The sequence below is a fragment of the Allobosea sp. LjRoot9 genome (assembly GCF_964252745.1).
In the GTDB taxonomy this organism is placed as follows: Bacteria; Pseudomonadota; Alphaproteobacteria; order Rhizobiales; family Beijerinckiaceae; genus Allobosea.
On the sequence record NZ_CAXUPC020000006.1, the window covers coordinates 1 to 57,671 of the forward strand.

The following is a 57,671-nucleotide window of genomic DNA, read 5'->3' on the forward strand; positions in this document are numbered from 1 at the left end:
CGACGAGGGCAATCTCGTCTCCGACACCGATGCCGCGACCGTGACGGGATACAACGTCGCGCCGGCGATCCATGTCGACAAGACTGTTTCTCCGGCTTTGATCCAGGCCGGATCAGCGTCGGTGGTCTATTCCTATGCCGTGACCAATACGAGCCCGGCCGGCGCCTATGATCCGCTGTCGAACATTGTCCTGAAAGACGACAATGGAACCGCGGCGAATCTGGCTGACGACTTCAATCCGACCTATGTGGGCGGCGACGCCGACGGCGACGGATTGCTGGAAGTCGGCGAGACCTGGCTCTATACGGCGACCAAGTCCGTATCTCTCGCGCCTGGCGCTTCGCTGACCAACATCGTGACGGCCAGCGGCGTGGATGACGAAGGAAATAAAGCTTCGGACACGGACGATGCGACAGTGACCGCATTTGCCGGACCAGGCGTCCGTACGCCAGGGTTCTGGAGCAACCTCGGTCAACAGTTCTGGGATGGGGTATCGAACAACCAGACCAAGGTCGGCAACAGCTTTGCCTCCGGCGAGCTCACTTATGTCGTCGATACCAACAAAAGCGGCGCCATAACCGCCAGTGATGTCCGTGCCCTGATGCTCGGCGACACGAATAAGAACGGCATAGCCGACTCCGGAGAGAACACCCTTCTGATATCGCTGAACGACGCGAAGTCGCTGATAAACGCCTCTGAGAAGCAGCAACAGGACGCCCGCTATATGCTGGCTCGTGATGCAGTTGCCACCTGGCTCAACTTTCTGGCCGGAAATCCGAGCTCGGACGGCAATGCTGCCACCGTCGACCCCGCTCACCTGCTCGATGATGCCATTACCTGGCTGAATAAGACGAGCGGTAACGACGGTGATCTGGAACTAACCGAGCTGACGGCCGCGACCAAGATCGCAACAAGCTCCGCGACCTGGCAAAGCCCGGCCTTCGGCATCGACCATGCTGCAAGCGTCCTGCATACGGAACTCGACGGCTATAACAATAACGGCAAGGTCTTTGGCGTGCAGTTCGCCAATGACGGGGATCTGGTGATCTAGAGCGCTTTCGAGCGAAGCGGACACCGGTTCGCTTGAAGAAAGCGCGTTGAAACAAAGAACTGGAGCCGCGTCCGATCTAGCTGGATCGGAAGCGGCTCCAGCGCGTTTTCGAGCGAAGTGGATACCGGTTCGCGCCAGGAAAACGCGACAAAAGAAAAAGCCAGAGCCTTCAGGCCCTATCCCGGGCTGAGTTCGCTCTGGCCGTTGGAGGCTTGCCCGGCAATTGCGGGCGACGGGAGCTGACGCGGAGCCTTGGCGGAAAGCTGCGTCAGATCGCGGCGGTGGCGAGAGGCCCATATCGCCACCAGAGATCGCCATGAGAGAACGGGCGCCGGCGCCACAGCGCGCGGCGCCTCTCGTGGAAACCCGATAGAGACATGCGATCGTCAGCGCTCCCTGAAGGCGCGGCTCAACTGCGTTGAAAACGGCTTCATCAAGAACGCGATCGGGGTTCTCGCAACGGTTTCGATAAAGGCTTCGGCCTGCATCCCCGCGATGATCTTGATCGGTGCCAAACGGTCGAGTTCCGCTCGTGGAAGGTCGACCCGAACCGTATAGTAAGCGACGCCCTGGCGCTCATCACGCGTGACGTCGGCGCTGATCCGGGAGACGATCCCTTCAAGCTCGGGATTGCTGGCCTGGTTGCCCGCTTGCACTTTGATCCGCACGGACTGGCCAAGGCTGATCTGGTCGATGTCCGGCGGCGCCACTCTGGCTTCGAGCTGCAGGTCTTCTTCTCCGGGCACGATCAGCATCGCCGGTTCACTGGCTTGCAGCACGCCGCCAACCGTATGAACAGCCAGTTGATGCACTATGCCGGTGCTGGGGGCACGCAAGTCGATCCGCTTCAATTGATCCTGCGCAGCAGTCCGGCGTTCGACGAGCTCGCCTTCACGGCCTTGGATCTCGCGAAGGTCTTTCATGACTTCAGCGCGCTGATCCTCGTCTATCTGGATGATCTGAAGTTCGATCTCGGCGATCTTACCTTCTGTTTGAGCAATGCTGGCAATCAGCTGGCCCCTCTGCCCCTCGTTGCTGGCCTGGTCGCGCTGAAGCGCGCTCAGCCGCGAGATCTGAATCAGCTTGCGATTATAGAGCTCCTCGACACCGACCAGCTCCACGGCGATGATTTTAGCTTCGCGTTCTTTTGCGGCTTGCTGGGCCTTGAGCCCCTTGATCTCGTCGGCGAGCTGGGTCACGCGTTTGCGCAATTGAGCGCGCTGGCCATCGCGTGCCGCTCGGCGGACCTCAAAAAGCCGTCTCTCGGCGGCGATCAGTTTCGTCATCTCCGGGGATAGGATGCGCGCGCCAAGGTCGGGGCTACCGGTCAGGACAAGGAGCGCGTCGCGCTCAGCCTCAAGCCTCCATGACTTGACCAGGAACTCATCCAATTGCTTGGAGACGATCTGCTCGTTCGCGCGTGCGACGGTCTCGTCGAGACGCAGGACGATATCACCGGCTTGTACGTGCTGGCCGTCACGCACGAGCAGTTCGCCCACGACCCCTCCCGTGGGATGCTGGACCTTCTTGACGTCACTGGCGACGACGAACTGACCATTGGCCGCGACTGCGCCCTGGAGTGTCGATGTCATCGACCAGATGCCCAGCGCGCCGGCGAAGATGCCGATGCTGCTCACGCCAACCAGTTGAAGTCGGCGTAACGAATGAGCGTAGTTCGCCGCTGCCGTTGCCGAGAGATCGGGAATAAGGGGGGTGAACGCCGTCATGCCGACACCAAACGATCCGAGAGAAGCGGAGACGGCGCCGTGGGCTGCAGGATCGACGGCATCACCTCATCACGGTTGAAGATCGCCGTCATGCGCCCGTCTTTGAGAATCGACACCAGGTTGACGGCGCCAAGCCCTGAGGGCCTGTGAGTAATGATGATGACGACACTGCCCCGGGCGCGCGCTGCGTTGATCGCGCCGTTCAGGGCTTCGTCGCCCTCGCTGTCGAGGTTGGCATTCGGTTCGTCGAGAACGACGAGAAATGGGTCGCCATACAGAGCGCGCGCCAGCGCTATGCGTTGGCGCTGGCCGCCGGACAAAGCGACGCCTGCTTCACCAATGCGGGTATCGTAGCCTTTTGGCAGCCCGAGGATGAGCGTGTGGGCGGCAGCCGCTTTGGCCGCGGTGACGATGGCCTCAGGGGTCGCTCCGGCAGAAAAGCGCGCAATATTCTCGGCGACCGTCCCATCGAAGAGTTCGACATCCTGCGGGAGGTATCCGACATGTTGCCCGAGCTGGTCACCCCATTGATCGAGCGCTGCGCCGTCGATGCGGACGCTGCCTTTCAGTGGTGGCCATACCCCCACAATGGCGCGCGCCAAGGTCGATTTACCTGATCCGGTCGTTCCCAGGATGCCCAGCCCGTCGCCAGCTTTCAACAGCAAGGACACCGCATTCAGGACCGGCTTGGATTGCCCCGGGGGAGCCACGTAGAGGTCCGACACCTGCAGATCCAGCGAGGGAACAGGCAGTGACAGGCGCGCCTGGGCGGGTGCGACAAAAGAAAGGCTGCCTTCGAGCCGCCGCAAGCCTTGCCGCGCCGAAACGAAGCCTCTCCAATTGGCGACAGCGTTCTCGATCGGTGAAAGAGCGCGCGACGTTAAAATGGATGCCGCAATAATACTGCCGGCCGAAATCTCCCCCCGGATTGCCAGATATGCACCCAGGCCAAGCGATGCCGATTGAAGGATCTGCCGAAAGATCTTGGCGAATGCGCCGATGCCGTTGGTGACGTCGCTGGCACGCAATGTCTCCGCCACATGTCGATTGCTGATCGCCGTATATCGCCCCAAAAAGGCGCGACGCATGCCCAGCGCAGCAATGATCTCAGCGTTCCGGCGCGTCGACTCGACCAGGTTCTGCCGATGCGCGCCCACTTCGGCAAGCGCGCGGGTCGGCTGACGACTGCGCAGCTCGACCAGAAGCGTCAACGCCACGATCACAAGGCCGCCAAACACCGTCAAATACCCAAGCCAAGGGTGCAAAAGAAATGTCACCACGAGGAAAATCGGTAGGAATGGCATATCAAAGAGGGCGATTGGTCCCATGCCGGATAGAAAGGCTCGAATCTGATCGAGATCCCTCACCGGTGTCATGACCTCGCTGCCATTCACGCCACGAAGCGGAAGTTCGGCAACGACTTGATAGACGCGCGGCGCGAGCAATTCGTTGAAGCGAGCCCCAATGCGAGCCAGCATCCGCGAGCGCACTCCATCGAGGATGCCCTGTAGAGAAAATGCAAAAATCGCTATTAGCGAAATAGATATGAGAGTTGCGGTTGATCTGCTGGTCAATACGCGATCATAGACCTGGAGCATATACATGGAGCCGGTCAGATAAAGAATATTAATGCAGCCGGAAAATAGAGCGACGCCTCCAAAACTGGCCATGCAAATCCGCAAAGCGTTCTTGATTTCCGGGCTGGATTTCTCTGATTGAGAGATTGTAGCCATAGATCCGCCCCTAAGCCCGCGGTTCGGCGCGTTTACGCGCCTCACCAGATCGGCGGCGGCTCTTGATTTGGCACCTGCCGACAATTTTCTTATTAACGTTTCGTAAACCTACTCCCTAATCGCTCTCCTGTCATGAACGATGGGTAGGAAGTGCGAAAATTGCTTAACGGCCAGCAATTTGGAGGGTGTCTTCGCGTGTCGGCGTCCACGCCGCCTTGCACGGATGAGAACGGGCCTTGCTGTTCGCCACCGTGCAGGGCCGGACCCGGGAGAGGCGACGGCAAGGCATATTTCGTTGGTGCTCTGAGCCCGTTGTGTCATAGGCAGTCCTGAAACGGAGACACAATGGCCGAGATAACGATCACGCTGCCCGACATCGCGACATGGACAAAAGCCGTCCTCGTCGAGGCAGGAATTCCAGCCGGTGCAAAATTTACGTCGGTTCGCTTCCTGAAAGGCGGCACGAAGATTGGCCAGTCGACAGGCATGTCGGACACCTTGATTGCTCGCCTGATGTGCATCAAGCGCGGCGGCGGCGTCACGGACGCCAAGATGAACAAGGTTCTGAGCGGCTATGTCTCGTGCACCTTGGTGGCGATGATCGACTGATTGTCGCTTTGCTGTCCGCTTCGTTGCATGAGGGCGAGCCATCTGCCCCGTGCAACCATCCGCCCCTTGATTGACAGTGGCCCAGGCCATCGCATTGGCGTAAAGCGATTTTGGCCGTAAGGCAGTCATGTCGCTCGCTGCTGGCCTGCTCTGGCCAGACTTGCGACATCCTAGGTTGAGCTACCCATAGCTCCCGATGGAAGACGGCTCCGCAGTGATGCGGGGCCGTTTTCATTCCGGCCCGCAGCATGCAACGAGGTGCGCGCTCCTGCGAGCTGAAGCGCGAGATTGCAGCGTTAGGTCAGCGGAAGACGGTCGATGGCGACCGCATTGATCGTGATCGAGGCCGCAACCACCGCATCATGACGGGATCCGGGCGGAGGTGAACCATCTCGGAGAGATGGCGTGGCCGGGACATCATCCCATGATGGCATCTCACTATGGAATTGTGATCGCTCGGGTCCGGCACCACAATAGCGGCAGGCTCGACTGCACGCCCTGGCAGGCTCCGGCTTCGAAAAGGACCGATCGATGACGAAGGTTTGCAAATGGCTCGTCGCAGCCGCCCTGGCACTCGCCGCGGCAGCAACACCCGCGCTTGCGGGGGCAGACCGTTTCGTGGTGGACCTCGCAGCCGAGCCTTCGACGCTCGATCCGCAGGTTCAGTGGAATCCCGACAGCTACTACGTCTACCGCAATATCTTCGACAATCTCGTGACGCGCGACGATGCGGGGCAGATCGTCCCGGAGATCGCGACCGCCTGGCGCAATCTGTCCGACACGGAAATTCTGTTCACGCTGCGTGGCGACGTGACCTTCCACGACGGTTCCAAACTCACCGCCGAGGATGTCGCCTTCAGCATCAAGCGCATCACCGACAAGGCCTTTGCGAGTCCGCAGCGCGGGCAATTCGACAAGATCATCGAGGCGGTTCCGCTCTCAGCGACTGAGGTCAAGCTCGTCACCGACGGCCCCTATCCCGCTCTGCTTGCCCAGCTCGTGAAGCTCTCGATCGTGCCCAAGAAGGTCATAGAAGAGGTCGGCAAGGACGCCTTCAATCTGAAGCCGGTCGGCAGCGGTCCCTATCGTTTTGAGAGCTGGCAACGCGGCGTCGCCGTCACGGTGAAGCGCAATGACGGCTATTGGGGCAAAAAGGGTCCGTTTCCGACCGTGCTCTTCCGGGCGGTGCCGGATGGTGCGACCCGCGTCGCCAACCTCCAGGCCGGCAGCTCCGACCTTGCCGTGGGGCTCGACAGCGACCAGCTCGCACAATTTTCTGCCTCGCAACGGGTCAAGCCGTTGACGGCGTTGACCGAGCGCCTCGCCTATCTGCGCCTCAACCCGAACCGGCCGCCCTTCGACAATCCCAGGCTACGCGAAGCCGTGGCGCGCGCTGTCGACAAGCAGGGCATCATCGACGGCATTCTCAGCGGGCAGGAGAAGCCGATCGCTCAGATGCTGACGCCGGCGCATTTCGGCTGGGCCGAGGGCATCAGCGGCCCCGCTTACGATCCGGCGCGCGCCAAGGCGCTTGTCGCCGAGGCCGGGGCTGCCGCCAAGGTCTCGATTCCGCTCACCACCGCGCCGTTCTTCGATCAGCGCGTCGTCCAGGCGATCCAGCAGCAATTGCGGGATGTCGGGCTCGACGTGACGATCGAGATGGTGGACACGCCGAGCTTCCTGCAGCGCACCCAGCGCGGCCCCGTCGACTCGCCCGTGCTGGCCATCAGCCGTTCCTCCTGTGCCTGCCAGGATGCCGACGGCGCGCTCTACCAGCTGTTCCATTCCGGCAATGGCTGGACGATCGTCGAGAACAGGCAAGTCGACGGGTTGCTCGACAGCGCCCGTGCGACGCTCGATCCGGTGGCACGGCTCGCCGATTACCGGAAGATTCACGAAACGGTTGCCGCAACGCTGCCGGTCGTGCCGCTCTACCAGACCGTCGCGGGTTATGGCGCCGCCAAGCCGCTGCAGTTCACCCCGACGCCAAACGAAAGCCTGTTCCTCAACCGCATGCGCTGGGTGGACTGAGCGGGGGGCAATCTCGGCGAGGGACTTCCCCTCCTGCGAAGCGATGGCGTCGGCGCAAGCCGGCGCACCGGGCCGTTCAGGGGAGCAGGAGCCGAATTGCCCTCCAAGGCCTTGTTTCCTCCAAGCCCTTGCGATGACCATGCCGCTTCATACCTTTCAACAGGCGTATCCAGCTTCCGCTGCGCCCGGCTTGCGCATGGCCAGCTTGCGGATGGCGTCGTGTCCTTTCAGGATGGAATGATGAGTTTCGGCCCGTCTTTGCAATCGATCGTGGGAGTTCGCTCCTTGATCCCGGACGACGCCTTCACGGCTGCCACCCTGGGCACCCGGAGGGAGGGCAGTGGCGTGGTCATTCGGGACAACGGGCTGGTGCTCACCATAGGCTACCTGATCACCGAGGCCGAGGACGTCTGGCTGACGACCCAGACCGGTCGCGTGGTTCCCGCCCATGCGCTTGCCTATGATCAGGAAACCGGCTTCGGCCTGGTGCAGGCGCTTGATCGGCTCGACCTGCCCGCCATGGAGTTCGGCGCCGCAACCCAGGCCGAAATCGGCGACCCCGTCGTCCTTGCCGACGGAATCGGGCAAGTGGTGCGGGCGAACATCGTGGCCAAGCAGGAATTCGCCGGCTACTGGGAGTATCTGCTGGATGAGGCGATCTTTACCGCCCCTGCGCACCCGTCATGGGGAGGCGCTGCGCTGATCGGAGCGGACGGCAAGCTTCTGGGCATCGGCTCGCTGCACCTGCAAATGGGCCGGGGCGAGGAGATCTCGGAGGTCAACATGATCGTGCCGATCGATCTGCTTCCGCCGATCCTGAACGATCTGCTTGCCCGGGGCGGCGTCGACAAGCCGCCGCGCCCCTGGCTCGGTGCGTTCTCGGCCGAGAGCAATGGCGAGGTCGTGGTGATGAGCGTGGCTGAGGGAGGCCCCGCGGCCCAGGCCGGCATGCGTGCTGGCGACATCATCTCGGACGTTCGCGATGGCGAGATCGATGGCCTGGCCGATTTCTACCGGAAGCTATGGGCGAGCGGGCCGGCAGGATCGGAGGTTCCCATCAGGATCGTCCGCAATGGCCGTGAAACCTGGCTTCGCGTGAAGTCGGCCGACCGTGGCAGCTTTCTGAGAAAGCCGCATCTTCAGTAGCGTGCAGGAGGGCCTTTCCGGGGCACTTTCTGTGACGAAAGGCGCGGGGAACCCTTCTCCTGTAAGGAGAAGGGCAGGGATGAGGTGTCGGCCCCTCGACCAGTAAAGCGCAAAGCCAACCGCGCGCGGCGGTGAGGCCGCACCCCAGCGGATAACGGCCGACACCTCACCCTACCCTCTCCTTACAGGCGAGGGTTTCCTGTCGAGGTTCCCCGCGCCCCGCCGAAAACGGTGATCCTTCGGATCGCCCCGGAATGACGGCGAAGCCTCAGCCATAAGTCGGGGTCGAAGCCGTTGGTGTTCAGACTGCGTATCTCGGACGCGGAGATTCGCATTGTCCCGGCGAGGACCTCGCCATGTCCAAGCTGGGCGAGTTTGCCATGCTGCGCGAGATCGCTGCGATTATGGGCGTCCGGGATATGGCTGACCGGCTCGATGCAGACGAAATCGCGATCCGGCCCGACATAGAGATGCAAGTTTGAAAAGGCCTCCTCGCCACGGACCTTGATCGAAAGACCCGCGCCCGGTCGCTCCAGCTCGACCAGCCGCGGCTCCCAACCGGAATAGTGAGCATCGAAGCCAGCGACATCCGAAAGCGCGATGCCCCCGCCGAGATCAGGCGCGGCTTGCGCCGGCACGAACCGCAAGGGCAGGTATCGGTCGTCCGATTCCGAGCGTTGAACGGCGGAGAAGCGGAGCCTCGCACCAGCTTCCAGCAGGCAATAGGGATGCAAGCCGAGCCCAAAAGGCATCGCCGCGCCGCGATTGGTCACGGCAAGTCGCAGCGCCAGGCCCCGGGCGTCGATGATGATGTCCTGCACCAGATCATAGGCGAAAACATCGCCGCGATGGCGATGCAACAGGCTGATCGCACCTTCCCCCTGGGACAGGATCTCAAAGGCTGCGAAGCGCGAGAACCCATGGATCGCACATCTGTCCTGCGGCCGATTGATCGGCAGCGTGTAGTCGCGGCCGGCATGGCTGAAGCTGCCGCCATCGATGCGATTGGCGAAGGGCGCCATCGGAAAGCAGCCGACGGGGGAGGGGTCGCCCGGGATCAGCGCTGTGTCGTCGCAGCCGCGCAGAATATCGATCAGCCGGCCGTCGGGATGCCGCCAGCTCAGAGCGGTGAGGTTGGCGCCGTAATCCGGATTGACGGCGAGTTCATAGCCATGGGCCGAAAGCGTGATCCGCGACATGTCGCCCCTCAGCCGCGCTGGCTATAGCCGATGCCGCAATGAGAGCCGCCCTGGAAGCGGCGGGTGACCTCGTCGCCTTCCTCCGGCGCGACCCGGTCGGCGAAGTCCTCGGCGTTGTCCTGCGGCACGAAACCGATCCGGTGAGCGTCGTCTCCTGTCCACCAGCGGCGCGTATTGGCCGAGACGCCCCACACGACGCCATAGCCGACATCCGGCGCCGCCAGCGCGGCCAGCACGAGGCGGACGAGGTCGGGATAGGACAGCCAGGTTGCGAGGTTTCGCGTTTCCAGCGGCTTGGGCAGGCAGGAGCCGATGCGCAGCTGGACGCTCTCGATGCCATGCTTGTCATGGTAGAGCCGGCCCAGCGCCTCGGCATAGACCTTGGAGACCCCGTAATGCCCATCCGGCCGGCAGGGGTCGGCGATCGTCAGCGGTTGCTGCGTGCGCGGATAGAAGCCGATGGCATGGTTTGAACTGGCGAAGATCACGCGCGCCCGGCGCTCGCGCGCCAGCTCAAAAACATTCAGCGTGCCCCAGATGTTGACCCTCAGGATCGCCTCGGGGTCCTTTTCGGTGTTGATGCCGCCGAAATGCACGATGTCGGTCATGTCGTCGGGGCAAGCGGCCGCAAGAGCTGCCTTGTCGGTGATGTCGGCGGCCGCGAAGGTTGCTCCACCAGGCATCGGGTCGGGAAAGGGCAGGAGGTCGTTGAGGCGCAGCCGGTGACCCGCGGCGGCGAGGCCCGGCGCGAGCACGCGTCCCAAGGTGCCTGACGCGCCCGTCAGCAGCACATGGCTGGCCTCCGCCGGGCGAAGCTGTGATGCCGAGGCCATCGTCAAAGCCCTTTCATGCGCGCAATCGGCACGCCGGCGACGGGAGCCTCCGCGATGAACAGGTCGCCATCGCCCGGGCCGGGCAGGGGGCCGATGCTGAGCGATGTCACCGCCAGCTGTCGCAATCCCGGTCCACAGAAGCCCGGCATGGTCGGCGCCTTGCAGGGCACTGGATGGCGCGAGACCAGCGTCCCATCCGGGGCGAAGCGATTGAGCGTGCCGGCGGAGACCCCGGCGCTCCAGTAATGCGCCTCCACATCGCAGGCGCCGCCATCGGGCCTCCCGGTTGCGTCGTCCAGCGTCGCGAAGCGGCGTTTTCCGGATAATTCGCCGGTCTGCGGGTCGAAATCATAGGCGTCGATGGTCGGGCCGCGTGAATCGCTGTGATAGAGGACGCGGCCGTCCGGCGACCAGGCGAGACCGTTCGAGACCTTGATCCCTCCGAAAAGCGCCTTGACCGCGCCATCGGCCGAGACCTGGTAGAAGACACCGAGCGGCTCCTTCTCGGGGCGGTCATCCATGCTGCCGAGATAGAAGCGGCCGTCAGGCCCGACCTTGCCGTCGTTGAGGCGGTTGGTCTCGGGCTCGGGTGTCGCGGCAAAGGGGCTGAGCGTGCCGCTATCGGGGTCGAACAGCGCGATCTCGCGCCCGAGAGCCAGGATCAGCCGGCCGCTCTCGGTGAGGCCGAAGGACCCGACCGGCTGCTCGAAGTTCCAGCTCGCCTTGCGTGTGCCGTCCAGCGCGATGCCATGGATCGCTGGTGCCAGCACGTCGCAGATGAAGAGGATTTCGCGCCGGTCGTCCCAAAGCGGACATTCGCCGACGCGACAACCGAAGGCAGAGAGCGTGCGGAAGGCGATCACAGATCGGCCCGCCTCGTCTTCTGGACGATCGCATCGGGATGTTCGAGCACGTAGGGGCTGAGTTCGAGGCCAAGCCCCGCGCCTGCGAAGGGATAGACATGCCCGTCCTCGATGCGCGGCATCACCGTGACGAGGTCACGATACCAGGAGCTGTAATAGGCCCTGACGGATTCCTGGAAGATGGCATTGGGGAGGTTCATCGCGAGATGGATCGAGGCGGCGAAGACGACCGGGCCGGTGCAGTCATGGGGCGCGACCGGGCGCTGGAACGCTTCGGCCATCGTGCCGATCTTCTTGGCTTCGCTCAGGCCGCCGCACCATGACACATCGAGCATGACGTAGTCGGCGGCTCCCTTGCGCAGCAATTCTAGAAACTGCGACCGGGTTGCGACGGTTTCGCTGGCGCAAACCGGCAGGCCGGAACGCTGCGCGTAGATGGCGAGCGCGTCCGGGTCCTGCATCTTGATGGGATCCTCCGCCCAGAACGGCCGGAATTCCTGCAAGCCGCGAGCGATCGCCAGTGCTGATGGCAGGTCCCACATCGAATGCAGCTCGACCATTACCTCCATCTTGTCGCCGACGGCGTCGCGGATCTGGCGGAAGGGCAGGAGGGCCTTGTCGAGATCGGCCCGGTGGATGAAGTTGCCGCCGCTTTCGACCGCGTAAGGGTCGAAAGGCCAGATCTTCATTGCCGTGATGCCTTCCTCCAGCAAGCTCTGCGCCAGCGCGCCGGCATCGCGATGGAAGGCGATCTGGTCTTCATAGGGGCCTTCTGCCGCATGGTCGCCGGCACCGATGTAACGGCGCGCACCGCTCTTGTTGTAGGTGTATCCGGCGCAGGTGTTGTAGGTGCGGATGCGCTGCCGCGAGAGACCGCCGAGCAATTGGTGGATCGGCTGGTTCGTCGCCTTGCCGAAAAGATCCCAGAGCGCGATGTCGACGGCGGATGCCGCACGCATCTCGACGCCCGAGGACCGGAAGCCGACATAGGTCTCGATCAGCAGCTTCGAGATCGCGTCAATTTCCAGCGGGTCGCGGCCGATGAGCAGCGGCGCGACGTCCGAGTGCAGATAGCGCGCGACCGCATCCGCGCCACGGAAGGTCTCGCCGAGGCCGATCAACCCCTCATCGGTATGGATCTGCAGCCACAGGATGTTCTTGAGGTAGGGGAGCTGAATGGTTTCGAGCGCTGTGATTTTCATGGGCCGGTATCCGTGAGAATGCGGGCGAGGTCGGCGCGGATGCAGACCTTGCGACGGTGTCAGGGCGCGTGCCTCTCAAGGCGCCGTTCAGGACGACCGGCAGCCGTGACGGGCATGATCGCACGCGCGGGATGCGATGGCGGAGAGGCGCCCGCCGCAACGGCGGACGCTCCATGGCGAGGCAAGATACGATCGTCACGCAAGACTCGGCAGTCATGCGCGACGCGGTCGTTATTTGGAGCCGATTTCTTCATCCCAGCGCCGGAAAGCTTGGACGAGCTGTACGGGCTCGAGTGGCAGTTCCTTCGGATTGTCGGCGATCAGCTTCTCGTATTCCGGCCGGCCATATTCGGCGAGCGTGTCCTGGCTTGCCTTGGGCGCCATCGAGAGCGGCACGTCCTTCACCGCCGGGCCGGGATAGAAATAGCCTTCGTCATAGGCATAGGCCTGCTGATCTTTCTTCAGCATGTGCGAGATCAGGTCGACCAGGATGGGAATGCGCTCCGCCGGGAGGCCCTTCGGGATGCTGAGATAATGGGCGTCGACCACCCAACGGAACCCCTTCAGGGTCTGGATCTTGGCGTCCTTCGGCACGATGCCGAGCGCACGCGGGTTGATGTCCCATCCTGTCGTGGTGACCATCATGTCGCGCGTGCCGTCGCCGAACTCCTTCATCACGGCCCCGGTCCCGGTCGGGTAATACTCGATCTGCTTGTGCAGCTCCTTCAGATAGGTCCAGGTCTTGTCCCAGCCTTTGACCGGATCCTTCGGGTCGGTGTCTCCAAGCAGATAGGGCAGCCCCATCAGGAAGGTCCGCCCGGGCCCGGAGTTGGCGGGGCGCGCATAGATGAACTTCTTGGGGTTCTGCTTGGCCCAGTCGAGCAGTTCCTCGGCTGTGGTCGGCGGCGTCTTGACGCGCGCCGGCGCGTATTCCAGCAGCGGACCGGAGGGATAGTAGCTGATGACGACGCCGCGGCCCTTGGCCAGGGCCTGCATGCGCCAGGCGGGGTCGAGATAGATCGATTGGAGATCGGGCAGGTTCTTCGCCTGTTCGCCGATGAGATCGTAGTAGATGTCGTCGGCGAGGCCGGCGGAGAGCGCATCGGGGCCGATGATCACAAGATCGATGTCGACGCGGTTTGCGCCCTGCTGAGCCTTGATCTTGCTCGGAAGCTCGGGCGCGGGAGCCTTGGTGAAGGCGATGCGCGAGACGAGTTCCGGATTGGCCTTGCGGTAATTGTCGAAGGCCGGCTGCGTGAGAGCAAGGTTGCCGGCAGCGTCGATCACGTTCAGCAGCAGCGGGGATTTGGGCTTCACCACCTGAGCTGCAGCGGGATGCACAGCGAGGCCGCCCAGCCCGGCCACGCCAAGCCCTGATACGCCAAGTGCGCCGCCGATCAGATGCCGTCTGGAAATGTCATGCGTCATGTTTCCACCCTTTCTGGAACATCGGAAGATTGGTCCGCGGGCGTTGGCTCGTCCGTCGGGGGCCCATGATGGGCTTCTCGTTTTCGTTGCTAGGCCGTCTGCCTTTCCCTCAATGGCGAATGGCATTCACGTCCGTGCCCGCTGCATGCGTTCTGACGGTTGACGCCATCGCCCGGTGCCGATGAGGCCGAGGTTTCGGCAAGCGTCCTTCCGGCCCGGCCCAGGCTCATTGTCTGTCCCCCAGCCGGGCACGACCGAAAACCGTCTCGATATGGCGCTGTCCGGATCGGACGATGTGATCGCGCATGATCCGTTCGGCGGAATCCGGGTCTCCCAGCGCTATCGCCTCGAGAATGGCCCGGTGCTCGGCGAAGGCGCGGCCGCGCTCATCGGCGTCCTGGAGCAGGCCGACGCGCGTCGTATGATCGTAGATCTGCTGCCGGCTCTGGAGACGGCGCAGATACTCGCAGCCCGAGGCCTCATGGATCTGGCCATGGAAGAGCTCGTTGAGCTCGATCAGCCTTTCGACATCGCCTTTTCGCGTCGCGGTCTCCATATCGGCGACCTGAGCCCGCAAGACGTCGATATCCGCAACTGAGGCGCGTTTGGCCGCCATGCGCGCGATCATGCTTTCAAGTGCGGCGCGGGCGAGCGACATCTCTTCGGCCTGCTGTGGGCCATAGGTCACGAAAACGCCGCGCCGCGGTTCTGTCCGCACCAGGCCCTCAGTCTCGAGCTGTCGCAAGGCCTCCTTCAGCGGCGTGGTGCTGACACCGAGATCGCGCGCAAGATCGCGCTCGTTCAAGCGCTCCTCGTCGACGAGCCGGCCGGCAATGATCGCCTTGCGCAGATTCTCGTGAACATGGTCGCGCAGATTGATGAGGAAGATCGGCTGGACCGGAGTGACGCGCTCGCCGTGATCCATGCTGGCCTCCGCGATCGCCCCGTCGAGTGGTTTCTAATATGAGATATCTGATATTTCAACAGCGGGCAAAAAGTAGCGTCCCGCTCGCGACAGCTGGCAAACGGCATTAGGCCGCCCCAATCGCTTGGGCTGATGGCCTGAGAGCACCAAACGACAGGGGGGCCGGACGCGGGTCGCATCCGCCCGGTCCCATCGGCGGCGTCGGCCGGCAAGCCCTCACACGCGCAGCAAGGTCTTGATGGCCCGGCGTTCGTCCATGGCGCGATAGCCCTCGGCCACGTCGGCGATTGGGAGTTCGAGATCGAAGACCTTGCCAGGGTTGATCCTGCGCTCCAGCACCATATCGATCAGGTCTGGAAGGAAGCGGCGCACCGGAGCGGGGCCGCCGAGCATCCCGGTCTGCGAGAAGAACAGCGCCTGACCATCGAGCTCGACCCCGTGGGGAACGCCCACATAGCCGATCATGCCACCGGGGCGCGTGCAGCGCAGCGCCTGCTGCATCGACTGTTGCGAGCCGACGCATTCGAGAACGGAGTCGGCGCCCACGCCCTTCGTCAGCTCCTTGATGCGGGCTATTCCGGCCTCGTCGCGCTCCGAGACGATATCAGTCGCGCCATATTCGAGCGCGAGATCCTGGCGGCTCTTGTGGCGGCTCATCGCGATGATGCGCTCGGCTCCCATCTGCTTGGCCGCAAGGACGCCCATCAGCCCCACCGCGCCGTCGCCGACCACGACGACGGTCGAGCCGGGCTGAACCCGGGCCGCATTCGCGGCGTACCAGCCCGTGCCCAACACGTCCGACGTCGCCAGCAGGCTGGGGATGAGATCGTCGGGCGGCATCTCTTCGGTTGCGACCAAGGTGCCATCGGCCAGCGGCACGCGTGCATAAGGCGCCTGCGCTCCCGGCATGAACTCGCGCTGCTCGCAGGAGGATTGGAAGCCGAAGCGGCAATGCGGGCAGGTGTTGTCGGAGAGACAGAAGGAACCGACGACGAACTGGCCGGGGCGGACGGTCCTGACCGCACTGCCGACTTCCACCACGACGCCGCAATATTCGTGGCCCATATGGGCCGGCCCCTCCATCGGCTGAAGCCCACGATAGGGCCAGAGATCCGAACCGCAGATGCAGGTGGCGGAGAGCTTGATGACGGCGTCGGTCGGCTTGAGGATCTTCGGTTCGGCGACGTCTTCGAAGCGAACGTCGCCGGGGCCGTACAGGACAGTAGCCAGCATGGATCAGTTCCTTTTCTTGGTCAGGAGATGCGCGAGGCACGCAGCGGGAAGACGCCGCGTCTGAGCAAAGGTTGCGTGCCGGCGTCGAGGCGGCCGAGCCGGATCAGCCCGCTGGAGTAACGATAGCCGGCATGGAAGAAGGCGAGGTTGCTCCAGGGGACGTAGTAGCAAAGGTCGCCGGGCGCCTCGTTGCCGAACCGGCCGCTGCCATCGGTGGTGAGTTTGCGCGGGAGATAGGCGATCTTCTCGTTGGTGGAATAGTCGTCGATCTTGAGATCGAGCGGCAGCATCGACGCGAAGTCGCGGGCCGATGGGTTGTCGTGGAGCGTGGCCGAGAACTCCTGCCCGTCAAACGCAAACCTGACCTTCATCGGCAGCGTCTCCTGCATGAGCGGCGTCTCCTGGCCTGTGGCGGAACGGCGTGCGGATTGCGACCATGCGAGTGACGGCACGATCAGGCCTGCGCCGGTGGCGATGACGGCGCGCCGGGTCGGAAGCGGGAATTTCGTGATCATTTCGCATGCCCCCGCTCGATCGAGGCCGCCCAGGCGGCGAGCGCAGATCCGAGCAGCAGCACTGCGGCCAGCACGAAGGTGGCCCACCAGCCCGCCAGGTCGAAGAGCAGCCCGCCGCCGGCCGCGCCGATGGTGATGGCGAACTGGATGACGGCAACCTGCAACCCGCCGCCGGCCTCCGCGTCGTCGGCCAGCACGCGGCTGAGCCAGGTGCCCCATCCCACCGGCGCAGCCGTACCGAAGAAGCCCCAGGCCACGAGCAAGACCGCGACCGGAAGCTTGAACGACGCGACGGCGATGAGGGTCGCCGCGAGAGCGGCCATCACCAGCGGGATCGCAATGACCACCGGATAGAGGGGCCGATGCAGCAGATGCCCGACGCACCATGTTCCGGCGACGCCGGCCAGGCCCATCAGCAGCAGCGCCAGGGACAAGGCGGGGACAGAATAACCCGCGACCTGCTCGAGGAAGGGGCGCAGATAGGTGAACAGTGCGAACTGCCCCATGAACAACAGGAACATCGACGCCATGCCCAGCGCCACCTGAGGGCGCCGCAAGAGAAGCAGCACGCTGCCGCTCGCCTTGCGACCCCGCGCGGGAAGCGCAGGCATGCTCGACCACTGCCAGACCAGAGCGGCGAGGGCGAGCGGGACCACGCAGAAGAAGGCGCCGCGCCAGCCGATGAGATCACCGAGAAAGCTTCCCAAGGGTGCGGCGATCGTCGCCGCGACGGCGTTTCCGGCGTTCAGCATGGCGAGCCCGCGCGGCACGGCGTCCTCGGGCAGCAGGCGCATGACGATCGCGGTGGACATCGACCAGAAACCGCCGATCGCCACGCCGAGCAGCGCGCGGCCGATCATCAGAACGGCATAGCTCGGGGCAAAGGTCACGATCGCGCCGGACAGGATCAGCAGACCCGCGAACGCCGCCAGGACGACCCTCCTGTCGATGCCGCGGGTGAGCTGCGCGACGAAGAGGCTGGTGACGACGGCGAACAGGCCGGAGATCGAGATTGCCTGCCCGGCTTGCCCTTCCGACAGACCGAGATCACCGGCGATCGGCGTGAGCAGACTCACCGGCATGAATTCGGAGGCGATCAGGACCGCGACGCAGAGCGACATCGCCGCGACCGCTCCCCAGGCCGCAGCCGGCCTGGCCTGTGTCGTATGTTCGAAGGTGGCGTGCATGATGTGGCTGCCTTACTGCGCGGCGCCTCGGAGGCGCCGGCCTTGTTCGGGAGACATAGGCCCGAACGGTCAGGTGGATTAGATGCTATAATCGAAATGCATTTATCGACCTCAGCCATCAATCCGGGCCGTATCGAAGAAGCAGACCGTCGAACGGGTAGCGGCCCGGCATGGCGAAGCGCCGGCCAGATCGTCGATCTGGCGGGCGCTATCGCAGGCGATGTGTTTCAGCGCGAGCCGAGGAACTCGATGATGGCGCGACGCTCCTCGGCGTTGCCGAAACGCTGGATCATGCGGGTGCCACGAACCAGCGAGGCCGGATTGGCGAGGAACGCGTCCAGGTTCTCGGTGGTCCAGGTGATCCCGGATTCCTTGAGGCCGGTCGAAACATTGCTGCCCTGAACGGAACCGGCCTGGCGCCAGATGATGCCTTGCAGATGCGGGCCGACGCCGTTGCGGGCGGTGTCGATCTGATGGCAGGCGCCGCAGCGTTGCTGGAACAGCCTTTGCCCGGCAGGCGGCTGGCTGGTCTGGGCCTGCGCGGATTGAGCGGCACAGGCCATGAGCCCGAGCGCCAGCGAACCGAGAAAAACGCGCCTCATCCCTGAGACCCCTTCAGGTCGATCCTGGAGAGCGGCAGGCTGCGAATGCGCTTGCCCGCGAGCACCGACACGGCATTCGCGACGGCGGGAGGCACTCCGGGCAATCCCGGCTCGCCGATGCCGCCCATCGGCGCGCCGCTCTCGACGATCCGGACATGGACCTTCGGCATCTTGTCCGGCGACAGGATGGGGTAGCCGTCATAATTGCGGGCCCGCGGCATGCCCTTTTCGTAGACGACCTCCTCGAGCAGGGCCGACGACAGGCCAAGCGCGACCGCGGAGTTGACCTGCGATTCGATGACAGCTGGATTGACGATGCTGCCGGGATCGATCGCGACCCAGACATCGTGAACGACGACCTCGCCGTCGCGCAGCGAGACCTCGGCGATCGTCGCCACCTCGCTGCCGAAGGGCGATGCCATGGCGACGCCCCGCGCCCGCTGGCTGCCATCCGCCGCAGCGAAGGGCCCGCGCCGCCAGCCACCCGCCAGATCGGCTACAGCCTCGAGCAGCGCCTTGTGTCGCGGGCTGGCAGCAAGGAGCCGCAGCCGCAGCTCATAGGGATCATGCCGACCGACATCGGCCATCTCGTCAAAGAACGTCTCGTAGAAGAAGTCGTTCATGGAATGGCCGACCGAGCGCCAAAAGCCGAGGATCGCGGGATCGTCGACATGGATCTGCCCGACACGGCGGTTGGGGATCGCATAGACCTTGCCCGCAATGCCCTCGACGGTGGAACTGTCGACCTTGTCGGGCTGCCGGCCGAACCAGCGCCCGGTGGGGCCCTCGGTGACGGTGACCGCTTGAAGGGCGATCGGCAGTCCGTCCGCGTCGAGACCGGCCCGGAAGCGGGCGACGCTCATCGGCCGCAGCGCATCGCGCAGGAACTCCTCCTCGCGGCTCCAGATCAGCTTGACCGGACGACCCACCGCCTTGGCCAGCGCGATTGCTTGCGGATAGGGATTGGCGGTCTGGTAGAGGAAATGCCGGCCGAAGAAGCCCCCGAGGGGCGGCGAATGGATGATCACTTTCTCGGGCGCGATCCCGGCGACCTTCGCGGCGTCGGCCTGGAACATCTCCGGCGCCTGGTTGGGCAGCCACAATTCGAGCGTGCCGTCCTGGTTCCAGCGGGCCAAGGCCGAGGGAGGCTCGAGCTGCGCATGCGCCAGATAGGGCGCGTCATAGGTCGCTTCGACGACTGTCCGCGCGCGGTCGAAGGCATGGGTCGCATCGCCCACCGTCTCGAAGGCCACGCCTTGCCCCGGCATGGCCTTGAGCTTTGCCATATGGGCTTCGGAGGAGAATTCCGCCGGCATGACGCGGACGGAGTCGGGGCTCGACTCGGTCCAGGTCACCTGCAAGGTTTCGACGGCGCGGCGCGCCCGCCACCAGCTCGTGGCGAGCACCGCCACCGCACCTGGCAGCCGGTGGATCGAGTGCACGCCGGGCATCGCGCGCACCTCGGCCTCATTTGCGAAGGCGCCCGGCTCGAGGCCGAGACGCTCGGCATGCTGCACGGCCGCGTGCAGCATGCCCTCGAGCTTGAGGTCGATCGCATAGCGGATCTTGCCCGTGGACTTGTCACGCACGTCCAGGCGCGGCACCGGCTTGCCGATCCAGCGGAAATCGGCGGGCCGGCGCAGGGATACATTGGCCGGCACCGGTAGTCCCGCAGCCGCCTCGGCGATCTCGCCATAGGCAACGGCTCTGCCCGATGCGGCATGGACGACCCGTCCCGGCTGCGTCGAGAGCGAGGAGACCGGCACGCCGAGCCGCGTCGCGGCGGCCTGGAGCAGCATTTGGCGCGCGGAGGCGCCGAGCTTGCGCATCGTCTCGTAGCTTCTGCGGACTGACATACTGCCGCCGGTAAATCGCCCACCCCCAATCAGGAGATAATCGCGGCCGGGAGGCGCGCCCTCGACGATGAATTTCGAGGGCTCGACATCGAGCTCCTCCCCGACGATCTGCGCCATGGCGGTGAAGATGCCTTGTCCGCCCTCGATGAAGGGGCTGCGAAACAGGACGCTGCTATCAGGCCTGATTTCGAGAAAGGCGCGCACGCGTGTGCCCGGCACGATAGCCGCAGCGGCGCTCTGTGCACGCGCGGAGCCTCCCGGCAAGGAGATGCCGAGGACCAGCGCGCCCACCCCGCCGGCGAAGCCACGGCGGGACAGGTTCAAGGGGGTGGCCTCGGGCCGCTCGGCGGAGATGGCGGAAGTCGGAGTGATCGCGTTCATGCCGGCCTCCTCAGGCGCGCGCCGCATGCCGCACGGCGGCGGCGATGGCGTTGTAAGTGCCGCAGCGGCAGAGATTGACCATCGCGCCGGCGATGTCAGCGTCGCTCGGCTGCGGGCTCTGCTTCAGAAGCGCCGTCGCCGCCATCACCTGGCCGGATTGGCAATAGCCGCATTGCGGAACCTGATGGGTGACCCAGGCCTCGACGACCTTCTGGCCCACCACGTCGGAGGCGATCGCCTCGATCGTCGTGATCTGGGCCGCGGCGACGCTCTCCACGGGCGTGACGCAGGACCGCGTCGCCTGACCGTCGATCAGCACCGTGCAGGCGCCGCATTGCGCGAGCCCGCAGCCATATTTCGTGCCGGTCAGCCCGAGTTCATCGCGCAGCACCCAGAGCAGCGGCGTGTCGGGTTCGACCTCGACCTGATGCTTCGACCCGTTGATGCTCAGCTCCATGGCGCTCTCCTCGGGCATGGGTTGCGAAGCGCGACCCGTAGGCGGATCGCGTCTCTTGAGATCGCTTTTAGATAGCGGGGGGCCAGGACGCCGATTAGTGGCGATAATTCACTTGCATATATTGATGGGGGCCATAAATCGCCTGAGCGTGGGGAGCGCGCCGATGGCCAGGGAAGACTTCAACGATCTGATATGGTTCCTTGCCGTGGCGGAGGAACGCAGCTTCACACGGGCCGCGGCCAAGCTCGGCATCACGCAATCCACGCTCAGCCATACCATCAAGCGGCTCGAGACCCGCATGGGCATCCGCCTGCTGACGCGGACGACGCGCAGCGTCGCTCCCACGGATGCCGGTGAGCGCCTGAAGCAGTCGCTGGCGCCACGCGTTGCCGAGGTTGAGGCAGAGATCGCGGCGCTGATGGCCTATCGCGACAAGCCGGCGGGCACTATCCGTCTGACACTGTCGGATCATGGGCTCGAGAGCGTCGTCTGGCCGAAGCTGCGGCCTGTGCTAGGCGCCTATCCGGACATCAAGCTCGAATTCAGCATCGACAACGGCCTGCGCAACATCGTCGAGGATGGCTTCGATGCGGGTGTCCGGCTTGGAGAAAGCGTCGAGAAGGACATGGTCGCGGTCCGGATCGGCCCCGACTGGCGCCTCGTCGCCGTCGCCTCGCCGAGCTACCTCGCGACGCATCCACGCCCCGTGCATCCGCACGACTTGATCGGACACGACTGCATCAACATGCGTCAGGCCCGCGCGGGAGGCCTCTACGCCTGGGAGTTCGAAAAGGACGGCCAGGAATTGCGTGTCAGGGTGGACGGTCAGCTCACCTTCAACGCGTCCTATGCGATGGTCGATGCGGTCGTGAACGGTTACGGCATCGCCTACCTGCCCGAGGATCTCGTCGATCGCCACATCGCCGCCGGCGATCTGGTGGTCTTGCTCGACGAATGGTCGCCGCGCTTCCCCGGCTATTACATCTATTACCCTAGCCGACGGCAGAGCCTCCCCGCATTCAAGATCATCGTCGACGCGCTACGGCACACGGATGGTTGACCGCTGGGGACGGCCTTTCCCATGACGGCCGGCCGCTGAACGATCCAAATGGATCGGAAACGGCTCTAGGCGCATTTTCCGCGTGAATCCGGCTGGTCGAGCAGGACTCCAGCGAAGAAATCAGCGAGCGCACGGAATTCGCTCAGCGGCAGGACATGCGCGACATACTGGTCTGGCCTGACGATCACCAGGCAGCCGTGCTCGCGGTCGATGCCGCGCAGGTCGAAGATGTCGTGACCGTCGCGAAAATCGCGGCAGAACACCTTCTCATAGTCGACCAGGCCGAGGCGGCCCTTGCGTGGCAGGAGCAGGCCAGGCAGCGTCTCCACGGCGACGTCGCGATGCGCCTGCTGCAGGATCGCGCGAAGGTCGATGACCGCGTCGATATCGTCGCCCGGCCGCGTATGCCGGCGGATCGGCGATGAAGGCGAGGCCGCCAGGAATTCGCAAAGCGCCCGCAGTTGCGACGTTGCCGAGGACGGATCTGCCGAGTCGGCGAAGGCATAGAGGCGCCAGCGGCCATCGGCCTCGGCGGCATGGCCGAGCTCGACCGGCTTGGCGTCGCCAAGGCGCACCACCGGCGCGGAATGGAAGCGCGCGCCGATCGGAAACCCCGCCGCCAGGCCGGCATGGCTCGGCTCGCCGGTCAGGGCCGAGGCAGCGTAGCGGGTCGCGGTTCCCGCCGTGTAGCGGCCATGCCGGACGAAATAGGCTTCGACCGCCTTGGGATCGACACCGTCCCCGGTGTCGGAGGTTTTCAGCGGCGCGCTCAGCATCTTCGCCCATTCGCGATCGAAATCGATCAGCTCCCTGGCGATCGCCTGGCGTTCAGCCGAGTAGCTGTGCAGGAGTTCCGGCGAGCATTGCCCGCGCAGGACCGCGGCCAGCTTCCAGCCCAGGTTGAAGCTGTCCTGCATCGAAACGTTCATGCCCTGGCCGGCTTTCGGGCTGTGGGTATGGCAGGCATCGCCGGCGATGAAGACGGCGGGCAGGCGCTGCTCCACCTCACCCTCCGGCACATCGTCGAACTTGTCGCAAAGACGCTGGCCGATCTCGTAGACCGACCACCAGGCGACCTCTTTCACCTCGAATGAATAGGGCCGCAGGATCCGCTGCGCCGCGGCGATGAGATGCTCCACCCCGATATTGCGGCTCGCGACCCGCTCGTTCTCGCTGAGCTTGTCGAGTTCGACATAGATCCGGATCAGATAGCCGCCCTCGCGGGGGATGATCAGGATCGTGCCTTCGGCGGCGGACTGAATCAGCGCCTTCAGCCGGACATCGGGGAAATCGGTGACGGCGAGCACGTCCATGACGCCCCAGGCCTGCTGGGCGGAATCGCCATCCAGCCTGCGCCCGATCGACTTGCGCACGGCGCTGCGCGCGCCGTCGCAGCCGACGACATAGCGCGCCTTGACCGTCTCGATCTCTCCCTCATGGGCAGGATCGAGCCGCTCCAGCTGCACGGTCACGCGGTGCGATGGAGCGCCGCCATCGGCCGTGGGACCTGAGTCGATCTGCAGATCGAGCAGGCGGCGGGAATAATCCGGCTCCAGCCGGCCAGGCGAGCGCCTGATGACGTCGAGGAAGAAATCATGCACCCGCGCCTGGTTCAGGATCACATGCGGGAATTCGGAGAGCCCATCCTCGACATCCTGGATCCTGCCGCTGCGGATGATGCGCTCCGGCCGGGTTGCGTCGGGTTTCCAGAACACGGTTTCGTTGACCCAGTAGCTCTCCCTCAGGACACGCTCGGAGAAGCCGAAGGCGTCGAACATCTCGATCGTGCGGCAGGCGATGCCGTCGGCCTGCCCCAGTTCCAGAGGTCCGGGCTTCTGCTCGACGATCCGCGTCGTGATCTCGGGGAAGGCCGCCAATTGCGCAGCCAGCGTCAAACCTGCCGGGCCGCAGCCGACGATGAGGACGTCGACCTCACCCGGCAAGGAAGCGTTCGTCGAGGAAGCGCTTGTCGAGCAAGCACTTGTCGAGGAAGCCGCGCGATCGCTGGCAGGCTCGCAGATGGCGGGATCACCGGTTCGAAAACCGTTGAGATGAAATTGCATGGAGGCCCCCTTCAAACGAGGCGGAATGATCGAGGCGCTTGGTCGGGCCGGACGCCGTCAGCGCCGGCGGGCGCGGGCCTGCTCGAGCCACATCTCCCAGGGGCGATGGACCTGCGCTTCTATGCTCGCGACGCAGGCGCGGCTTTCGCCTTCGGTGAGATAGGTGACCTCGCCGAGCTGCATCGCCTGGAGCTGATAGCGTGCGTTGAGCTCGGCATAGACGGCCCGGTAGACCGCCTGCTTGATCGAGCTGCCGACCACGGTCGAGCCATGGCCGCGCATCAAGACGATGTCATGGCCGTCAAAATGCTCGGCGAGGGCGCGGCCGAGATGATTGCTGCTGATCAGCAGATCGGTCGCGTCGCCCCCGGCCTCGCGGATCTCGAAGACGGGCGCGCCCTGGCCGACGAAGCCGGCCATATGGAACATCGCCTTGAGCCTCGTGCCCTTGACAACGCTGAGCGGCACGATCGAATGCGAGTGGCTGTGGACCACGGCCATCACGTCGGGACGCCTGCGGAAGATCTCGGCGTGGATGAAGCGTTCGAGATAGACCTTGCGGCCGGCGGCGTTCACGGCCTCGCCATCGAGCGTGAATTCGACGATGTCTTCGGCTGCGACCCGGCTGGGCGCCATGTTGCGGGCGAGCAGGAAGCGATCGGGCCGGCCATCATGGCGCACGCTGATATGGCCGAACGCATCGACGACGCCCTGATCGAACAGAATGTGGTTGGCCGCGACGAGATCCTCGACGATCTCCGGGGAGGGCGCGACCGAGGCCGTGGCCGTGTCGGCCAGGTCGACGGCGATGGGGGGGTTGCCATGGTCCGAGGTGCACATAGGTCGGTCTCTCCTCGCCTTGATCGATAACTCTTTGTTTTAACGCGTTTTCTTCACGCGAACCGGTGTCCACGTCGCTCGAAAACGCCTTAGCCAGCGGCACGGCAGTCGCTCCGCCGTGCCAGCGCAGACGATCGGAGGGGATCGATGAGGATGCGAAGCTGCATGCGGCGCCGCGGATTCCCGAAGCCGGAAATCGCTGGGCCATCCTCCCATCCTTTCGATCTCTGACGGATCGTCCGTATACTGATTAACAGGATACGCGCAGATTTTTCACTGTCAACCGGCCGCTGGCATCGGCATCGCGCCCTTCGGTCCCGGCAGGGCAGGGGGAGCGCGATGGGATGGCCGAGATACGGGGGGCGCTTTGGACCGTTGCGCGAGCCCTCATCCTGAGGAGCCATTCCCTTGGGAATGGCGTCTCGAAGGATGCTCCAGGAGGCTCCCGTGCACGCTGGAGCATCCTTCGAGGCGCCGCTTCGCGGCTCCTCAGGATGAGGGCTGGAGTTTCCAGACAGGGCGCCGAGGTCGGTTTGACCGCTTACGGAATGAAAGCATACGATCTATAGCGGAAACCGGCGATCCGGCCGGGCAATATTCGCCTGTGCGGGCTGAGATCGCGGACATTCGAGCGGCGAGACCTGCTGCTGTTTCACTAGGGCAAAGCGACGATGTCGATGGATGATATCTATCTCAAACCTGGCCATCTCATTCGGCGCGCGCAGCAGATTGCCGTCTCGATCTTTCTCGAGGAATGCGCGCCGGTCGATCTGACGCCCGTCCAGTACGCAGCTTTGGTCACGGTGCGCGAGAATCCCGGCATCGACGCGACCCGCCTGTCGGCGCTGGTCGCCTTCGACCGTTCGACGCTCGGCAATGTGCTGGAGCGGATGGAGGCGAAGGAGCTGATCCTGCGCTCGGGCAGCAAGGACGACAAGCGCATCAAGGTGTTGCATCTCTCGCCGAAGGGCGAGCGCGTCCTGAGGGATGCCGAGCCGCTGGCGCAGCGTGCCCAGGAGCGCATCCTCGCTCCGCTCCTGCCTGCGGATCGCGAGGTCTTCATGCGGATGTTGGCGCAGCTCGTCGAGCTCAACAATGACGCCTCGCGCGTGCCGCTGCGACTTGCTGCGGTGCGCCCTCCCGACGCGGCCTGACGGCCCGGCCTTCCGAGATCGAGATTGCGGTCGAGGCCGTTTCACGAACCGGGGTTCGTGAGCGTTGGTTTGACAGGGCCGAGATGTGGTGCATACTGATAATAAGTATGCGTTCTTATTTCGCGAAATGACCTGCGGAGTCGGCAGTGCCTGGCGCTGTCGGGGCCTGCTCCACGGCGAGATCCTGATCGCAGACCGCCTTTCGACCTGAAGCGAGAACCGCCACCAAGGCGGCCGGATCTGGAGGAAACCCTGGTGATCATCACACGACGTGCCGCCCTGATGGGGCTCGCTGGCAGCGCGCTCTCGCCCCGGGCCAGCTTTGCTCAACGCAAGATCGTGAGGCTCGTCGTCCCCGCCGCCGCAGGCGGCGCCATCGACGTCATCGGCCGGCTCTACGCCCAGCGCATCGCGCCTGCGCTCGACGAATCCTGGGTGGTCGAGAACAAGGCCGGCGCCAGCAATACGCTCGGTGCGGCCGACGTCGCGAGGTCCGCGCCCGACGGCATGACCTATCTGACCAATGCCGACATCCACATCATGGCGAAACACGTGATGCGCAACGTGTCCTATGATCCGCTGACGGATTTCACGCCGATCTCGCGCTTCGCGACCTCGCCGATGGTGCTGATCGGTTCGAGCAAGACGCCGCAGACCATGCCGGCGCTGATCGCCGATATGAAGGCCAGGCCCGCTGAGTACAGCTTCGCCAATTCGGCACTGGGCAGCATGGGCCACCTCGCCACCGAGAGCTTCAAGCGCCGCACCGGCACGAGCGCGGAGCTGGTCAATTATCGCGGCACGGCTCCGGCGATCACCGATGTGGTCGCCGCCCAGGTGCAGCTGATGGTCGCTCCGCTCGGCTCGGCCCTGCCATTCATCAGCGATGGCAAGGTGCGCGCTTTCGCGATCATGGGTGCGCAACGCAGCAAGCTCCTGCCGAACGTGCCGACCGCTGGCGAGCTCGGGCTGGCGGATTTCGACTTCACGCTCTGGTACGGTCTATGGGGGCCGAAGGGCCTGCCGGCCGCGACGGTGCAGCGCGTCAATGCGACGGTGCAGGCGGCGTCAAAAGATCGCGAGATCGTCGACAAGCTGACCGCACTCGGCGCCGAAGCCGTGACGGAGGACGCGGCGAGCTTCGCCCGTTTCATCGAAGCCGAGACCCTGCGTGCCAACCGCGTCGTCGAAGAGGCGGGGATCAAGGCGGGCGGCTGACAAAGATTCGGCCGCAGCGGTTCGGTCGACCTCATTCGCATGCTGGCGCGGCGTAGCCTGCGCCGGGTGCGGACTCCTGGACGGTCAGTTTTTGTCAAACGGCACGCAATATTGCCCCCCGATCGGCGTCCAGTGTTGACCCCTTGATGAGGTGAGGCAGCGCGGCGCAACTGGCATGGGTTGCGCAGCCGCGCCGGCTCTGGGTCGGTGGAGCGCTTGGCTCAGAGCCTGTTCTTGAAGCGCCAGCTCTCGTTGCCGGTTTCGACGATGTCGCAGAGAATCTCGCACTGTCCAATGCCGGTCAGGATATCCTTTCGTACAGCAATCGCCTTCTCGAGCCCTTAGGCGCCCTCGCATGCAGACGAAATCATGCCTGGCCATTGCGGCGAGCGGTCGATCGTGGGTTCAATGCGGCGGTACGGCAGCATTCTCCAGCTCGACAGCGATTGCGTTCGCCAACCTTTGTCGGTCGCCAGTTGTCCACTGCACGAGAATGCGGGCAGCGGTGGCGGCCCAATACAGATTCCGCCTCGTCGGCACCGTATTGGCGATATCCAGTTCTTCGGCAAGGCCATGATCGTCGTGGCCGATCTCACGCGCGATTTCGTGCCACCGGTGCCAACGTTCGGCGGGAATTGAAACCGCCTCATGCGCAAGGTCGGCAATCATTGTGACACCCGTTGGCACGTCACGATTGACCGCGGGCGCTCCGACGGGACCGCGTTGTGGTGGGGCGGCAACGCCTTCCAGCTCGGTTGCGATCTCATCCGCCAGCCTTTGCCGGTCGCCGGTGGTCCACTGCGCGAGAATGCGAGCAGCTATGGCGGCCCAATACAGATTCCGCCTCGTCGGCACCGTATTGGCGATATCCAGTTCTTCGGCAAGGCCATGATCGTCGCGGCCGATCTCGCGCACGATTTCGTGCCACCGGTGCCATCGTTCGGCGGGAATTGAAACCGCTTCATGCGCAGGGTCGGCAATCATTGGGACACCCGATAGCGTGTCACAATTCACTGAAAAAGGCTCTACCGAAATGCGATGCGGACGCGCAAAACAGGGCATATGCGTCCGCAGTTTGCTACGTGCCGACGCCCCTGGCAAGTTTTTGGGCCATCCAGCTTGCGCTCCCGCCAGCGGGCACAACTGGCCCATGCTGCCTCTCGGAATCTCCGCTCCCCACCAGCCCGGTACTCGGCGTGGCCGGCAGGCCATGAGACACGCACCATTGGACACAGCCTGTGACGATACGTTATGCCATCAACGATGGTCTAGCTGCGGTTGAGGGTATGTTTTGGACGCTCTGGTTCTGCTCGGCCTCGTAGTCCTCGGCTTCCTCATCGCCGTCCCGTGGGCGGCCTTCTCCGCAAGCGGGCGAGCCAATAACGCGCTTGCACTTGTTGCAAAGCAGCAGGCTGAAATCGACGACCTGCGATCGGCAGTAGCCGCGCTTCGCAGAGCCCTTGTGGAACATCGCCAGCCAGAAGCCGACAGCGCACGCGCTGCCACACAGTGGTCCGCTCACGCTATGGCTTCGCCCGCGGATGCTGTCGTTCAGGCTGAGACCACCCTGCAACCGACGCCGGATATTCCGCCGGAACCCGTCACCGCTCCCCCGCCGCCGCTCGACGCATTTGAGGCGCCGTCGCCCCCTGTGGAAGAGATCGAGCCGCTTGCCGAGGCGGCCCGCGATGCCGAGCTCGAGCCGGAGGTCTCCCCCCAGGCCCTCGAAGCACAGGCCCTCGAAGCACAGCTCGAGCCCTCAGCATCACCGCCAGCGGCTGCAATCGCGGAAGTGCCGTTGCCTGCGCCAGTCGCTCCACGCCGCGATTTCGAAGAGGCGATCGGCTCGCGTTGGGCGGTTTGGGTGGGCGGTATCGCGCTCGCCTTTGGCGGGCTCTTCCTGGTTCGATACTCAATCGAGGCCGGAGTCTTCGGCCCTGGCGTGCGCCTGTTGATGGGCGCGGCCTTTTCGCTTCTCGCAGCCGCCGCCAGTGAATATCTGAGGCGGACCGATCGGATCGCCGATCTCAGCCCTGTCTCGGCTGCCTTCGGACGTTTGGGCGGCGCCAACATCCCCGGCGTTCTCGCCGGCGTCAGCGTGCTCAGCGGCTTCGGCGTCGTTTTTGCGGCGCATGCGATCTATGGCTTCATCGGACCGGGTATCGCCTTCGCGTTGATGGGGCTGATCGGCCTGGCCGCGCTTGCGGCATCTCTCGTCCATGGCCCGGTCCTTGGACTATTCGGCCTCGTCGGCTCCTATGCGACGCCCATGCTGGTCGCCAGCACCGCGCCGAGCTACGCGTCGCTATCGATCTTCATCGCCTTCGTCACGACGACCGCCTTCCTTCTGCATGCGCGGCGGCCGAGCCGGGTGGTCACGCTGGGCGCCGTTGCGGGACACGGCATCTGGACCCTGCTGATCGCACTGGCGGGTCACAATCCACCATGGGCCTCCTTCCTGCTGATTGTCGGCGCGGTGCTGGCTCTTGTCCTGCTCAAGGAATGGCCCGCGCTCAGGGGCCGGGCAGCCCAGGGCGTTTGGATGGTTTTGGGCTTCGACGCGGTCGGCCTCATCGCCATCGCCGTTCCGCTGGTTCTGTCCGGAATCATATGGACAGCCGATGGCGGTCCCGCGCCGCTGCACGCAGCCATTCTGATATCGGTACTGGTTGCAGTGCTCTCGTCGGCGCGGCACCGTGACCTTGCGGCGCTGGCGCCTCTGGCTGCGGCCGCAGCGGCGGGAATGGTCTTGCTCTGGCCAAGCCGGGAGGCCGCCTTCGGCATCTCGCCACATCTCGTCCTCGATCTCATCAGGCTGAGTTTCACGGGCAATGCCGGTCCGGGAATCGGATGGACCGCTGCCCTGCTGGCTGTGATCGTCGCCGGGCTTCCCTTCTATGCCCTGCTGACGCGTAAGGGCGCCGGCGCCGGTGGATTCATCATCCGCGGCTGCCTTGCCTTCGCCTCCGCGCTCGGACCGATCTGTTTGCTGCTGGCCGCGGCTCTGCGCAGCAACGGCTTTGAGCGCTCGACCGGCTTCGCTGCGCTAGCGCTCGTGCTGTCGCTGGCGCTGTTTGGCGCTTCGGAAGTGTTGCTGCCCGTCGAACGACGCAACACGCGGTCGCGGACAAACCCGCTCGCCCTCATCGGCTCGGCCGCCTATGCCGCCGGCGGCGCGATAGCGCTCGGCATGACTGTTGCCTTTGCGCTGCGCGAGACCTGGCTTGTGGTCGGGCTGGCCATCGCCGCAGCAGGCGTTGCCATCATCGCCAGCCTGCGCCCGATCCCGCTATTGCGCAGCATGTCGGCCGCTTTGGCGACGGCCGCATTCGCGCGCCTGGTCTGGCAGCCGATCGTCACCGAGATGGGCTCCTGGCCCATCGTCAACTGGGTGATCCCAGCCTATGCCGGTCCGGCGCTGTGCTTCGCTGTCGGCGCTCTGGCGCTGCGCGCAAAGCAGGATCGGCCCCGCAGCGTGCACGAGGCTTTGGCCGTTGTCTTCGGTGCGGCCTTCGTCTTGCTCGAAATCCGGCAGTTCTTCGCAGGGCCGGACCTCGTGCCGAACAGCACGCTGATGGCAGGCCATTATCTGGGGGAGCCACGAAACAGGCTCTTCGAGGAAGCCGTGATGCATGTCGTGGCGATCGGCCTCATCGGGGCAGGGTTGCAACGCCTTGCGCGCCGCCTGGCCGGGCGCATCTTCGGCCCGGCTGCAGACATCGCTGCCGCCGCCCTGATCGTGCTGAGCCTCGCTGGGCTTTGTGGCCTGCTCGATCCGCTCTTCGATGGCACGCAGGTGCTCGGGCCGCCTGTCTTCAACCGGCTCATGCTCTATGTGCTGGCCGGCCTGTCTCTGGGCGCGCTGGGCTTCGTGCTCGATCGAAACGAAGCACGCTCGCGCATCGGCGAGAGTCTCACGGCCAGCGCGGCCGTATTGGTGTCACTCGGGGCCATCCTCATCGTCCGGCACGCCTTTGCTGGCCCGCAAATGGCTCCGCGATCCGTTGAGACCGTCGGCTTCGTCGAGGCCGTCATCGTGACGCTCATGCTGCTCGCCCTGACTGCCGCGGCGCGGATCTGGCACACAGCCGCAAGCAGCCGCGTGACCGACTACGCGATGCGCGCACTGGCCGTCCTGGCGATCGGATGGGCGACACTGGCGCTCGGCATCCTGCGCAATCCGATGATCGATCACAGCGGGGTTTCCGGCCCCATCATCTTCAATCGGATCCTATGGGGATATGGCGCAGCAACCCTTGCCTTCGCCGGCCTTGCCTTCTGGACGCGCTCCGCCCGTCCAGCAATCAGTCGGGCCTTCGCCAAGACCGCGATCGGCGGGGCGGTGCTGTGCGCCTTCCTGCTTCTGAGACATGGCTTCCACGGGTCGCTGCTCGTCTCCGAGGTGCCGGTGACGCTGGCCGAAGCCGGTTGGTACGCGTCGCTCGGCTTCATCGCGGCCATTGCCATCATGATAGCCGGTTCGGTCAGGGTGTTCGGTCGCCCTGTCAGAGTGCGCGCGGAAAGCGCGGCTATCGCCTCCAGCGTTGCCTTCGGTCTTCTCTCGGGGCTGCTCGCCAATCCGCTGCTGACAGAGGAGCCCTTGGCCGGGCCGATCATCCTCGACAATGCGTTGGTCGGCTATCTCATGCCATCACTTCTCGCCTTCACTGCGGCGCGCTGGACACGCGAATACATCACGGCCCCGCTGGCTAGGCGCATCTTTGGCGCAGCCGCGATCATAGGTGGCCTGATCTACCTGCTGATCGAGGTGCGGCGCTGGTTCGTCGGCCCTGACCTGCTGGTCGACGGCGGAAGCGCAACCGAACTCTACGCCTACTCGGCGGCGCTCCTGCTCTATGGCGTCGCCCTGCTGGCGCTCGGCTTCCGGCTGCAATCGAAAGACCTCAGGCTGGCTTCCCTTGCGGTCGTCACTGTCGCGATCTGCAAAGCCTTCCTCCTCGATATGTCGGGATTGGAAGGCCTCTTGAGGGCGTTGTCCTTCATCGGCCTGGGAGCCTGCCTCGTCGGGATCGGGCTCGCCTATCAGCGCCTGCTGCGGCGCGAATTTGCGCAGCAGGAGAAGGCCGCAGGCGACGCCTCCGTCTCACCATAACCTTGGGCGCTTCGGAGAAGACGAGGCGTGGCGCGCCGAAAGGAGTTCGTGCGCGCCGTTTCCAGAATCTAGGCAGACGCATGCCCGGCCGGGTCTTCATGCCTTAGGTCGATCGCGGAGGGCGGCCACTTCTGTAGCGCGGCGCGACCAGCCTCGGTGAGCGCGTAGACCCCGCGATCGGCGCGTTCGAACCAGCCATAGACATTGCGATGCAGGATCTTCTGGGCGTCCGGGCAGGATGGCTTGAGATCGCGCAGCCGCTGCGGCGTCGACGTCATCGCCGCGGCGCAGGCAAGCGCCTGTTGCCGGTATGCGGTCATGATCGGCATTTTCGTGCCGCCGCCTGCGACCGGATCTCCCTGGCGCCGTTTGTGCTCCTCGACGAGCTTCGAGCGGCGCTTGGGATCCTTGCGCGGTGTCGGCGCCGCCGGGGAGACCAGGACATCGACGCGTCCGGATGAGGCGACACCGAGCAGCCCGAAGCCGAGGCGCCGGCACAGGTTGCGGTACCTGGCATCGCTCTCGCGTCCCTTTCCCCTGGCCGAGAGGCGGGCGGCCAGCCAGATCTCGTCGCCGACGCTCATCCGATCCACGCCTTGCAGGACAAGCTCGAGGTTGAAGCTGAGCTTCAGCTCCCCGATCACGACGACAGACGGGTCGCCCTCCTTGAGCCCGACAAGGTCGCATCGCCCGATCTCGCCCTTCACGGCATAGCCGAGGTTTTCAAGGAAGTGCTTGACCGGCAAATAGAGGGTCGTCTCCAACGCGAAATCTCCGGATGCAGCCAAACATCACTCCCGGAATCGGCTGTCGGGAGATGGGCGGCTGCCGCGACTATGCGGCGGCAGTCGTTTCGGAATGACAAATGGCCTCGAGGCCGCCCCGACGCCTGGATCCGTGCAAATCTAAAACCCGGCTCTCATCAAAGAATGAGAGCAGGATCGATGCGAAAACCGGCTCTCAGTTTTTCGCATCCTGCTCCAGCTTCGGCCAGTTGGCGTCGGCCCGGGCGATGTAGCTCTGTGGTTTTGCCAGCCAGGTCTTCCGGATGCCGAGGTCGTAGTTGAGATAGAGCCTGCCATCCACGATCGACCAGGCCTCGGGCTCGATCTTGACGAGATAGCCCCGCGAGGTGCCGTAGGCGCAAAAGCCGCCATAGGCCGGCAGGTAGCGCTGCGGATCCGCCTCGAACAAGGCCTTGTGCTCGGCGCTGGCGAAGCGCCAGGTGGCACCGCCATGGCTGACCGAGAACTCCGGCTTGCCGAGGCGCGGGCCGCCATCGCGGAAATAGGCGACCGGATCATAGCCGCGGATGGCGACGCCATCGCTTGAGCCCAGCGTATTGACCGGCTGGCGGGCCTCGGCCCAGCAGCCGGTTGTCGCCAACGGCACCACCGCAAGGCCGAGCAGTCGCATGAAATCTCGCCTGTCGAGCATGGCGTCTCTCCCTGTCCTGACGCGGCTCAGGCCCTGCGCGCTTCCAGCGCCTCGAAGACATAGGCCGCGAGGTAGCCGTAGATCGCGTGGCCGATGAGGCTCATGACGGAGAGGCGCGGCACGTCGTTGAGCAGGAAATGCTGGCCCGCGAGCGGCGCGAAGAAGCCAAGCGCGATGAAATAGGTGATCACGCCCCAGATCCAGCCATCGGCCGGCATGCCGAAGCTCTTCACCCAGCGGGTCAGCCCGTAATAGCCGAGCGGGTAGAACAGGAAGCCGGTGGTGAAATGCAGCAGCTTGGCCGTCGGCGTCGAGATGGTGAGGCCGAGCTGATGCGCGAAGAGCGACTTGACCAGCTCCGGCGGCTCCAGCGGATATTCGGCGAACCAGGCGGTCGGCACGGCCGAGAACAGCTCCCAGAAGCCGAGCGCGGCAAAGCCGCCGAGAGCGAGGTTGAGCACGCTGCGCGTCGAAGGCAGGGCAAAGCCCCGGGTCATGGTGGCGGTGGTCATGGCGTCAGTTCCTGTCGCGAGGGGTCCAAAGGGTCCAAAAGGTCAATGGGCGATGGCAAGCGGCGTCGCGGCGATCGCGAGCGCCGCGGTCCGGCTCGATGGCCGCTGTCGCAGCTGCGCCAGCCTGCGGGCGGCGTAGAGGTTCGAACCGCCGCGCCGGGCGAGGCGTTCACTGAGGACGTGGTTGGCCCGATCATGATTGCCGGAGCGGATCAGGCTTTCGATATGGGCCTGCTCGAACAGATCGCGCTGGGCGTGGCTGCCGCCGATGGCGACAAGCCCGTTGCGGGCGCTGCCGAGCAGGCGGGAAGCCTCGGCATAGTCGCCCTCATGGAAGGCGATCAGGCCGAAGGCCGCGAGCGCGCCGTTGCGGGCGGCTTCGCGCCGTTCACCGCTTCGATGGGTCTGGCAATCCTCGACCAGCCCGCGCGCGATGGTTTCGGCCGCGTCATGCTGGCCGGCGCCGAGCAGCGCGAGCGCGTAGTGCAGGTCGGCGAAGACGAGGCGGCCGTCATGAACGCGGCCTTCGGCCTTGGCCGCGAGCTCCTCCCAGCGCGAGCCGACATCGACGCCGGCATAGTCGAGCCTGGCCAGCAGCGAGGCGCCGTTGGCGATGTCGCGGTAATCATCGGTCTGCTCGCCGCGGATGTCCTCGTCATAGAGCCGCAGCACCTCGGCGGTCTCTCCGCGCTCCAGCCGGAACAGAGCGAGGTGCCAGACGATATGGAAGCGCAGATTATTGGCATGGGCCCAGTTGCGACCATCGCCGAGCCAGGTGACGCCCTCCTCAGCGCGGCCGGTCATCTCCAGCACATGCGCCACGGCATGGCGGCCCCAGGCGTCGCGCGGGCTCAAGGCGACCGCGCGGCGCCCAGTGCGCTCGGCCTCGGCATAGAAGCCCTGCTCTTCGAGCGCGAAGGCGTAGCAGCCATGGACATAGCCGGCGAGCGGATGGCTCTCCGCGAAGCCCGGCACGACGCGGTACAGGCTTGCGAGCATGTCAGCCTGGTCGCCGAGCATGAAGCGCAGGCCATGCGAGAGTTTCAGCGCCAGCACGTCGAACGGATGGCTCTCGAGGATGGCCTCCAGGCGTTGCGCCGCCTGGCGCGGCGCCTCTGCGAGCCAGAGCGCCAACGCCTCGCTGACCATGTGCTCGCGCCGCGTCACCGGGCGCTGTGCCATGGCGGCTTGCGCCTTCGCCAGGCAGTCGCGGGCCGCGCCGAGCAGTTCGGGCCGTGCCAGCGAGAGCAGCATCAGGCCCTTGGCGGCATGGGCGAGCGCGAAACCAGGATCGGCAGCCAGCGTGCGGGCGAGATGCTCGGGCGTCGCCGCGGCATGCGCCAGCAGCGCCTCCAGCGTGTCGTTCCAGGCGAGCCTTGCCGCGTCGTTCGCGACGGTGACGCGGTCGCCCGATAGATCGTGATACATGAGGCTGCTCCATTGCCGCGCCGAACAGGGCGCTTATCGGGGAGTTCGCAGGGCGCCGTTCAAACGGACATCAACTCGCTTCACGGACCCGTGTTGGCAGGGCTGCGGCCGGCCCCTCCTGCCGCACTGGCTCGAGCTTCGGCTTGGGGGCCGGGCCGGCCCAGGGCTGGCTCTTGAACCAGCCGACGATGACGGCGACCGTGAGGATCAGCGCGAAGCCTGCCAGGTTGAGCAGCGCGACACTGGCCTCGCGGCGCCCCAGCATGTCGGCGGCCGTGCCGGCGAGGCGCGCCAGCACGACGCTGGCGAGGAAAGTCGCGAGCGACTGCCGGCCGATCAGGATCAGGAGATGGCCCGCGCCGCTGTCGAGCCGCCGGCGCCAGGGTTCGATCAGGCTCAGCACGAGATAGGCCAGAGCCAGGAAGTGCAGCACGCGCAGGATATGCAGGTTGCTCTTCTCGGCTTCGGGGATGACCAGCTCGCGCAGGGCCTGCGCGGCGGGCCAGTGCTCCAGGATGCCCCAGAAGGAGAGCGGCACGCAGAGCAGGACGAAGCTGGTGGCGGCCAGCATGAGCCGCCTGTCGCCGAGCCGCGGCACCGGCAGCCATTTCATGCCGATGAAGAAGCCGATGAAGAAGACGAGCTGCCAGGCGAAGGGGTTGAGGAACCAGCCGGCTCCATTCCAGGGATTGCCGGGCAGGTTGAGTCCTTCGCTCCAGACCAGCGCGTAGAGCAGCCCGGCCAGCAGAAAGGGCAGGGCGGCGTGGAGACGCCTGAGCGTCATCGCGACCGGCACCAGCGCCAGGATGACGAGGTACATCGGCAGGATGTCGAGATAGTCGGGCTGCCAGGTCAGGGTGGCCAGGCCGAAGAGCGCGGTCTCCGCGTCGCTCAGCAGCGGCGGGAATTGCCTGGCGAGCTCGGCCAGGCCGAAGACGCGGTCGAGCAGGCCTGTAAGCGCGATCAGCGCCAGCACGAGGCCGAGCTGCGCCCAATAGACCTGCCAGATCCGGTAGGCGATGCGCGCCGTGCCGAGCAGGAGGCCGCGCCGGACGAAGACGCTGCCGAAGGCGAGCGCGCTGGCGATGCCGGAACAGAAGACGAAGAGCTCTGCGCCGGAGGAGAAGCCGAAGCGCGCCGGGATGAAGGCGTTCCAGCTGTTCTCCGGCAGATGCGCCACGAAGATGATCAGCATGGTCAGGCCGCGGAAGAAGTCGAGCCGCTCGTCGCGCGGCCGCTTCGCTCCCCGCGGGGAGAGGCCGGCGAGGGGCGGTGTGTCCTCGGCGTGGTCTGGTGAACTCGTCGCTTGGCGCATGCAGGGTCTCCGGCGGGCCGCGTCAATGGCTGCGCGAGAGAGATCGCAGCGGCCGGCGCCGCGGTTACATCTTCACGGAAATGTGAGCCTGGCGCCGGTGCGCGCGGGCGGCGCCTCGGGCGGCATGATCAGCCTCCAGGCGCGCTCGACCCAAGCGGCGGAGGCGATGTGGCCGCCAGTATGCAAGCAGAGTTCGAGCCGGGCCGGGCCGGCGCAGCCGCTCGCCAACCGGCAGCTGAGCTCAGGAGGATCGGCTGGCGCTTTCGTGTCGGCAGCCCGAGCGTCTGCGGCCCAGGAGGCGGTGCAGCCTTCCGGCGCCAGGATAGCCAGGCTCTTGAAGACATCGCCTTGCCGGTAGCCGGAACGCAAGCTGCGTCCCGTCAGCGGCACGGTGGTGTCGCTCACGCCATGGACATGGATCAGGTTCGGGCGCGGACCGGCGCAGCCGCTTGGCAGCGGCTCCCAGAATGCGCCGGCGATCGGCGCGAACCCGGCAAAGCGCGCCGGCATTCGGCAGGCCAGATACCAGACCATCGAGCCGCCTTGCGAGAAGCCGCTTGCCATGATGCGGCCGGGGTCGATCGGGAAGCGCCGTGCGACATCATCGAGAACGCGGCCGACATAGGCGAACTCGTCGCGGTGATGGCCGGGCGAACCGGGATAGGACCAGGTGCGGGCCATGCCATCGGCCGCGATCAGGGCGACGCCGAGGCGTTGCGCCACGCCGACGATCCCCTGATCGGCGATCGTCTCGTCGGCCGAGCCCTGATAGCCGTGGAAATACAGGATCGCGCCGCCGCGCTGCCCGGCCGGCGCCCGCTGCGGCAGGACGATGCGGTAAGAACCGCCGTCGACCAGACAGCCGCCCTCAGCCGGACAGGAATCGACAGGCTTGCGATCGGCCGGATTCTGGGCCGGCGCGGGGCCGGTCAGGGCAAAGGTGGCAGCAAGCGCCACCATCCAGCAGGCAAGACGCTGTCTCGCTGCCAAAGTCCTTGCAGCCAAATCCCTCGCGGTCATCTCCGAGGCTCCTGTGCATGCGCGCCCACAGAGCGCCTCCCGCAGGCGCGAGCCTATAGAGTAGGCCAGCGGGGTTCATCACCGGGTCACGGGCTTGTGAGCCCTGTGACGGCATGCGACGGACTAAGCCGGATTTTGCCTCGCCATCCCCGGAAAAGCGCACAGCCTTGTCGCTCCTCGAACTCGAAACGCAGCTGCGCCCCGTCTTCCTGGCTGCCCTGGCCGGCGATGCCGCGGCCTATCGGCTCTTCCTCGACACGATCAGCCGGCGCCTGCGCGGCTATCTCAGACAGATGCTGGCGCGCGCCGGCCGCGGCGAGCCGAGCGAGGCCGAGGACGTGCTGCAGGAGACCTTGCTGGCCCTGCATCTCTCCCGCCACACCTATGATCCCGCGAGCCCGGTGACGGCCTGGGCCCATGCGATCGCGCGCTACAAGCTCGTCGACCATCTGCGCCGCAGCGGCCGTCACGCCGCAAGCCTGCCGATCGACGAGGAGGCGTTTCAATTGGCCGCGCCCGACAGCGCCGCCCCCGATGCCAGGCTCGACCTGGAACGCGCGCTGCAGGCTCTGCCGGAGCGCACGCGCGCTCTGATCGACCGGGTCAAGCTTCAAGGCGCGAGCGTGGCCGAGGCCGCGAACGCCGCGGGAATGACCGAGACGGCGGCCAAGGTCGCGATCCATCGTGGCTTGCAGGCCATGGCCAAATTCCTGTCGAAGCGCGGGACACGACCGGCATGATCCCGCTGCAAGATCGATGCACCGTAACCTTTCGCCGGCTTGCCGCGAATTCCCTCCTGAGCCGAACTTATCCGCAAGATCAGAACCGATAAGATCAGACATGCGAACCCAAGATCAGACATGCAGACCGACAACCTGATCTCCCTTATGACCGCGAGCCACCGGCCGGTCGACACCGGCTGGCTCAGGCGCGCGACCGGCCTCGCCGCGCTCGCAGCGCTTGCGGTCACGGTCGGGCTCGTGCTCGTCACGCTCGGCACGCGGCCCGATCTCGCTCGCGCCTGGATGACGCTGCCGGTCATCGCCAAGGCCGTTTTCGGAGTCAGCGTTGCGAGCATCGCGCTCGTTTTGTTCCAGAGGAGCCTGCGTCCCGGGCTGAAGGCGGAGCGGCTCCTGCCGATGCTCGCGATTCCGCTGCTGCTGGTGACGGGCTGGGCCCTGCTGACCCTGAACCAGGCGCCGGTCGAGCAGTGGAGCGCGCTGGTCTTCGGCCGTTATTGGCGCGCCTGCCTCATCGCCGTGCCGCTCTATGCGCTGTGTCCCCTCGTCATCCTGCTGTTGCTGGCGCGCCGGGGCGCCCCGACGGACGGGCGTCTCACCGGCGCCTGCGCCGGCCTTGCCTCGGCCGGCCTCGCTGCAGTGGCGTACAGCCTGCATTGCCCTGACGACACGGCGCCATTCCTGGCGACCTGGTACACGCTCGCCATCGCGATCGTGACCTGCCTCGGCGCGCTCATCTTCCCGCGCCTGATACGCTGGTGAGGCCGGCTCCAGCTATTCGGCCCAGGCGCCTGAATTCGCCATATTCTGCCTTTATAGACTTCGGCTCGGCGACGATTCGTTCGGCCGGCTCCAGATGCGCTGATCAAGCGCCGAGCTTGGTATCCGTATTCATCGAAGTTTGACCGCTGCTTGGATGCAGCGTGCCGCTGCGCTTCTGCGCGCGCCGAATCCCCCCAAAGCGTAACTGCTGCGCGGCTCTGCCGCGTCGCGAATGGATCACTATGCACAATACCTATGAAACCAAGCCTGCAACCGGGCGTCCGCGCCCTGACCTGACGAACACGACAAAGACTGCACCCCGAAAATCCGATCCGAACTGGAAGCCGGAGCCCTGCGGCCTCACCCGCGCGGAGCTGCGCAAAATCGTCGCGGACATCCTGGGATGAGGATCTTGCGCCACGCGGTCGCGGCCGAAGCGAATGAGACGCTCGCGCTCGAGAGGCGCCATGTTACGCTTGCCGAGTTGCGTTCCACCGACCGAGCTACCGCCTTGGCAATTCAGGCTTGGAGCGTTGAGGAGCCTTGCCGAGGTCGCATATGTCGTCGATATGAGGGCCGATGAGTGCCCCGCATGTTTTCAGGCGCGCGATGCGTGCCGCGTTCGGAGCCTCACCACGATCAACCTGGCAGCCGGCTCCGGTGGCACGCGAAACGCCGCGCATACACTGACTTGCAAGAGAAAAATGCAGGATCATCAAGTACATAGGTTTTCTGTCGCGCCGATGATGGACTGGACTGATCGGCATTGCCGCATCATCCATCGCCTGATGTCGCGCCGCGCCCGGCTCTACACCGAGATGGTGACGGCGCAGGCCGTGATCCGTGGCGACCGCCAGCGCCTGATCGGTTTCGACGATTTCGAGCATCCGGTCGCGCTCCAGCTCGGCGGCAATGATCCTGTCCTGCTCGCTGAAGCGGCGCGGATCGGCGCCGATTTCGGCTATGACGAGATCAATCTGAATTGCGGCTGCCCCTCGGACCGCGTCCAGGGCGGCGCCTTCGGGGCCTGCCTGATGCGCGAGCCCGGCCTCGTGGGCGATTGCGTCGCGGCGATGAAGGCTGCCGTCTCCATCCCTGTGACGGTGAAATGCCGCATCGGCGTCGATGATCAGGATCCGGAAGAGGCGCTCGATGCGCTGACTGCGGCGGTGCGCGCGGCCGGCGTCGACGCCTTGACCGTCCATGCCCGCAAGGCCTGGCTCCAGGGGCTCTCGCCGAAGGAGAACCGCGAGGTGCCGCCGCTCGACTATGAGCGCGCCTACAGGCTGAAGGACAACAATCCCGACCTCATCGTCACCATCAATGGCGGTATCCGCGCGCCTGAGGAATGGAGCGGCCATCTCGCCCGTCTCGACGGTGTCATGATCGGCCGCGAGGCCTATCAGAACCCCGAGATCCTGCTCCAGGTCGATCCGCTGCTCTTCGGCGCGGCCGCGCCGGTCGCGGACGCCTTCGCCATGCTGGAGGCGCTGGAGCCACATATCGCGGCGCATCTCGAGCGGGGCGGACGGCTGCATGCCTTCACGCGCCATCTCGTCGGGCTGTTCCCGGGCCAGCGCGGCGCGCGCCTGTTCCGCCGCCATCTCGCCGAGCATTGCGTTTCCGCGGAAGCGGGGCTTGTCGATCTGCGCGCAGCGGCGGCGCATGTTTCGCGTTATGAAGACGCGGCCGTCGCAGCCGCCTAGGAGGCGCTCATGCCGGACGTCTCGCCTCTGCAGGAGGACATGGCCCGGCGGATTGCCGACAGCTTTGCCAAGCAGGCCTTCATGACCACGCTCGGCGCGCGCTTGCTGCATGTCGGCCCCGGCGAGATCGAGATCGACTTGCCGGTCTCGACGCATCTGACCCAGCAGCACGGTTTCGACCATGCCGGCGCGGTCGCGAGCATTGCCGATTCCGCCGCGGGCTATGCGGCGCTGACGACGATGCCGGCGGGGGTGGGCGTGCTGACCGCCGAGTTCAAGATCAACCTGCTTGCGCCGGCCGCCGGCGAGCGCCTGCTCGCCAAGGGCAAGGTGATCAAGGCCGGGCGCACCTTGACGCTCGCCATGGCCGAGGTTTTCGCGATCTCGGGCGGCACCCCCAAGCTCTGCGCCATGCTGACCGCGACCTGCATGACGATCGCCGGGCGCGAGGGCGTGTCCGACTAGAGCAGGATGCGAAAAAGTGGGAACTGGTTTTTCGCATTGATCCTGCTCTAACTCCTTGATGAGAGCCGGATGATTTTAGACGGAGTCACTTTGTGACTCCGTCTAAAATCATCCGGCTGTAGGGCGTGGACTCATTGGCACGTAGCCAAATTCTGATTGAAGCAAGTTTGACGAACGCCAGATAATTGGCCGCGAGTTTGTCGTATCGGGTTGCGACACGCCGACATTTTACTGTTCGGGCCGCGCAAGCTTCCGCCATTTGTCAGTGTGCCCTATTGGGCGATAGCGCCGCGTTGCTCCCATGGTCCGGGATTGAGAACCGCGCCGTTGACCTTGCCGGCGGCGTCGCGAATGAAGGCGATCCGCGTATGATCGCCGCTCTCGACATGGAATTCATCCTTCGAAAGGAACGCTACGGGCATTGGCTCGCCCTTGTCGAAATCAAGGATCGACCAGGCGCCCGTGGCTTCAACGACAAGCTTGCCGTCCGCGACACGGACTTGAAGCGCGACACTGTGCGAGGGGACCGCCTCCCTGGCAAAGGCGATCACGATCGGATCGTTCTGCCGCTCGCGGATGATCTTGAGCTTGATGGTGGCGTTGACCGGACCTGAAATCCGGCGAAAGGCCGCTTCCAGGGTCAGGCCCTTGATCGATCTATCGCCGATAGTGGTGATGAGATCTCCCGCCATGACGCCCGCCCTTGCGGCGGGGCCGCCCTCGGCCGGCTTGATCACCCTGAGGCCATCGCTCTCCACGACAACGGATTCAAGCCCGGTCCAACTATTGCCGTCGGCGACCAATATCTGTCGGTCCAGCGAACTTGCAGACCCGCCGAAAACGTAACGTCCAACATATTCGGTGAGAGCGCCGGCGTTTTCCTGTTCCGACGCCACGGGTGCGGGAGCTTGGGGAATCTTCAACGCCGCATAGGGCAGACGACGGATCGCGTTGAAATAGAAACCGTTCTCACTGAACTGGCTCCGCTGCATCATCATGACCAGGATCAGCTTCTGTGTCGGATCGATCGAGAAAAACGTGCCCCAGCTTCCCTGCCAGTTGAAGCTGCCGACCGCGCCTGGGATGAGGCTGAAATCCGGGTTGGTGCGAATGGCGAAGCCGAGCCCCCATCCCGTGCCAACAGCCGGGCCGGCTTCGTGTCCCGCCATGTGCATATCCGGCGGTAGCGAATTCGTCGTCATCAGCTTGACCGTTTCGGGCTTCAAGATGCGCACGCCGTCGAGTTCGCCGCCGTTGAGCAGCATCTGGCAGAAGCGCAGGAAGTCGGGGACCGTCGAGACGATTCCTCCCCCGCCGGACAAGAACGTCTGCGGCTTGCCGACGTCGCCATCCGAAAGAGGTCGGGGCTGGGCGCCGGGCACGGCGACGAGACGGGCAAGCTTGTCCTCCGGCACCGAGAAGCCGCTATCGACCATATGCAGCGGCCCGAATAGGCGGCTTTGCAGAAACTGGTCGAAATTCTGGCCCGATACGACTTCAATTACGCGGCCGAGAACATCGTAGCCGACAGAATATTCCCAGACTTCGCCCGGCTGATGCAGAAGCGGAAGTGTTCCGAGGCTTGCGATAAAGGACGCGATGGGCTTGTCGCGTCGGAATGGGGCCTTGGCTCCGTACAGTGCGTGAAGCGCGGCATTGCCAAATCCGGGATCGGCGTAGTCCGGCGAAGCATAAACGAGGCCGGACGTATTGCGCAGAAGGTCCCGGATGGTCATCGCCCGCCTGGCAGGTTCAAGCTCCAGCAGGATCGCATCTCCTGTCGCCGGATTGGTCTTGACGACCTGCATATCCCTGAGCTCCGGCAGATACTTCGCCACGGGAGCATCAAGCTCGAGCTTGCCGTCATCGACCAGCATCATGGTGGCGACGCTGGTGATCTGCTTGGACATCGAGCCGATGCGAAAGATCGAATCCGGCCGCATCGGAATTGTCTTGTCGTGGTCCTCAAAGCCGGTGGGCTGTAAATAAGCCAGCTTTCCGCCTCTGGCGATCCCAACGACAAAGCCGGAGGGATCGCCCGTTTTGGTCTGCGCCTCAAACCAGGAGGTGATGCGGGCCAGTCGCCGCGCCGAAAAGCCGAGACTGTCCGGATCGCCGACGGTCCGCAAATCGTCGGCAAGCGCCGCACCTACCAGACCGAGCGCGAGCGCCGCCAGCGCGGTCAATGAAACGGCAAATCGCTGATATCGCATGGGCAGCCTCGTTGTCGCAGCTATTGCGAGGAAAAACCGCCATCAGCCTGTCGAATGTTTTCGCTTCCTTCTCGCCGATTCCTGCAATCCGGCTGGCCGATTCCTCAACTCGACTGGCCGATTTTCAATCGCTCGTTCCTCGGGGCGGCATTTCCGGCCATTGCAAGACGGCGGAATTCGGTCGGGGTCAGATCTGTCGCGGCCTTGAAGGCGCGGTTGAACGGCCCGATCGACTGGAAACCTGTGTCCATCGCAATTGTCAGCACTGGGACTTCCACTTGTTCGGGGTCGACCAGTGCGGCCTTGGCTTCCCCGATCCGGTAGTGATTGAGGAACGCATTGAAATTGCGGTAACCGAGGCCCTCATTGATGAGCTGCCGAAGCCGGTATTCCGGCACGCCCAACTCGGCGGATAGCAATCCAATCGTCAATCGCTCACGCCGGTAGATGCGCTCGACGGTCATCAGCCGTTCCAAGCGGCGCAAGAGAGCCGGTTCGATCGAGGCAGGCTTGCCCTGATCATCAGACGCCTTGGCTGGCGCGCCTAAGGGGACATTTGTCGCCGGCAGCAGGATCGAACCTTTCCGCGTCCGCGCATCCAGTAGATTCCATGCGCTCAAGCCAACCAGCACGAACAGAGCGAAGGCGTTGGCGACGCTGGCCATGGAAAAAGTGGGGATCGAGGGCTGCTGCACGAAGTTCAAGTAAGAGTTGAGAACGATTTGGGCCGTCGCCCCGATCAGGACGACCAGCCGAAGCCGACGTCGGCCCTCCACCAGATCCGCCCGCCACGTGAGCAGCGTCTGCGCCACCGCCAACAACGCAAGGCCGAGAAAGGCAGATGACAGCGTGCGTTCGATCGCGCGCTCCAGCGCGGCCGATCGGGTGATGCCGCTGGCGTCCAGCCATTGCGCGACGGCGACGGCCGCCCACAAGACGCCATGCCAGGGCCGCGGCACGAAATCGTCATCGAAGGCGGCACGCGCCCATAGCCAGAACACGACACAGTTCGCGCTGGACAACGCCAGCAGCAACAGGCCCCACCATGCAAATGGCCGCGGGAAGGTTGGCGCCGAGCAGATCATCGAAGCCGCGGCGCCGATCGCGAGCGCGGCGCCCAGCAGCGCGGCCGTGCTGTCGCGGCGATCGCGCAGCGCCATGGCTGCGATCAGCAAGCACAATGCGACGACGGCGCCCCGTAACCCCAGATCGATCGATATCAAACCGCTGGTGTCCACGACCGGACATACTCCGAAATGCCATTGTTGACGCCAAAGCCGCGTAGGTTCGCCCATACGCCCCTGACGCAGCCGATGTCGAGTCGGCGATGATTTCGAAAGCGGCCACGAACCGGACGGGAGCTGCTGCGCCTCAAACCGGGAGGCAATGTGTTCCAGCCGCCGCGCCGAAAAGCCGAGACTGTCCGAATTGCCGACGGTCTGCACATCGTCCCAAAGCGCCACACCAGCCAGACAGAGCGTCAGCGCCGCCATGCATGATGACCGGATGATTTTACTGGGCCGCCCTTCAAACGATCCTAAACCAAGATAGTCGGAGCGAAGAGCCCGGACCCGACTCAGAACCAGAGGTCAGAAATTTGCCCAACGCTCACTTCGCCGCAATGGCCACTTCCGGTTTGGCACATAGCGTCGTTTCGCTGCTAAGCAGCAAGACGCCGGCTATCGGGCATGAAGGACTCTGGCGTCGCGTCAGGCCGCCGGATTTATAGGTTCACGGCCCAGAGCCGGATGATTTCAAACGGAGTCACAAAGTGACTCCGTTTGAAATCATCCGGCTCTCATCAAGGAGTGAGAGCAGGATCAATGCGAAAAACCGGTTCCCACTTTTTCGCATCCTGCTCTGGAGCAATGTCCGATCCAGTTTGGGTTCAATTGCTCCAGATCATTGCTTTAACGCGTTTTCTCCGCGCAAACGCTTCGCGTTTGTCGCGAGGGAACCGGTATCCACTTCGCTCGAAAACGCTCTTGAGCAGCGTCTGAATCAATTTGACCGGAAACCGCTCTAGCTCCTTGTTTCAAAACGTTTTCTCCGCGCAAACGCTTCGCGTTTGTCGCGAGGGAACCGGTGCCCGCTTCGCTCGAAAACACTCTGGAGCAACTTCTGAATCAACTTGATCGAAAACTGCTCTAGATCCTTGTTTCAACAAGATTTTTACGCGAGCCGATGTCCCCTTCGAGGGACGCAGAAATCAAGATCGTCGCGGCCACCTAACCTTGTGCTCGTGCAAGCTGTGCCAGGCTGGTCCTGACGACGAGGTGATGAAACGGCCTGATCACGCTGAGATAGGTGAGGCCGAAGGCATTGTGAGAGTGCACGACGGTTGTCGCGATGAGCTGCGTGCCGGTTGGAGACTTGCGGCGGAGCAGCGACAGTCGGAAGTCCAGGTGACGATCATCCTCGCCCAGCACAATCTCGTCCTGGCTTTCCCATTGCACCGGGAAGAAGTCGACGCGTTCGGTGTCGGCCCTGGACGCTCGGACCTCCCCGGAGGTTTTGACGCCAAAGGGCGTCATCACGGCGTCGCGCAGCGCGACCAACGCCTTGATCCAGGCCGGCTGATCGCCGACTGTCCGGGTCGCCAGCACGCGCATGCTGTCCTGTTTCGATGAACTCAGATCGATGCTGTAGCTATCGAGCAGGCTGGCGCTCTCATACCAGCTTGCAACGACGCTTTCAGCTGGCGGCGTGGTCCGGCGCACCGGTGCTTTGCGTTCTAAACACATGCCGAAAGCCCGATCATGGCCGTATCTGCGACAGCTGGCCGGCCCATAGCGGTGAGGGTACATGCCTTGGAACGAAGCCGGCCGGGACCGATATGATATCGCGCGTGAGCGCCATACACGTGATTTATCCGATGACGCATACGCCCTGATAGTGCCGTCGCTGTCGCAGCCCAGGCGGCGCGGCCTCTCATCAAGGCGTTAGAGCAGGATCAATGCGAAAAACCGGTTCCCACTTTTTCGCATCCTGCTCTAGGCTTATGACGGATCTTGATGTCGAGTCAGGCTCTCAGCGCTTCTGATTGTAGACGTCTAGGCAGACCGCACCCAGCAGGACGAGGCCCTTGATCACCTGCTGATAGTCGATGCCGATGCCCAGGATCGACATGCCGTTGTTCATCACGCCCATGATCAGCGCGCCGATCACCGCCCCCGAGACGCGTCCGACGCCGCCATAGGCCGAGGCGCCGCCGATGAAGCAGGCCGCGATCACGTCAAGCTCGAAGCCGAGCCCAGCCTTCGGGGTCGCCGTGTTGAGCCGCGCCGCGAAGACGAGGCCGGCGAGCGCCGCGAGAACGCCCATATTCACGAAGGTCAGGAAGGTCAGCCATTCCGTGCGCACGCCCGAAAGCTTGGCGGCGCGCGCATTGCCGCCGACCGCATAGATCTGCCGGCCGATGCTGGTGCGCGTCGTCACGAAGGCATAGAGCGCGATCAGCACCCCCATGACCACGAGCACGTTGGGCAGGCCGCGATAGGAGGCGATGAGATAGGTCGCGTAGAGGATGATCACGGCGAAGGCGAGGTTCTTGGCGATGAAGAAACCCTGCGGCTCGACCGGAACGCCATGGCTCTGCTGGCGCCCGCGGCTCTTGAGATTGAGCACCACGAGCAGGATCGCGAGCGCGGCCCCGATCGCCAGCGAGGTTGGGTAGAGCGCGCCAGCTTCCGGCATCAGCTCGGGGATGAAGCCCGAGGACAGCTTCTGGAAGGTCGCCGGGAACGGCCCCAGCGACTGGCCCTGCAGGATCGCCAGCGCCAGCCCCTTGAAGACGAGCATGCCGGCCAGCGTCACGATGAATGAGGGGATCTTGAAATAGGCGACCCAATAGCCTTGCGCCGCACCGATCAGCGCGCCCAGCGCCAGGCAGATCAGGGCGGCGGGCACGAAATGCATCTCGTAGCGCACCATCAGCACGGCGGCGACCGCGCCGACCGCGCCCGCCACCGAGCCGACCGAGAGGTCGATATGGCCGGTGACGATGACGAGCAGCATTCCCAGCGCCATGATGACGATGAAGCTGTTCTGAAGCACCAGATTGGTCAGGTTCAGCGGCCGCAGCAGCGTGCCCCCCGTCATGACCTGGAAGAACAACATGATCGCCACCAGCGACATCAGCATGCCGTAGTCGCGCAGGCCCGTCTTAAGGTGGTGGCCCGCCGGACGCACAGGCCCGCTGCTCAAGGTTTCGCCGCTCATGCTCTGGCCTCCCCGTTGCGCATGATGGCGCGCATGATTTTTTCTTGGCTTGCATCCTGGGCCGAGAATTCGCCGACGAAGGCGCCCTCGTTCATCACGCAGATGCGGTCGCAGATGCCCAGCAGCTCCGGCATTTCCGACGAGATCACGATGACGCCACGCCCGGAATCCGCGAGCTCGTTGATGATGCAGTAGATCTCGTATTTGGCGCCGATGTCGATGCCGCGCGTCGGCTCGTCCAGGATCAGGACCTTGGGCTCGGTGAAGAGCCATTTCGACAGCACGACCTTCTGCTGGTTGCCGCCCGAAAGCTGGCCGGTCTCCTGGTAGACGCTGGCGCTGCGGATCCCCATGCGCGAGCGATAGCCCGTCGCCACCTTGAGCTCGGCCATGTCGTCGATGACGCCGCCGGGAGCGACCGCCGGCAGGTTGGCCAGCGTCATGTTCTTGCGGATGTCCTCGGCCAGGATGAGCCCGAGCTCCTTGCGGTCTTCGGTGACATAGGCGAGCCCGGCATTGACCGCGCGCCGCACGGTGGACAGATCGACGTCGCGACCCTCCAGCCTGGCGCGGCCGCTGATATGGCGCCCATAGGAGCGGCCAAACACACTCATCGCGAATTCGGTCCGGCCTGCGCCCATCAACCCGGCGATGCCGACGATCTCGCCGCGCCGGACCTGGAAATCCACGCCCTTGATCACGCGCCGCCCGGCATCCTGCGGATGGAACACCGTCCAGTCCTCGACCTCGAAGATCACCTCGCCGATCTTCTCTTGGCCTATCTTGGGCTCGCGCTTGGGATAGCGATGCTCGAGATCGCGATCGACCATGCTGCGGATGATGCGGTCTTCCTCGACCGGGCCGGCGCGGCAGTCGAGCGTGTCGACGGTGCGCCCGTCGCGCAGCACGGTGATGTGGTCGGCGACGCGCGCGACTTCGTTGAGCTTGTGCGAGATCAGGATCGAGGAGATGCCCTGCGCCCGCAACTCGACCAGGAGGTCGAGCAGCGCCTCGCTGTCGCGCTCGTTGAGGCTCGCGGTCGGCTCGTCCAGGATCAGCAGCCGGACATCCTTGGACAGCGCCTTGGCGATCTCGACGAGCTGCTGCTTGCCGACGCCGAGATCGATGACACGGGTGTCGGGCGCCTCGTTCAGGCCGACCTTGGCCAGCAGCGCCAGGGCGCCGCGATAGACGGCTCCCTGGTCGATCACCCCGAATTTCGTGGGTGGGTTGGCCAGATAGATGTTCTCGGCGATGGAGAGGAGCGGGATCAGCGCCAGCTCCTGATGGATGATGATGATGCCGAGCGCCTCGGATTCGGTGATGTCCCGGAAGCGCCGCTCCTCGCCATCGAAGATGATGGCCCCGTCATAGGAGCCGTGCGGGTAGACGCCGCTCAGTACCTTCATCAGCGTCGATTTGCCGGCGCCGTTCTCGCCGACGACGGCGTGGATCTCAGCCGTCTCGACCGAAAACGAAACCTCGCTCAGGGCCTTGACGCCAGCGAACGCCTTGCTGATGCCGCGCATGGCCAGGATCGGATTCATTTGCTCTGCTCCGCGACCGGCGCTCTGCTTCGCGACCGGATTGATCGACGGCCCCGCCTAGAGCCGGATGATTTCAGATGGGATCACCAAGTGATCCCATCTGAAATCTGAATCCGTCTCTCATCAAAGAGTGAGAGCAGGATCAATGCGAAAAACCGGTTCCCACTTTTTCGCATCCTGCTCTAGGCGGGGCCGCGCGCAAGGGGGCGCGTTACTTGATCTGCCCGGCCTTGTAGTAGCCCGACGCGATCAGGATCGCTTCCCAGTTCGACTTGTCGACCGCGACCGGGGTGAGCAGATAGGACGGCACGGTCTTGCGGCCATTGGTGTAGGTCTTGGTATCGTTGACCGGCACCTCCTTGCCGCTGAGCATGGCATCGACCATGTCGGCGGTGACCTTGGCGAGCTCGCGGGTGTCCTTGAAGATGGTCGAATACTGCTCGCCGGCGAGGATCGACTTGACCGAGGGAACCTCCGCGTCCTGGCCGGAGACCAGCGGCATCTTCATCGAGCCCGAGCCGTAGCCGACGCCCTTCAGCGAGGACAGGATGCCGATCGAGATGCCGTCATAGGGCGAGAGCACGGCGTCGATGCGCTTGTTGTTGTAGAAGGCGCTGAGCAGGTTATCCATGCGCGCCTGGGCCGTTGCGCCGTCCCAGCGCAGGGTCGAGACCTTGTCCATGCCCATCTGGCCGCTCGCCACCACGAGCTGCTTGGAGTCGATGAAGGGCTTCAGCACCGACATCGCCCCGTCATAGAAGAAATAGGCGTTGTTATCGTCCGGCGAGCCGCCGAAGAGCTCGATGTTGAACGGCCCCTTCGCCTCGGGCAGGCCAAGACCCTTCACCAGCGTCTGCGCCTGCAGGACCCCGACCTTGAAGTTGTCGAACGTCGCATAATAATCGACATTCGGTGAGTTCCGGATCAGGCGGTCATAGGCGATCACCTTGGTGCCGGCGGCGGCCGCCTGCTGCAGGATGTCGGACAGGGTGGTGCCGTCGATGGCGGCGATCACCAGGACCTTCGCCCCCTTGGTGACCATGTTCTCGATCTGCGAGAGCTGGTTGGGGATCTCGTCCTCGGCATATTGCAGATCGGTATTGTAGCCGCGTTCCTTCAGCACCTTCACGATGTTGTCGCCATCGGCGATCCAGCGGGCGGATGACTTCGTCGGCATGGCGATGCCGACGGTGGGCTTGGATTGCGCCAGCGCAGGCCCGGCAAAGGCGAGCGCGCCCAATGCGAGAGCGGATAGAAGCTTGGTGATCCCGGATGTCATCGTTTTCTCCCTTGGTTGTGAAGATTTGGCTGAACATTCATCGCCGCCTGCAGGCGGTCTTGGTTGATACGAGACTGTCAGTGCGCTCCCAGCCTGACCCGCGGCTCCGCCTTTCCGACCGCGCCGGGGCTGAACACGAACGTCGCGCCGCCCAGCGGATCGGCGGCGCGAGCTGCTTCATCCTGTCCCTCCCAGGCGCTGGTGACCAGCAGGCGGTCAAAGCCCCGGCCGACGAAGACCGGGCAGCTCGGCTGGCGCGCCGGCACGGCCAGGCTGCGGACGGTCTCGCCCTGATCGGTGAGGACATCGATGCGCGCGCCACCCCAACGGGCGATCCAGATCAGCCCTTCGCGATCGATCACGGCGCCGTCGAGCCCCTTGCCGTCATCGGACAGGGCAAGCGAGGAGGGCGCCTGGCGCGGCAGCCCCGTCACGGGGTCCAGCGGTACGCGGTAAAGTTCGTTTTGCGCCGTGTCGGCGAAAAACCCCTGCCGGCCGTCGGCCGAGAAGCAGATCGCGTTGGGGATCGTCAGCCCGGAAAAAAGCAGCACGACCTCGCCGCCCGACAGCGCATAGATCGAGGCGGCGCCGGCCTTTGCGCTCTTGCTCATCATGCTGAACCAGAACGCGCCGCCGGGATGCGCACGCGCATCATTGGAGCGTGTCGCGCGGTTATCCGCTTCGACGGCACGAAACAGCGTCATTGCGCCCCGGCGTGAACGCAGATGCAGCCCGCTCTCGGTCGAGACGATCTGGCGCTCGTCGTCGACCATGGCCAGCGCCGAGGCCATCAGCGGCAGATCGTGGCAGGTCACGGAGCCGGTTCCCAGATCAGCCTCGAACAGCTTGCGCTCCAGGATGTCGAACCAGAACGCGGCGTCGGTCGCTGCGTCATAGGCGGGGCCTTCGCCGAGATGGCAGCGTGTTTCGCCCAGCAGCACGGGAGCGGGCAGGACTGCCTCGGTGACTGCCTGCGTCGCGCTCACCATGTGAAGGCCTCCACGCTGCGACGCTGCCCGAGCAGGAATGCGTCGGCCACGAGCTGCAGTGGCGCCAGGTCGACATCGCTCTCACGCCTGCCGACGAGCTCGACGAAACGGCGGTAGAGCGCGCGATACTCCGCCTCCGCTTCGTCGACGAGCGGGCGGCCGTCATGGTCGAGCTTCGCGCCGCCGGCTGAAAGCATCAGCGTTCCGCCTTCCGTCTCGATGCGCATGTCCCAGCTTTGCGGTCCGGTCTGCAGGAAATCGAACTCCGCCCGGATCGGCAAGCCGGCCTCGTCGGCAAGATCGAGTTCGGCTGCGATCGGCGCCGCGCGGTTGGCGGGAAAGGCGAGCCCGGCACTCCGCAGAAAGACCGGGCGCGGCAGGATGCGGGTCAGGATCGACAGCGCGTTGATCCCGGGATCGAACACGCCGAGCCCGCCGGCCTCGAAAATCCAATCCTGACCGGGGTGCCAGACCCGGACATCTTCGCGCCAGTCGATCTTGACCGACAAGGGCCGGTTCGCGGCGAGAAAGGCGCGCGCCGGCTCGACGGCCGGCGCATGGCGGGAATGCCAGGTTGCAAAGAGCGTCAGGCCCTTGTCGCGCGCGCTGGCGATCAGCGGAGCAAGCTCGCTGACGGTCGCGCCCGGCGGCTTCTCCAGCATGACATGCTTGCCGGCGGCCAGGGCGAGCGCGGCCTGGGCCCGTCGCACCTGCGGCGGCGTGCAGAGCGCCACCGCATCGACCGCGACATTGGAGGCAAACAGCTCGTCGAGGGTTTCAAAACAGGGCACGCCGTCCAACCTCGCATTGCGGCTGACAACCGCCGCAATCGCGATATCGGGCAGGCCCGCCACCGCGGGCAGATGCTGGTCGCGGGCGATCTTGCCCAATCCGACGATAGCGAGGCGCAGCATGCTCATTTGCTCCAGCGCAGAACCGCGGCGTCGAGGCTTTTGGCGATCTCGATCAGCCCGGCCTGGGTCTTGGGATGCGGCAATTCGAGCGGATGACGCAAGGCGGCCGAGCCGATGATCCCGCCCTGCTTCATCAGGATCTTCGCAGCCGACAGGCCGGTCTGGCGGTTCTCGTAATTGATCAGCGGCAGCCAGCGCGCATAGGCGGCCATGGCCTCGTCGCGGCGCCCGGCGAAGTAGGGATCGACGATCTGGCGGATGCCGTCGGGATAGCCGCCGCCGGTCATCGCGCCGGTCGCGCCCGCATCGAGATCGGCCATCAGCGTGATCGCCTCCTCGCCATCCCACGGCCCCTCGATCGTCTCGCCGCCGAGTTCGAGCAGCGTGCGCAGCTTGGCCGCGGCCTGGGCGACCTCGATCTTGAAATACGAGACGTTCTCGATCTCGCCGGCGAGCTTCGCCAGGAAGGCGGGCGAGAGCGGCGTGCCGGCCACCGGCGCGTCCTGGATCATGATCGGGATCGAGATCGCATCCGAGACGCGACGGAAGAAGGCTTCGATCGCGGCCTCGCCGACCCGGAAGGTCGCGCCGTGATAGGGCGGCATGATCATCACCATGGCCGCGCCCTTGTCCTGCGCGCGGCGCGAACGCTCGGCGCAGACCGCGCTGCTGAAATGCGTCGTCGTCACGATGACCGGCACCCGGCCCGCGACATGGTCGAGCGCCACATCCATCACCGTGTCGCGCTCGGCATCGGTCAGCACGAACTGCTCGGAGAAGTTCGCCAGAATGCACAGCCCGTCCGAGCCTGCATCGATCATGAAGTCGAGGCAGCGGCGCTGGCCTTCCAGATCGAGCGTACCGTCATCGTGGAAGATGGTCGGCACGACGGGGAAAACGCCGCGATAGGGTCTGGTCGCTGCAGGCATGGCGGTGCTCAATCCTTGTCTGTGAGAAGGCGGGAAGGGGCGATGAGACGATGCGACCCGGGGAGCCGTTCGGAGGGGGTGCGCGCCGCGCCGTGGCGGCGCAATCCGTTGAAGATGACACCCACCATGGCGTCGGCTGCTCCCTCGACGTCGCGGGCTGCGATGGCATCGACGATCTTCCGATGCGTCATGATGACAATGTCCCGCTCGGGTTCCTCGACCGGTGCGCTCAGCAGGAAGGACGCCCGCAAGGCAACGTCGATGACGCCGCCGACCGAGCGCATGAACGGATTGCCCGACGCATTGGCGACCGCGACATGGAGCGCGAGATCGGCATTGGCGAAGGCCACGGAATCGGACGGCTCGCGCTGCATCGCGGCCAGGCCTGCGCGCATCGCGGCGAGATCGGCCTCGGTTCTGCGCTCCGCGGCCAGGGCCGCCGCGCGAGGCTCGACCGCCAGCCGGATTTCGGCGAGATCGTCCAGGAAGCGGCGGTCTATGCCGGCCTGAAGGTGCCAGGCGAGCAGATCGCTGTCGAACATGTTCCAGGCGGCGCGCTCGCGCACCACCGTGCCGACCCTTGCCTTGGTGGTGAGCAGGCCCTTGGCGACGAGCGTCTTCACGCTTTCGCGCAGCACCGGGCGCGAGACGCCAAAGCGCAGCATCAGCTCGGCATCGCCGGCGAGCTTGGAGCCTTCCTTGGCGCGGCCGGCGATGATGTCGATCGCTATCATCCGCGCCACCTCGGCGTGATTGGAGTGCTCCCGCCGTTCGGGAACCGCGACGATTCCGGGTTTCATGGCGTGGTCCCTTTTGCAGCGGTGCCCCGCACGGAGCGGCGGGCCAGCGCCAGCGTCGCCTGCTGGAAAGCGATGAAGGAAAACAGCAGGACGCCGGTGACGATCTTGGTCCACCAGCTCGACAACGTGCCGTCGAAATTGATGTAGGTCTGGATCAGGCCCTGCATCAGAACGCCCAGGAACGTTCCAGCCATGAAGCCGTACCCGCCTGTCAGCAGCGTGCCGCCGATCACCACGGCAGCGATGGTGTCGAGCTCGACACCCACCGCCGAAAGCGAATAGCCCGACGAGGTGTAGAGCGAGAACACGATGCCCGACAGCCCCGCCAGGAAGCTCGACAGGGCATAGATCGCAACCGTGTGCCGCCCCACCGAGATCCCCATCAGCCCGGTCGAGACCCGATTGCCGCCCAGCGCATAGACGTTCGTGCCGAAGCGCGTGAGATGGAGCAGGATGCCGCCGGCCAGGAAGACCGCGAGCATGATCAGCCCGACGACGCTCAGCCGGCCGCCGCCGGGCAGGCGCAGCGCGAAGTCGGACATCGCGGCGTAGAGCGGCGCGGTGACCGGGATCGACTCGGTCGAGAGCAGGAAGCTCGCGCCGCGCGCCAGGAACATGCCCGCCAGCGTCACGATGAACGGCGGCATCTCGAAGCCCTGGATGAGCGCACCCATCGTGGCGCCGAACAGCGTCGCGACCAGCAGCACGAGCATGAAGGCCAGCAGCGGGGGAATGTTCCATGTCCCGATCGCCAGGGCGAGGAAGACCGTCGTGAACCCCACGACCGAACCGACCGACAGGTCGATGCCACCCGAGATGATCACGAAGGTCATGCCGACCGCCAGGATGCCGAGGAAGGCGTTGTCGGTCAAAAGGTCCGCGATCACGCGCGTCGACAGGAAGGCGGGGAACTGGAGCGCGCAGATGGCATAGCCGAGCGCGAAGACGGCGGCGGTGACGATGACCGGGAGATAGCGCGTCATGCCGCTCTCCGGGCCAGCAGGACGCCGATGGCGGACAGGCGCGGCGATTGCGCCAGCAGCACCACCAGGACGACGACCGCCTTCACCACGAGGTTGAATTCGGGCCTGAAGCCGGCCAGCAGGATGCCGGTGTTCATCGCCTGGATGATCAGCGCGCCCAGCACCGCCAGTGCGAGGCTGAAGCGGCCGCCCAAGAGCGAGCTGCCGGCGATCACGACCGCCAGGATGGCGTCGAGCTCGAGCCAGAGCCCGGCATTGTTGGCGTCCGCGCCCAGGATGTCGGCTGCGGCGACGATCCCGGCCAGGGACGCGCAGAAGCCGCTCCAGACATAGACCGCAATGGTGGTCATGCGCGTCTCGATGCCGGCGAGCGCGCTGGCGCGGGCATTGGCGCCGGTCGCCTCGATCAGGAGCCCGAGCGCGCTGCCGCGGACGACAAGCGCCGCGACCGCCAGCACCGACGCGGTCAGCACCACCGGGACCGGCAGTCCCAGGATCGAACCGCCGCCGAACCAGGCGAGGCCGGGCGAGGTGAAGGTGACGATCCTGCCCTCGGTGATCAGCTGCGCGACGCCGCGGCCGGCGACCATCAGGATCAGCGTCGCGACGATCGGCTGGATGCCGAGCACTGCGACGAGGATGCCGTTCCAGAGCCCGCATAGCAGCCCCGCACCCAGCGCCGCCAGCAGGACGACGGGCAGCGGCTGCGTGTCGGCCAGCGTCGCCGCGAGCGCGCCTGAAATCGCCATCACCGCGCCGACCGACAGGTCGATCCCCCTGGTCGCCACGACCAGCACCATGCCCAGGGAGAGGAGCGCCACGGGCGCACCGCGGTTGAACACGTCGATGAGGCTGCCGAACAGGCGGCCGTCCTGCAGCCTGAGGTCGAAGAACTGCGGCGAAACCGCGAAATTGATCAGCAGCACGATGATGAAAGCTGCGATTTGCGGCAGGCCCTTGCGGGGCAGGGTGAGGCTCATCGGATCGGCTTCCTCACGCCGCCAGCGGGGGCGCGTCAGCCGCGATCGCCTGCAGGATCGCGGTGACGTTGACGGCCTCGCCCTCCAGCGTGGCGATCTGCCTGCGGTCGCGCATCACCACGACCCGATCGGCATAGCTCACGATCTCCTCCAGTTCGGACGAGATCACGACGAGGGCGAGGCCCTCAGTGCAGAGCTGCCGGATCAGGCGGATGATCTCGGCATGGGCGCCGACATCGATGCCGCGCGTCGGTTCGTCGAGAATGAGAAGGCGCGGCTGCGTCGCCAGCCAGCGCGCCAGCAGGGCCTTTTGCTGGTTGCCGCCCGAAAGCAGCCCGATCGGCCGCTCGGGGTCGGGCGGGCGGATGTCGAGCATGGTGATGAAGCGCTGCGCGATCTCGTCCTGCTCCCGCCGCGAGAGCGGATGCAGCGCGCCGCGCCGCGCCTGGACGGCCAGGACGATGTTCTCGCGCACCGTGAGCTCGGCGACGATGCCTTCGGTCTTGCGCTCCTCCGGGCAATAACCGAAGCCCTGCGCGATCGCGTCGCGCGGCGAGGCCAGGCGCACGCTGCGGCCGTCGATGGTGAGGCGGCCGCTATCGGCGGCTTCCACCCCGAACAGCAGGCGTGCTGTCTCCGTGCGCCCCGAGCCGAGCAGGCCGGCGAGCCCGACCACCTCGCCGCTCGCCAGAGCGAGGTCGAAAGGCGCGACATAGCCGGCCTTGCCGAAACCCTCGAACCGGATCGCGCCGCCTGCTGCGGGCGCGGCCTCGGCGGCGTCCTTGGCTGGATGCTCCGAGGTGGCTTCGCTGAGCTCGCGGCCCAGCATCATCCTGATCAGCTCCATGCGCGGCAGCGCTGCCGTTTCGCGCTCGCCGACGAGCTTGCCGTTCCGCAGCACCGTGATGCGGTCGCTGATCGCATAGACCTGGTCGAGGAAATGGGTGACGAAGAGGATGCCGAGGCCCTTGCTGGCGAGACCGCGCATGACGCGGAACAGGATCT

48 protein-coding genes (1 of these 48 running past the window's edge) are annotated in these 57,671 nt (G+C 65.1%); 12 read left to right on the forward strand and 36 right to left on the reverse strand.

Annotated features, from left to right (window positions below):
- Positions 1-1,051: hypothetical protein (locus ACSQ3P_RS21510; protein ID WP_436167523.1), on the forward strand; the 1,051-nt coding region annotated here is incomplete at its 5' end.
- Positions 1,052-1,437: 386 nt separating this feature from the next.
- Here ACSQ3P_RS21510 and ACSQ3P_RS21515 read toward each other — a convergent pair.
- Together ACSQ3P_RS21515 and ACSQ3P_RS21520 are read right to left on the reverse strand one after the other, a co-directional pair.
- Entirely contained in the window at positions 1,438-2,778 is a 1,341-nt protein-coding gene (locus ACSQ3P_RS21515; RefSeq protein ID WP_436167524.1) for an HlyD family type I secretion periplasmic adaptor subunit, read from the reverse strand.
- The gene (locus tag ACSQ3P_RS21520) at positions 2,775-4,511 is read right to left on the reverse strand and encodes a type I secretion system permease/ATPase (protein ID WP_436167525.1); all 1,737 of its coding nucleotides are present in this window, start codon (positions 4,509-4,511) and stop codon (positions 2,775-2,777) included. The genes ACSQ3P_RS21515 and ACSQ3P_RS21520 overlap by 4 nt, the downstream gene beginning before the upstream one ends.
- 345 nt (positions 4,512-4,856) lie before the next feature.
- On the opposite strand from ACSQ3P_RS21520, the gene ACSQ3P_RS21525 reads away from it, so the two are divergent.
- The 3 genes from ACSQ3P_RS21525 to ACSQ3P_RS21535 all read left to right on the forward strand — a co-directional run bounded on the left by ACSQ3P_RS21525 (position 4,857) and on the right by ACSQ3P_RS21535 (position 8,297).
- Entirely contained in the window at positions 4,857-5,120 is a 264-nt protein-coding gene (locus ACSQ3P_RS21525) for a hypothetical protein (protein ID WP_069690505.1), read from the forward strand.
- Positions 5,121-5,651: 531 nt separating this feature from the next.
- Positions 5,652-7,151 carry an ABC transporter substrate-binding protein gene (locus ACSQ3P_RS21530; protein WP_436167526.1) on the forward strand — a complete coding sequence of 500 codons (1,500 nt, stop codon included), beginning with the start codon at positions 5,652-5,654 and terminating at the stop codon, positions 7,149-7,151.
- Between the two features lie 240 nt (positions 7,152-7,391).
- On the forward strand, positions 7,392-8,297 hold the full coding sequence (locus ACSQ3P_RS21535; RefSeq protein ID WP_436167784.1) for a S1C family serine protease: 906 nt from the start codon (positions 7,392-7,394) through the stop codon (positions 8,295-8,297).
- 182 nt (positions 8,298-8,479) lie between these two features.
- Here the strand turns inward: ACSQ3P_RS21535 and ACSQ3P_RS21540 are convergent, their stop codons facing one another.
- The 12 genes from ACSQ3P_RS21540 to ACSQ3P_RS21595 all read right to left on the reverse strand — a co-directional run bounded on the left by ACSQ3P_RS21540 (position 8,480) and on the right by ACSQ3P_RS21595 (position 20,978).
- Positions 8,480-9,496 carry an aldose 1-epimerase gene (locus ACSQ3P_RS21540; RefSeq protein WP_436167527.1) on the reverse strand — a complete coding sequence of 339 codons (1,017 nt, stop codon included), beginning with the start codon at positions 9,494-9,496 and terminating at the stop codon, positions 8,480-8,482.
- An 8-nt stretch (positions 9,497-9,504) separates the two neighbouring features.
- Positions 9,505-10,329, reverse strand: a complete 825-nt coding sequence (locus ACSQ3P_RS21545; protein WP_436167528.1) for an NAD-dependent epimerase/dehydratase family protein — start codon at positions 10,327-10,329, stop codon at positions 9,505-9,507.
- Between the two features lie 2 nt (positions 10,330-10,331).
- Entirely contained in the window at positions 10,332-11,192 is an 861-nt protein-coding gene (locus tag ACSQ3P_RS21550; protein ID WP_436167529.1) for an SMP-30/gluconolactonase/LRE family protein, read from the reverse strand.
- Positions 11,189-12,394 (reverse strand): mandelate racemase/muconate lactonizing enzyme family protein, encoded by a 1,206-nt coding sequence (locus ACSQ3P_RS21555; protein WP_436167530.1) that lies wholly within the window; start codon positions 12,392-12,394, stop codon positions 11,189-11,191. Before ACSQ3P_RS21555 ends, ACSQ3P_RS21550 begins: the two co-directional genes overlap by 4 nt.
- A gap of 231 nt (positions 12,395-12,625) precedes the next feature.
- Positions 12,626-13,822 carry an extracellular solute-binding protein gene (locus ACSQ3P_RS21560; RefSeq protein ID WP_436167531.1) on the reverse strand — a complete coding sequence of 399 codons (1,197 nt, stop codon included), beginning with the start codon at positions 13,820-13,822 and terminating at the stop codon, positions 12,626-12,628.
- 226 nt (positions 13,823-14,048) lie between these two features.
- Entirely contained in the window at positions 14,049-14,747 is a 699-nt protein-coding gene (locus tag ACSQ3P_RS21565; RefSeq protein WP_436167532.1) for a GntR family transcriptional regulator, read from the reverse strand.
- A 216-nt stretch (positions 14,748-14,963) separates the two neighbouring features.
- Positions 14,964-15,980: a zinc-dependent alcohol dehydrogenase family protein gene (locus ACSQ3P_RS21570; RefSeq protein ID WP_436167533.1), complete on the reverse strand. Its 1,017-nt coding sequence runs from the start codon at positions 15,978-15,980 to the stop codon at positions 14,964-14,966.
- A gap of 20 nt (positions 15,981-16,000) precedes the next feature.
- Positions 16,001-16,495, reverse strand: a complete 495-nt coding sequence (locus ACSQ3P_RS21575) for a cyclophilin-like fold protein (protein ID WP_436167534.1) — start codon at positions 16,493-16,495, stop codon at positions 16,001-16,003.
- The gene (locus tag ACSQ3P_RS21580; protein ID WP_436167535.1) at positions 16,492-17,682 is read right to left on the reverse strand and encodes an MFS transporter; all 1,191 of its coding nucleotides are present in this window, start codon (positions 17,680-17,682) and stop codon (positions 16,492-16,494) included. The genes ACSQ3P_RS21575 and ACSQ3P_RS21580 overlap by 4 nt, the downstream gene beginning before the upstream one ends.
- A gap of 227 nt (positions 17,683-17,909) precedes the next feature.
- Positions 17,910-18,284: a c-type cytochrome gene (locus ACSQ3P_RS21585; RefSeq protein WP_436167536.1), complete on the reverse strand. Its 375-nt coding sequence runs from the start codon at positions 18,282-18,284 to the stop codon at positions 17,910-17,912.
- Complete coding sequence (locus tag ACSQ3P_RS21590; RefSeq protein WP_436167537.1) at positions 18,281-20,521, reverse strand: molybdopterin cofactor-binding domain-containing protein; 2,241 nt, start codon at positions 20,519-20,521, stop codon at positions 18,281-18,283. Before ACSQ3P_RS21590 ends, ACSQ3P_RS21585 begins: the two co-directional genes overlap by 4 nt.
- Positions 20,522-20,531: 10 nt before the next feature.
- On the reverse strand, positions 20,532-20,978 hold the full coding sequence (locus ACSQ3P_RS21595) for a (2Fe-2S)-binding protein (RefSeq protein WP_436167538.1): 447 nt from the start codon (positions 20,976-20,978) through the stop codon (positions 20,532-20,534).
- A gap of 163 nt (positions 20,979-21,141) precedes the next feature.
- Between ACSQ3P_RS21595 and ACSQ3P_RS21600 the strand changes: the two genes are divergently transcribed.
- Positions 21,142-22,038, forward strand: coding sequence for a LysR family transcriptional regulator (locus ACSQ3P_RS21600; protein WP_436167539.1), 897 nt, complete (start codon positions 21,142-21,144; stop codon positions 22,036-22,038).
- A 65-nt stretch (positions 22,039-22,103) separates the two neighbouring features.
- On the opposite strand, the gene ACSQ3P_RS21605 is transcribed toward ACSQ3P_RS21600, so the two are convergent.
- Positions 22,104-24,101 carry an FAD-binding monooxygenase gene (locus ACSQ3P_RS21605; protein WP_436167540.1) on the reverse strand — a complete coding sequence of 666 codons (1,998 nt, stop codon included), beginning with the start codon at positions 24,099-24,101 and terminating at the stop codon, positions 22,104-22,106.
- Between the two features lie 57 nt (positions 24,102-24,158).
- Positions 24,159-24,941, reverse strand: a complete 783-nt coding sequence (locus tag ACSQ3P_RS21610) for a class II aldolase/adducin family protein (RefSeq protein WP_436167541.1) — start codon at positions 24,939-24,941, stop codon at positions 24,159-24,161.
- A 671-nt stretch (positions 24,942-25,612) separates the two neighbouring features.
- On the opposite strand from ACSQ3P_RS21610, the gene ACSQ3P_RS21615 reads away from it, so the two are divergent.
- Together ACSQ3P_RS21615 and ACSQ3P_RS21620 are read left to right on the forward strand one after the other, a co-directional pair.
- Entirely contained in the window at positions 25,613-26,095 is a 483-nt protein-coding gene (locus ACSQ3P_RS21615; protein WP_069690515.1) for a MarR family winged helix-turn-helix transcriptional regulator, read from the forward strand.
- A gap of 255 nt (positions 26,096-26,350) precedes the next feature.
- Positions 26,351-27,313: a Bug family tripartite tricarboxylate transporter substrate binding protein gene (locus ACSQ3P_RS21620; protein WP_436167542.1), complete on the forward strand. Its 963-nt coding sequence runs from the start codon at positions 26,351-26,353 to the stop codon at positions 27,311-27,313.
- 405 nt (positions 27,314-27,718) lie between these two features.
- Here ACSQ3P_RS21620 and ACSQ3P_RS21625 read toward each other — a convergent pair whose 3' ends face one another.
- A complete protein-coding gene (locus ACSQ3P_RS21625; RefSeq protein ID WP_436167543.1) occupies positions 27,719-28,297 on the reverse strand; it encodes a hypothetical protein in 579 nt (192 codons plus the stop codon).
- 541 nt (positions 28,298-28,838) lie between these two features.
- Between ACSQ3P_RS21625 and ACSQ3P_RS21630 the strand changes: the two genes are divergently transcribed.
- Complete coding sequence (locus ACSQ3P_RS21630) at positions 28,839-32,426, forward strand: DUF2339 domain-containing protein (RefSeq protein ID WP_436167544.1); 3,588 nt, start codon at positions 28,839-28,841, stop codon at positions 32,424-32,426.
- Between the two features lie 68 nt (positions 32,427-32,494).
- Here the strand turns inward: ACSQ3P_RS21630 and ACSQ3P_RS21635 are convergent, their stop codons facing one another.
- The 6 genes from ACSQ3P_RS21635 to ACSQ3P_RS21660 form a co-directional block, all read right to left on the reverse strand.
- On the reverse strand, positions 32,495-33,190 hold the full coding sequence (locus tag ACSQ3P_RS21635) for a DUF2161 domain-containing phosphodiesterase (protein ID WP_436167545.1): 696 nt from the start codon (positions 33,188-33,190) through the stop codon (positions 32,495-32,497).
- A gap of 196 nt (positions 33,191-33,386) precedes the next feature.
- Entirely contained in the window at positions 33,387-33,863 is a 477-nt protein-coding gene (locus ACSQ3P_RS21640; RefSeq protein WP_436167546.1) for a YHS domain-containing (seleno)protein, read from the reverse strand.
- Between the two features lie 26 nt (positions 33,864-33,889).
- Positions 33,890-34,375 (reverse strand): hypothetical protein, encoded by a 486-nt coding sequence (locus tag ACSQ3P_RS21645; RefSeq protein ID WP_436167547.1) that lies wholly within the window; start codon positions 34,373-34,375, stop codon positions 33,890-33,892.
- Positions 34,376-34,417: 42 nt separating this feature from the next.
- Positions 34,418-35,803, reverse strand: a complete 1,386-nt coding sequence (locus ACSQ3P_RS21650) for a tetratricopeptide repeat protein (protein WP_436167548.1) — start codon at positions 35,801-35,803, stop codon at positions 34,418-34,420.
- Positions 35,804-35,873: 70 nt separating this feature from the next.
- Positions 35,874-37,118 (reverse strand): OpgC family protein, encoded by a 1,245-nt coding sequence (locus ACSQ3P_RS21655; protein WP_436167549.1) that lies wholly within the window; start codon positions 37,116-37,118, stop codon positions 35,874-35,876.
- 72 nt (positions 37,119-37,190) lie between these two features.
- Positions 37,191-38,138 carry an alpha/beta hydrolase family esterase gene (locus tag ACSQ3P_RS21660; RefSeq protein WP_436167550.1) on the reverse strand — a complete coding sequence of 316 codons (948 nt, stop codon included), beginning with the start codon at positions 38,136-38,138 and terminating at the stop codon, positions 37,191-37,193.
- A 167-nt stretch (positions 38,139-38,305) separates the two neighbouring features.
- On the opposite strand from ACSQ3P_RS21660, the gene ACSQ3P_RS21665 reads away from it, so the two are divergent.
- The 4 genes from ACSQ3P_RS21665 to ACSQ3P_RS21680 all read left to right on the forward strand — a co-directional run bounded on the left by ACSQ3P_RS21665 (position 38,306) and on the right by ACSQ3P_RS21680 (position 41,811).
- Positions 38,306-38,878 (forward strand): sigma-70 family RNA polymerase sigma factor, encoded by a 573-nt coding sequence (locus ACSQ3P_RS21665; protein ID WP_436167551.1) that lies wholly within the window; start codon positions 38,306-38,308, stop codon positions 38,876-38,878.
- Between the two features lie 120 nt (positions 38,879-38,998).
- Positions 38,999-39,640, forward strand: coding sequence for an NrsF family protein (locus ACSQ3P_RS21670; RefSeq protein WP_436167552.1), 642 nt, complete (start codon positions 38,999-39,001; stop codon positions 39,638-39,640).
- Positions 39,641-40,344: 704 nt separating this feature from the next.
- Positions 40,345-41,346 carry a tRNA dihydrouridine(20/20a) synthase DusA gene (dusA, locus tag ACSQ3P_RS21675; protein ID WP_436167553.1) on the forward strand — a complete coding sequence of 334 codons (1,002 nt, stop codon included), beginning with the start codon at positions 40,345-40,347 and terminating at the stop codon, positions 41,344-41,346.
- Between the two features lie 9 nt (positions 41,347-41,355).
- Positions 41,356-41,811 (forward strand): PaaI family thioesterase, encoded by a 456-nt coding sequence (locus ACSQ3P_RS21680; RefSeq protein ID WP_436167554.1) that lies wholly within the window; start codon positions 41,356-41,358, stop codon positions 41,809-41,811.
- A 272-nt stretch (positions 41,812-42,083) separates the two neighbouring features.
- On the opposite strand, the gene ACSQ3P_RS21685 is transcribed toward ACSQ3P_RS21680, so the two are convergent.
- The 13 genes from ACSQ3P_RS21685 to ACSQ3P_RS21745 form a co-directional block, all read right to left on the reverse strand.
- The gene (locus tag ACSQ3P_RS21685) at positions 42,084-44,024 is read right to left on the reverse strand and encodes a serine hydrolase (protein ID WP_436167555.1); all 1,941 of its coding nucleotides are present in this window, start codon (positions 44,022-44,024) and stop codon (positions 42,084-42,086) included.
- Positions 44,025-44,128: 104 nt separating this feature from the next.
- Entirely contained in the window at positions 44,129-45,517 is a 1,389-nt protein-coding gene (locus tag ACSQ3P_RS21690; RefSeq protein WP_436167556.1) for a helix-turn-helix domain-containing protein, read from the reverse strand.
- A gap of 735 nt (positions 45,518-46,252) precedes the next feature.
- A complete protein-coding gene (locus tag ACSQ3P_RS21695; RefSeq protein ID WP_436167557.1) occupies positions 46,253-46,831 on the reverse strand; it encodes a DUF2867 domain-containing protein in 579 nt (192 codons plus the stop codon).
- A gap of 223 nt (positions 46,832-47,054) precedes the next feature.
- Positions 47,055-48,245, reverse strand: a complete 1,191-nt coding sequence (mmsB, locus tag ACSQ3P_RS21700; RefSeq protein ID WP_436167558.1) for a multiple monosaccharide ABC transporter permease — start codon at positions 48,243-48,245, stop codon at positions 47,055-47,057.
- Complete coding sequence (mmsA, locus tag ACSQ3P_RS21705; RefSeq protein WP_436167559.1) at positions 48,242-49,792, reverse strand: multiple monosaccharide ABC transporter ATP-binding protein; 1,551 nt, start codon at positions 49,790-49,792, stop codon at positions 48,242-48,244. The genes mmsB and mmsA overlap by 4 nt, the downstream gene beginning before the upstream one ends.
- A 211-nt stretch (positions 49,793-50,003) precedes the next feature.
- The gene (gene chvE, locus ACSQ3P_RS21710; protein WP_436167560.1) at positions 50,004-51,071 is read right to left on the reverse strand and encodes a multiple monosaccharide ABC transporter substrate-binding protein; all 1,068 of its coding nucleotides are present in this window, start codon (positions 51,069-51,071) and stop codon (positions 50,004-50,006) included.
- Positions 51,072-51,148: 77 nt separating this feature from the next.
- On the reverse strand, positions 51,149-52,060 hold the full coding sequence (locus tag ACSQ3P_RS21715) for an SMP-30/gluconolactonase/LRE family protein (protein WP_436167561.1): 912 nt from the start codon (positions 52,058-52,060) through the stop codon (positions 51,149-51,151).
- Complete coding sequence (locus ACSQ3P_RS21720) at positions 52,054-52,980, reverse strand: Gfo/Idh/MocA family protein (RefSeq protein ID WP_436167562.1); 927 nt, start codon at positions 52,978-52,980, stop codon at positions 52,054-52,056. The genes ACSQ3P_RS21715 and ACSQ3P_RS21720 overlap by 7 nt, the downstream gene beginning before the upstream one ends.
- Positions 52,977-53,903, reverse strand: coding sequence for a dihydrodipicolinate synthase family protein (locus ACSQ3P_RS21725; protein ID WP_436167563.1), 927 nt, complete (start codon positions 53,901-53,903; stop codon positions 52,977-52,979). The genes ACSQ3P_RS21720 and ACSQ3P_RS21725 overlap by 4 nt, the downstream gene beginning before the upstream one ends.
- Before the next feature lie 8 nt (positions 53,904-53,911).
- A complete protein-coding gene (locus ACSQ3P_RS21730) occupies positions 53,912-54,703 on the reverse strand; it encodes a FadR/GntR family transcriptional regulator (protein ID WP_436167564.1) in 792 nt (263 codons plus the stop codon).
- Positions 54,700-55,686 (reverse strand): galactofuranose ABC transporter, permease protein YjfF, encoded by a 987-nt coding sequence (yjfF, locus tag ACSQ3P_RS21735; protein WP_436167565.1) that lies wholly within the window; start codon positions 55,684-55,686, stop codon positions 54,700-54,702. The genes ACSQ3P_RS21730 and yjfF overlap by 4 nt, the downstream gene beginning before the upstream one ends.
- Positions 55,683-56,666 (reverse strand): ABC transporter permease, encoded by a 984-nt coding sequence (locus ACSQ3P_RS21740; protein ID WP_436167566.1) that lies wholly within the window; start codon positions 56,664-56,666, stop codon positions 55,683-55,685. The genes yjfF and ACSQ3P_RS21740 overlap by 4 nt, the downstream gene beginning before the upstream one ends.
- Positions 56,667-56,679: 13 nt before the next feature.
- Positions 56,680-57,671: the 3' portion of a sugar ABC transporter ATP-binding protein gene (locus ACSQ3P_RS21745; RefSeq protein WP_436167567.1), read on the reverse strand. It continues 586 nt past the right edge of the window; only the last 992 of its 1,578 coding nucleotides appear in the window; its start codon lies off the right edge, out of view; its stop codon occupies positions 56,680-56,682.

Coding starts and splice junctions, on each gene's coding strand:
- ACSQ3P_RS21585 (WP_436167536.1), bottom strand. CDS start 18,284: ATGAGGCGCGTTTTTCTCGGTTCGCTGGCGCTCGGGCTCATGGCCTGT.
- ACSQ3P_RS21595 (WP_436167538.1), bottom strand. CDS start 20,978: ATGGAGCTGAGCATCAACGGGTCGAAGCATCAGGTCGAGGTCGAACCC.
- ACSQ3P_RS21655 (WP_436167549.1), bottom strand. CDS start 37,118: ATGCGCCAAGCGACGAGTTCACCAGACCACGCCGAGGACACACCGCCC.
- ACSQ3P_RS21615 (WP_069690515.1), top strand. CDS start 25,613: ATGTCGATGGATGATATCTATCTCAAACCTGGCCATCTCATTCGGCGC.
- ACSQ3P_RS21660 (WP_436167550.1), bottom strand. CDS start 38,138: ATGACCGCGAGGGATTTGGCTGCAAGGACTTTGGCAGCGAGACAGCGT.
- ACSQ3P_RS21525 (WP_069690505.1), top strand. CDS start 4,857: ATGGCCGAGATAACGATCACGCTGCCCGACATCGCGACATGGACAAAA.
- dusA (WP_436167553.1), top strand. CDS start 40,345: ATGCAGGATCATCAAGTACATAGGTTTTCTGTCGCGCCGATGATGGAC.
- ACSQ3P_RS21610 (WP_436167541.1), bottom strand. CDS start 24,941: ATGTGCACCTCGGACCATGGCAACCCCCCCATCGCCGTCGACCTGGCC.
- ACSQ3P_RS21695 (WP_436167557.1), bottom strand. CDS start 46,831: ATGTACCCTCACCGCTATGGGCCGGCCAGCTGTCGCAGATACGGCCAT.
- ACSQ3P_RS21715 (WP_436167561.1), bottom strand. CDS start 52,060: ATGGTGAGCGCGACGCAGGCAGTCACCGAGGCAGTCCTGCCCGCTCCC.
- ACSQ3P_RS21570 (WP_436167533.1), bottom strand. CDS start 15,980: ATGCTGGCTACTGTCCTGTACGGCCCCGGCGACGTTCGCTTCGAAGAC.
- ACSQ3P_RS21720 (WP_436167562.1), bottom strand. CDS start 52,980: ATGAGCATGCTGCGCCTCGCTATCGTCGGATTGGGCAAGATCGCCCGC.
- mmsA (WP_436167559.1), bottom strand. CDS start 49,792: ATGAATCCGATCCTGGCCATGCGCGGCATCAGCAAGGCGTTCGCTGGC.
- ACSQ3P_RS21600 (WP_436167539.1), top strand. CDS start 21,142: ATGGCCAGGGAAGACTTCAACGATCTGATATGGTTCCTTGCCGTGGCG.
- ACSQ3P_RS21605 (WP_436167540.1), bottom strand. CDS start 24,101: ATGCAATTTCATCTCAACGGTTTTCGAACCGGTGATCCCGCCATCTGC.
- ACSQ3P_RS21545 (WP_436167528.1), bottom strand. CDS start 10,329: ATGGCCTCGGCATCACAGCTTCGCCCGGCGGAGGCCAGCCATGTGCTG.
- yjfF (WP_436167565.1), bottom strand. CDS start 55,686: ATGACGCGCTATCTCCCGGTCATCGTCACCGCCGCCGTCTTCGCGCTC.
- ACSQ3P_RS21590 (WP_436167537.1), bottom strand. CDS start 20,521: ATGAACGCGATCACTCCGACTTCCGCCATCTCCGCCGAGCGGCCCGAG.
- ACSQ3P_RS21560 (WP_436167531.1), bottom strand. CDS start 13,822: ATGACGCATGACATTTCCAGACGGCATCTGATCGGCGGCGCACTTGGC.
- ACSQ3P_RS21680 (WP_436167554.1), top strand. CDS start 41,356: ATGCCGGACGTCTCGCCTCTGCAGGAGGACATGGCCCGGCGGATTGCC.
- ACSQ3P_RS21670 (WP_436167552.1), top strand. CDS start 38,999: ATGCAGACCGACAACCTGATCTCCCTTATGACCGCGAGCCACCGGCCG.
- ACSQ3P_RS21685 (WP_436167555.1), bottom strand. CDS start 44,024: ATGCGATATCAGCGATTTGCCGTTTCATTGACCGCGCTGGCGGCGCTC.
- ACSQ3P_RS21520 (WP_436167525.1), bottom strand. CDS start 4,511: ATGGCTACAATCTCTCAATCAGAGAAATCCAGCCCGGAAATCAAGAAC.
- mmsB (WP_436167558.1), bottom strand. CDS start 48,245: ATGAGCGGCGAAACCTTGAGCAGCGGGCCTGTGCGTCCGGCGGGCCAC.
- ACSQ3P_RS21575 (WP_436167534.1), bottom strand. CDS start 16,495: ATGATCACGAAATTCCCGCTTCCGACCCGGCGCGCCGTCATCGCCACC.
- ACSQ3P_RS21530 (WP_436167526.1), top strand. CDS start 5,652: ATGACGAAGGTTTGCAAATGGCTCGTCGCAGCCGCCCTGGCACTCGCC.
- ACSQ3P_RS21555 (WP_436167530.1), bottom strand. CDS start 12,394: ATGAAAATCACAGCGCTCGAAACCATTCAGCTCCCCTACCTCAAGAAC.
- ACSQ3P_RS21650 (WP_436167548.1), bottom strand. CDS start 35,803: ATGTATCACGATCTATCGGGCGACCGCGTCACCGTCGCGAACGACGCG.
- ACSQ3P_RS21690 (WP_436167556.1), bottom strand. CDS start 45,517: ATGGCGGCGCTGACGCTCTGTCTGGCTGGTGTGGCGCTTTGGGACGAT.
- ACSQ3P_RS21645 (WP_436167547.1), bottom strand. CDS start 34,375: ATGACCACCGCCACCATGACCCGGGGCTTTGCCCTGCCTTCGACGCGC.
- ACSQ3P_RS21515 (WP_436167524.1), bottom strand. CDS start 2,778: ATGACGGCGTTCACCCCCCTTATTCCCGATCTCTCGGCAACGGCAGCG.
- ACSQ3P_RS21640 (WP_436167546.1), bottom strand. CDS start 33,863: ATGCTCGACAGGCGAGATTTCATGCGACTGCTCGGCCTTGCGGTGGTG.
- ACSQ3P_RS21565 (WP_436167532.1), bottom strand. CDS start 14,747: ATGGATCACGGCGAGCGCGTCACTCCGGTCCAGCCGATCTTCCTCATC.
- ACSQ3P_RS21730 (WP_436167564.1), bottom strand. CDS start 54,703: ATGAAACCCGGAATCGTCGCGGTTCCCGAACGGCGGGAGCACTCCAAT.
- ACSQ3P_RS21580 (WP_436167535.1), bottom strand. CDS start 17,682: ATGCACGCCACCTTCGAACATACGACACAGGCCAGGCCGGCTGCGGCC.
- ACSQ3P_RS21725 (WP_436167563.1), bottom strand. CDS start 53,903: ATGCCTGCAGCGACCAGACCCTATCGCGGCGTTTTCCCCGTCGTGCCG.
- ACSQ3P_RS21630 (WP_436167544.1), top strand. CDS start 28,839: ATGGCTTCGCCCGCGGATGCTGTCGTTCAGGCTGAGACCACCCTGCAA.
- chvE (WP_436167560.1), bottom strand. CDS start 51,071: ATGACATCCGGGATCACCAAGCTTCTATCCGCTCTCGCATTGGGCGCG.
- ACSQ3P_RS21535 (WP_436167784.1), top strand. CDS start 7,392: ATGAGTTTCGGCCCGTCTTTGCAATCGATCGTGGGAGTTCGCTCCTTG.
- ACSQ3P_RS21625 (WP_436167543.1), bottom strand. CDS start 28,297: ATGATTGCCGACCCTGCGCATGAAGCGGTTTCAATTCCCGCCGAACGA.
- ACSQ3P_RS21540 (WP_436167527.1), bottom strand. CDS start 9,496: ATGTCGCGGATCACGCTTTCGGCCCATGGCTATGAACTCGCCGTCAAT.
- ACSQ3P_RS21740 (WP_436167566.1), bottom strand. CDS start 56,666: ATGAGCCTCACCCTGCCCCGCAAGGGCCTGCCGCAAATCGCAGCTTTC.